Genomic DNA, 56,536 nt, shown 5'->3' with positions numbered 1-56,536 from the left:
CCACCTCACCCGCCACCTCGCCCGGCGCACCGGCCGCGGCGACCCCAGCGGCTGCCGACGACGTATGCCCGGCGGCGTCCTCGGCGGGACCCGGCAAGGGGTCCCGGGCGGGCGGCGTCGTGGGGGCCTGGCCGGCCGCGGTTGCCGTGTCGTGACGGACGAAGTACGTGGGCCGGTTCTGCACCGCCGTGTAGATCCGGGCGACGTACTCGCCGAGCAGGCCGACGCAGATCAGCTGCACGGCCCCGATGAACACCACGCCGGTGAAGAGCGAGGTCCAGCCCGGCACCGTCCGCCCCAGCGCGAAGGCGCTCAGCGTGTAGACCAGCAGCCCCAGGCAGACGACGATGGCGCAGGCGCCGAGCCAGGTGGCCAGGCGCAGCGGAGCGGCCGAGAAGCCGGTGACGCTGTCCACCGCGAGGCGGATCATCCGGCCCAGCGGGTACTTGGTGCGGCCCGCGGTGCGCGGCGCGCGCTCATAGGTGACCTGCCCGCTCGGGAAGCCCAGCCAGGGCACCAGCAGCCGGTAGACGCGCTGCTGGTCCGGCAGCGCCTTCAGCGCCTCCACGGCGGCGCGGCTGAGCAGTCGGAAGTCGCCCGCCTGCGCGGGGACCGAGGGGCCCGCCAGACGGCGCATGAGGCGGTAGTAGACGCCCGCCGTCCAGCGCTTGAACCCGGTGTCGCTGCTCCGGTCGGTCCGCACGCCGTAGACGATGTCGAGCCCTTCGGTGCGGGCCAGCGCCAGCATCTCCGGGATCTTCTCCGGCGGGTCCTGGAGGTCGGCGTCCAGGCTCACCACGTAGGCGCCGACCGCGCGGTCCAGGCCCGCGGTGAGCGCCGCCTGGTGGCCGGAGTTGCGCCGCAGCGCCACGACGCGCAGTTCCGGCCAGCCCAGCCGGAAGGCGGCGAGCAGTTCCGCCGTACGGTCGCTGCTGCCGTCGTCCACCGCCACGACCTCGTGCGCGACCCCCAGTTCCGTGAGCACCGGCCGCACCCGCGCGACCAGCGCGGGCAGGGCCTCCTCCTCGTTGTACATGGGTATGACGACCGACAGCACGACCGGCTCGTGCGGCTCCTCGGGCATCCGCCCCTCCCTACCCGCTGGCACAGCTGTGCGACTCTTGTGCGATCTTATGGCAGCAATTGACGGTTGAGGGGGACTGAGGGGGATGACGGCCATGGGCGCGACTGCGGGCGACGACACGGTGACCGGCGTGTCGGACCAGACACGCGACGGGCGCTCCGGCACCCCAGGGAAACCCCCCGGAGGCCGGGTCCGGAAGTGGCCCGGCAAGCGCCCCGAGTGGACGACGCGGCGCCCGGCCCTGCCGCCCGCCGTACGCCCCTACCTCGCCCCGCTCGCCCTGTACGGCACGGCGAAGCTCGTCGGCCTCGTCGTCTTCGCCCGGCTGCTGGAGTACGCCGGGGACTACCACGAGAAGAACCCCCGCTTCGGCGGCGGCGCCCACTGGTGGGATGTCCTGGCCACCTGGGACGGCTGGTGGTACCTCCAGGTCGCCGAGCACGGCTACCACCCCACGCTGGTGCGGCTCGACTCGGAGGGCCTGTTCACGGTCCAGCAGAACTCGGTCGCCTTCTTCCCCCTGTATCCGGCCCTGATCCGGATGGTGTCGGAGACCACCGGCCTCGGCCTCTACGGCTCCGGCATCCTCGTGTCGGTCCTGTCGTCCTTCGTCGCCGCCGCCGGGATCTACGCCGTGGTGTCGCTGCTCGCCGGCGCCCGCGCGGGCACGATCGCGGCGGGCCTGTGGGCGGTGGCCCCCGGTGCCGGCGTCGAGTGGGCGGTGTACTCCGAGTCCGTGTTCGTCGCGCTCGCGGCCTGGACCTGCTACTGCGTCATGACCCGGCGCTGGGTGGCGGCCGGAGTGCTGGCCTTCGTCGCCGGCTTCAACCGGCCCACGTCCGCCGTGCTCATCGGCGCGGTGGGCCTCGCGGCGCTGGTGACGCTGGCCCGGCCGGCGAGCAGACGCGAGCACGGCGTGCGGGGCCCGGTGTACGCGATGATCGTCGCCCCGCTGGGCCTGCTCTCCTACGTCGCCTGGGTCGGATACGCCACCGGCGAGGCCACGGCGTACTTCACGCTCCAGCGCGAGGGCTGGGCGCACTTCTTCGACTACGGCGCCTACACCTTCGACGTCCTGCGGAACCTGGCGATCGGCCGCAACGACTACGTCTTCGCCTTCTCCACCCCGGACCTGCTCTCCCTGCAACTGGTCCTGGCCCTGCCCTTCCTGATCGCCCTGCTGCTGCGCAAGCGCCCCCCGCTGGTCCTCGTCGCCTACACCCTGGCGACGATCATCACGGTCCTCGGCACCCAGCAGATGTTCGGCAACACCATGCGCTACCTGCTGCCCGCCTTCCCCCTCCTGCTCGCCCCGGCGGCGGCCCTGAGCCGCCTGAAGACACCGAGCCTGGTGGTGTTCTTCTCGACGGCGGCACTCGCCTCCGGCTGGTACGCGCACTACGTCCTCTTCGAGCTGGGCGTTCCGTAGACCGGCCGGGGCCGGCCCGCCGCGGTCGTCGGGTCCCGGCCGCGCCAGGCCGGATTGGCCGGAACCTGCTCTTCGGGGCTCCCCCTGTTCAGTACCTTGGTCCGTCCGCTGTGACGATCGGGGGTTTCGCTGATGAGGACGGCGCCGTACGCACCGGACGACGGGGGCCTGGACGACCGGGTGCCGTTCCTGGCGCGGCTGGAGAACGAGGACCGTACGGCGCTGCTGTCCCTCGGCCGTGAGCTGGCGTTCGCCCCGCGCGTCATCCTGCTCCACCAGCGCGAGCCGTCCTCGCACGTCCTCTTCCTGGTGCAGGGCTGGACCAAGGTCACGGCCGCCGCGGCCAACGGCTACGAGGCCCTTCTCGCGCTGCGCGGCCCCGGTGACGTCGTCGGCGAGTCGGCCGCGCTGACCGGCCGGCCGCGATCGGCGACGGTCACCGCCCTGGAACCGGTGCGGGCGGTGGCCGTGGAGCACCAGCGCTTCAAGGACTTCCTGAACCGCTCCCCCTCGGCCTCCTTCGCCCTGCTGGGCCTCACCGCGGACCGGACCCGCGCGGCCGACCGGCGGCGGCTGGAGTTCGCGTCGATGAGTGTCCGGGAACGCTTCGCTGCGCTCCTGCTCGACCTGTCCCGCACCCACGGCCGCCCCACCGACGCCGGCATCGAACTCTCCGTCCCGCTGAGCAAGCAGGAGCTGGCCGGATCCGTCGGAGCCTCCCGGGAGATGGTCCAGCGGCTGCTGAAGGAACTCCGCGAGCGCGATGCCGTGCTCACCGGCCGGCGGGCCCTGGTGATCGTACGGACGGACGTGCTGCGCCGGATCGCCCGCCGCTGAGACCGTACGGCCCCCTGCGCCGCTCTGTGCACACGGTCACACTCCGAGTGGGTCATACGCCCTCACCCCCGTCGCCCCGGGAGCACCACCCTGCTGGCAGGCAAGGGCTCCCACCGAAAGGCGACCATGACCGACCCCGTGAGCCGGACGATCCTCCTGCTCGACATCGAGAAGTACAGCGACCGGGACGACGTCGAGCAGGCCTACCTCCGGCGGATGCTGTACGACATCGCCGACCGCACGCTGGACGGCGCCGGCATCGACGCGCGGCAGCGGCTGCGCGCCGACCGGGGCGACTCCGTCATGGAGCTCATCGACGCGAACGCCTCGGTCACGGCACTGTTGCGCGCCCTGCTCACCGAGGTCCCCGCCCAGCTCCGCGCGGTCAACCGCATGGCCTCCAGCTCGGCGCAGATCCGGCTGCGGGGCGTGGTCGCCACGGGGTACGTCGCCGTGGACGGCCACGACGGCTGGGTCGGCTCCGACCTGAACCACGCCTGCCGGCTCCTGGACGCGGCCCTGCTGCGCGCCGCCCTGCGCGAGCGGGCGGACGACTTCGCCCTGTGCGTCTCGGAGGGCGTGCACGCGGGCATCGTGCGGCACAACCACCCCGGCATCCCGACGGAGGACTTCCACCCGGTGACGGTGGACAGCAAGAACGGGCCGCTGCGGGCCTGGCTGCACGGGCCGGTTCCGGGCGGCCATGACGACCACGGTGAGCGGGGGGAGGTCCCGGTGCCGGGTGCCGACTCGGGGGAGCACCCGGCACCGGGACGGCAGACGCCCCCGGCCCCCGCGCGCGGGCAGGCCGCACCACCGTCCGGCGGGGTCGTCTTCCAGTTCAACGGGGGCTCCCCGAACATCGGCGGCAGCGTCGTCGCCGGCGACCAGCACGGCGTGTCCGGCGGCCATGTCACCGGGAACGTGCACCTGGGCGGGGCGGGCGGTGAGTCGGCGTGACGGGGATCCCGGCCCCGGCGCCCGCCGCCGACGGCACCCCGCCGCAGGACCCGCGACCGGACGACGAGGGCACCACCCCGCCCGACGACGAGCAGGAGCAGCCCCGGGAAGCTCGCGCCGCACAGCGCGAACTCGTCGCGCACACGCCCGGATTCATTTTCGACGAGGCCACCTCCATCGGCGGCAGCCTGGTCGGCGGCGCCCAGCACGGGGTCTCCGGCGGTGTCGCCCGTGATGTCTTCATGGGCCGCACGGAGATCCACAACTACGGCCCGGCGGCCTCGGCCGCGCACGCCTCCGGGCAGATCCCGGAAGCACAGTTGAAGGCGCTGGCGGCGGTCTTCGTCGACGGCCCCGTCTTCGCCGCCGCGCTGGAGCGCCTGCGGGAGGAACGCGTCCTCGTCCTCGCGGGCGCGCACGCCAGCGGCCGGCACGCCGCCGCGCTGATGCTCCTGCACCGCCTGGGCGTCCCCGCCGTGCACTCCCTCTCCGCGGAGACGAGCCCCGCCGAGCTGGGCTCCCGGCTCACCGCGCCCGGCGGCCACGTCCTGCGCGACCTGCCGCTCAGCCGCAACCGGCCCCTGCGGGACACCCACCTCTACGCGGCCCGCGACCAGTTGCGCAAGGTCGACGGCTACCTGGTGGTGTGACCGTCGAGAACTCGCCGTTCCTGCTCGGCACCCGCCCGGCCGCATGGGTGCCGCCGGACACGGCCGCCGTGCTGCGCGCCCATGTGGCCGTGCTGCGCGGCGCGGACGCCGAGGACCTCCTCGCGCTCCCTCCCGTACGGGACTTCCTGGCGCGCGGGGCGCACCGGCCCGCCGAGGCCGCCGAGTTCGCGAAGGTGCTGGCCGGGTACGACGGCGGCGAGGACGCGGCGGCGCGGCTCGCGGACTTCGGGCAGGCCGCGGTCGAGCAGCAGTGCCAGCAGTGGCTGAGCGACCCCGACGCCTCCCTGCGGGACAAGGCATTCCTCATCTCTCTCGCCGTCTTCGACCGGGCTCCGTACGTCCTGGCCGCCGAGCTGGCCGACAAGCTCTTCGTGCACTTCCAGCGCCTCCAGCACCCGGAGCAGCCGCCGGAGGTCCCGGTGTTCGGACTGGCGGCCGCGACCAGACTGGACCGGGCACGCGCCACGGGCGAGGTCCGCGCCGAGGAGACCGAATGGGGACCGGTCCCCCAGTTCACGGCGTACTTCCGCAAGGAAGGCACGGCACGGGTGCTGCTCACCGAGGTGTGGACCGGCCACCCGTCCGCCCGCCCCGCGCTGGTCGCCTGGCTGAGGGAGCTGGCCCGCGACGGGCGGCCCGTCGTACGGACCCGGGCGGCCGCGGCCACCGCGCTGCTCGCACGGGCCGATCTGCCCTCGGCGGTCGCCCTGCTCATCGACGGCTGGGCCGTCTCCAAGTCCTTCGGCCCCCGGGTCACCGCCGCCAACGCCCTCACCCTCGCCCAGCTCCTGGACGCGCCCGCCGTGCTGCGGCTGCTCACCCAGTGGTGCACGGACACCCACTGGGCCCGCCGCTGGACCGCGATCCGTGCCTTCGGGCTCCTCGCGCCCCTGCGGCCAGGTCTCGCGGCACCGGCGCTGAGCGCGCTCGCCGCCCGTGCCCGCGCCGGGAACAGCAGCCCGGCGGAGGCCGGCAACCTGGTCGAGTCCACCGCCCTGCTGTTGTCCGTGGGCGTCCGCCGCGGCGAGATGCTCGCCGAACTGGAACGGCTGCTCCACCACGACACGGCGCCGGTCCGCGCCCTCGCGCTCGGCGCCTTCGTCCGGGCCTGCGACAACGCGGAGGAGGGCGCGCTCGTCGAGTGGTACGCCGACACCGGGATGTACGAGGCCGGCTCGGCCCGCGACCTCGCCACGCTCTGGCGCACCGCCCTCGGGGACCGCGCCCACACCCGCCGCGCCCTGGACGCGCTGCAGACCTGGGTGCACGTCGCCGCGCGCCGGGCGGACGTGGCACAGGCCCTGGAACTGCTGCTGCCCGCCCTGGTCGTGACCGCGGACGACCACAAGCGGCTGCGCCACGAACTGCACACACTGCGCGCCCCGGACGGCGGCCCGCGACCGCCGGTCGCCGACCGGCTGCTGGGCCTGCTCGCCCACGCCGCCGACCCCCGTCCCACGGATCCATCGAGGAGTTGACCCATGGCGGACTTCCGCCGTCCGCCGGAGTGGCAGCAGGACGCCCACCGGCACAGCACGCTGATCGACCCGGTCCTCACCGTGCGCCCCATCTCGCGCTTCGACTACACGGGCCGCCGTTCGGTCTCCGCGATCGACCACGCACTGGTCTTCGTCACCGCCAAGGGCTCCTACGACGTCTTCGTCCCGCCGCACCGGCCGAGCCGCGCCGACGCCGCGTCCCGCCGCTACACCTCGGTGTACGAGGTCGACATGGGCAGCCACCCCGTACAGCTGGAACTGGCGCTGCCCAGTGACGACGACGCGTTCTCCTTCGGTGCCACGGCCGACCTGACCTGGCGGGTCTCGGACCCGGTCGCGTACGTGGCGAGCGGCGAGCGGGACGTGCCCACCCGGCTGACCCGTGAGCTGCACCAGCTCGCGCGGCCGGTCAGCCGCCGCTTCGCCGTCGAGGACAGCCCGGCCGCCGAGAGTGCCGTGCAGCAGGCAGTGGAGGCGGGCGGGTTCGCGGCCGGCATCGGACTCGCCGTCACCTGTGCGGTACGGCTGCGGTTGGACGACGAGGCGATCGCACACCGGCGGCGCATGCGCAGCCTGCGCTACGAGTCGGAGATGCTCGACCCCGAGCACGAGTTCCGGCTCCGGCAGGCGAGACAGCAGCACGAACTGGAGGCCCTGCGCCAGCGGCAGGCGCACGCCCTGACGGCCGAGAAGATCCACTTCTACCAGTACTGGCTCCAGCACGGCGGGGTCGCCGCCTGGGCCCTGCACCTCGCCCAGCACCCCGAGGACACCAGGCTGGCCGTGGGCGCTCTCCAGCAGGAGCAGCTGACGGCCATCAGGAGCGAGCTGGAGCTGATCGCCGGGGACACCCTGGAGGACTACCAGCGCGCGGAGGCTGCCCGCTCGACGCTGCATGCGGTCGACGAACTCATCCAGCAGCGGACGGCTCCCGCCGCGGACCAGGGAGCCCTTCCCCCGGGCGCCGGCCGGCCGTACGTCCCGCCGCAGACCCCCGACGCCCCGCCCGGCACCGCTCCCCCACCGGCGGCAACCCTCCACAGCCCCTCGGCCGACGACCGCCACGTGCCCGCGCCGCCCCCGGCGCCGCCGTATGCCGCCGGATCCCCGTACGGCGCACCGCAGCCTCCAGGGCCTCCGTACGGCGTACCGCCCGTGCCGCCGGCCACGCCCGTCCCGCACCCGCCCGCGCCGTCCCATGCGGCACCCGGACCGGCCCCGGCCGTGCCCCCGGCACCCGGCGCGGGTCCGCTTGCCGCGCCCGGCGTACCACCCGCCGCACCCACGCGGGACGACCCCGAGGGCAGGCCCGCGTGACCGCCCCGGGCCTCCTGCCACCCGCCACGCCGCCGCCCCCGCCCACGGGCACGGGCACGCCCACCGCGCCGGCCGCCGAGCGGCTGCTGGGCGAGATGCGCGGCGAGATCGCCCGCGCCGACAGCAAGGCGGCGGTCCTCGTCGCGGCACTGGGGATGACGGCGGGAGTGCTGAGCGGCCTGCTGGCCGGGCGGGACTGGACACCGCAGGCGCTGTCCAGCACCGGAACCGCCCTGTGGTGGGCCGGTACCGGCGCCTTGGCGCTGTCCCTGTTCGCGCTGCTCCTCGCCGTGCTGCCCCGCTTCCGCGGCGGTACCTGGGCCCCCGGCAGGCCGCTGTGCTACTTCGGCGACATCCAGCAGGCCGTGCGGGCGGGCCGGCTGGCCGACGCGCTCGCCGCCACCGACCACGACCCCGCCGCCGCGTTCTTGGCGGCCCTCACCGAGACCAGCCGTATCGCCGCCCGCAAGCACCAGTGGATCCGGACCGGCCTGATCGCCTTCTGCACCGGCACCGCCCTGCTGCCCACTGCGCTGCTCGCCGGCTGACGTCCCCGCCCGAAGGAGTCCTGCCATGACCCAGCCACCAGGCCCCGCCCAACCGGGACCTCCACACCCCCCGTACCCCGGGGCAGCCGCCCCGGTCCCCACCCCACCGGCACCGCCGCCCTACCCGTCGTATCCGTCGCCCCCGCACGGCCACCCGGTCCAGACGGCCCCGCCGTACCCCGGCCCGGCCGCTCCGCCCTACCCGGGCCAGACAGTCCCGCCGTACCCCGGCCAGGCGCCCCCGACCTACCCCGGCCCGACGGCAACGCCGTACCCAGGCCCGACAGCGCCGCCGTACCCGGGTCCGGCGGCACCCCCGCACCCGAGTTCGGCCGCCCCGCCCCACCCGGGCCAGACAGCCCCGCCGTACCCGGCCCCACAGCTCCCCAGCAGCCCCGCCCCGCAGTACCCGGGCGCCGGACTGCCCCACCAGGCGGCCCCCGGTCTGCCTCCGCAGCCCGCTCCGTTCATGCCGCAGCCCGTCCTCGCGCCGGACGACCTCGACTACCGCCACCTGGGCTCCCGCGTCCATGTGGCGGCTCACCAGCGGGGCGCCGACGCCACCGCCATCGGGCAGCTCGCGACGCAGGTCCCGGGCTTCCTCGTGAGCCTCGCCGTGGTCGCCGCCGTCTCCTTCGCGCTGTTCGGCACGATCGTGGGCTGGGTCGTCCTGCTGGCCTGGGTGGCATCCGGGGCCCTCGTCTTCCACCGGCCCACGGAACTGCTCTTCGCCCGGCGGGTCCTGAAACTGCGGGCGCCCCTGGCGGAGGAACGGGCCCGGCTGGAGCCCGTGTGGAGTGAGGTCACCGCCCGCGCCGGCATCGAGGGGGACACCTACGAGCTGATGATCGAGAACAGCACCGGCCTCAACGCGAGCGCGGTGGCCGGGCACGTCGTCGGCGTCACCACGTACGCGCTCAACCGGATCCCCAGCAGCAACCTCGCGGCCGTCCTCGCGCACGAGCTGGGCCACCACACCGGCGGTCACGCCTGGGCCGGTCTGCTCGGCTACTGGTACTCGCTGCCCGGCCGCATCGCCTGGGCTCTGACCCGCGGGATCACCCGGGTGGCGCTCGCCGTCTCCCGCGTCTTCTCGGTGGCCGCGACCGGGATGCTGTACCTGTTCCTGGCGGTTTTCGTCGCGGCCGGGTTCCTCGTCGCCTGGTACATCACCATTCCCCTGGTGGTCGCGCCCTACCTGCTCGCCTACGCGGGCCGCCAGGGCGAGCTGCGCGCCGACCAGGCCGCGGCGGCCCTCGGCTTCGCGCCCCAGCTCACCCAGGTCCTGCACCACTTCCAGGCCGAGGAGGACATGGCGAAGGCGTACGCCACGGCACAGGGCAAGCGCCTCAGGGAACCGGCCGGACTGGCGAAGCTGCTGTCCTCGCACCCCGACAACTACACCCGCATGCGCGCCCTGGAGCCGTATCTCCAGCCAGCCCGCTGACGGCCCTGCACACGCCGAAGGGCGGCCACCCCGCACGGGGTGACCGCCCTTCGGTCATGCTGCTCGCTTACTGGTTGTACGGACCGTAGTCGTAGTCCTCCAGCGGAACGGCCTGGCCGGAGCCGGTGCCGAACGGCGAGTAGTCGATGTCGTCGTAGCCGACGGCCGAGTACATCGCGGCCTTGGCCTCCTCGGTCGGCTCGACCCGGATGTTGCGGTAGCGGGACAGGCCCGTACCGGCCGGGATGAGCTTACCGATGATGACGTTCTCCTTGAGGCCGATCAGGGAGTCGGACTTGGCGTTGATCGCCGCGTCCGTCAGGACCCTGGTCGTCTCCTGGAAGGACGCCGCCGACAGCCACGACTCGGTCGCCAGCGAGGCCTTGGTGATACCCATCAGCTGCGGACGACCGGAGGCCGGGTGACCGCCCTCCTGGACCACACGACGGTTCTCCTGCTCGAACTTCGAGCGCTCGACCAGCTCACCGGGCAGCAGCTCGGCGTCGCCGGACTCGATGATCGTCACACGGCGGAGCATCTGCCGGATGATGATCTCGATGTGCTTGTCGTGGATCGACACACCCTGCGAGTTGTACACCTTCTGGACCTCGCCGACCAGGTGGACCTGGACGGCACGCTGACCCAGGATGCGCAGCACGTCGTGCGGGTTGGTGGCACCCACGGTGAGCTTCTGGCCCACCTCGACGTGGTCGCCCTCGCCGACCAGCAGACGGGCACGCTTCGAGATCGGGTAGGCCGTCTCGTCGCTGCCGTCGTCCGGCGTGATGACGATCTTCTTGGTCTTCTCGGTCTCCTCGATCCGCACGCGGCCGGAGGCCTCGGAGATCGGGGCGACACCCTTCGGGGTACGGGCCTCGAAGAGCTCGACGACACGGGGCAGACCCTGGGTGATGTCGTCACCGGCCACACCACCGGTGTGGAAGGTACGCATCGTCAGCTGGGTACCGGGCTCACCGATGGACTGGGCGGCGATGATGCCGACCGCCTCACCGATGTCGACCAGCTTGCCGGTGGCCAGCGAGCGGCCGTAGCACATGGCGCAGGTGCCGACGGCGGACTCGCAGGTCAGGATCGAGCGGGTCTTGACCTCCTCGACGCCGTGGCGCACCAGCTGGTCGATGAGCACGTCACCGAGGTCGACGTTGGCCGGCGCGATCACCTTGCCGTCGATGACGACGTCCTCGGCGAGCATGCGGGCGTACACGCTGGTCTCGACGTCGTCGGCCTTGCGCAGCGTGCCGTCGGCGTCGCGCGTGGCGATCCGCAGCTTCAGACCGCGCTCGGTGCCGCAGTCCTCCTCGCGAATGATGACGTCCTGGGAGACGTCGACCAGACGACGGGTGAGGTAACCCGAGTCGGCGGTACGCAGAGCGGTGTCCGCCAGACCCTTACGGGCACCGTGCGTGGAGATGAAGTACTCCAGCACGGACAGACCCTCACGGAACGAGGCCTTGATGGGCCGCGGGATCGTCTCGTTCTTCGCGTTCGACACCAGACCACGCATACCGGCAATCTGACGCATCTGCATCATGTTGCCTCGTGCACCCGAGTTCACCATCATGAAGATCGGGTTGGTCTTCGGGAAGTTGTCGTTCATCGCCTCGGCGACCTCGTTGGTCGCCTTGGTCCAGATCGCGATGAGCTCCTGCGTGCGCTCGTCCTTGGTGATCAGACCGCGCTCGTACTGCTTCTGGACCTTCTCGTCCTGCGCCTCGTAGCCGCGGACGATCTCCTTCTTCGCCTCGGGGACGACGACGTCGGAGATGGCGACGGTGACGCCGGAACGGGTGGCCCAGTAGAAGCCGGCCGCCTTCAGGTTGTCGAGCGTCGCCGCCACGATGACCTTCGGGTAGCGCTCGGCGAGGTCGTTGACGATCTCCGAGAGCTGCTTCTTGCCGACCTCGTAGTCGACGAACGGGTAGTCCTCGGGCAGCAGCTCGTTGAAGAGCGCACGGCCCAGCGTGGTCTTCAGCGTGAAGCTGTCACCCTGCTGCCACTCCGGCTCACCCTCCTCGCGGACCGGGGGCTCCCAGCCACGCGGCGGGATGGTGCCCACCGGGAAGCGGATGTCGACCTTCGACTGGAGCGACAGCTCGCCCGCGTCGAACGCCATGATCGCCTCCGCGACCGAGGCGAAGGCACGGCCCTCACCCTTGAGGTCGCGGCCCTCACCGTCGGTGGTGAGGAAGAACAGACCGAGGACCATGTCCTGGGTCGGCATCGTCACCGGACGGCCGTCGGCCGGCTTGAGGATGTTGTTCGAGGACAGCATCAGGATGCGGGCCTCGGCCTGCGCCTCCGCGGACAGCGGCAGGTGCACGGCCATCTGGTCACCGTCGAAGTCCGCGTTGAACGCGGTGCAGACGAGCGGGTGGATCTGGATGGCCTTGCCCTCGACCAGCTGCGGCTCGAAGGCCTGGATGCCGAGGCGGTGCAGGGTGGGCGCACGGTTCAGCAGAACCGGGTGCTCCGCGATGACCTCTTCCAGCACGTCGTACACGACCGTGCGGCCGCGCTCGACCATGCGCTTGGCGCTCTTGATGTTCTGCGCGTGGTTCAGGTCGACCAGGCGCTTCATCACGAACGGCTTGAAGAGCTCCAGCGCCATGGCCTTGGGCAGACCGCACTGGTGCAGCTTCAGCTGCGGGCCGACGACGATGACGGAACGCGCCGAGTAGTCGACTCGCTTACCGAGCAGGTTCTGACGGAAGCGGCCCTGCTTGCCCTTGAGCATGTCGGACAGCGACTTCAGCGGACGGTTGCCGGGGCCCGTGACCGGGCGGCCGCGGCGGCCGTTGTCGAAGAGCGCGTCGACGGCCTCCTGGAGCATGCGCTTCTCGTTGTTCACGATGATCTCGGGCGCGCCGAGGTCGAGAAGCCGCTTCAGGCGGTTGTTGCGGTTGATGACACGGCGGTACAGGTCGTTCAGGTCGGAGGTCGCGAAGCGGCCACCGTCCAGCTGCACCATCGGACGCAGGTCCGGCGGGATGACCGGCACGCAGTCCAGGACCATGCCCCTGGGGCTGTTGGAGGTCTGCAGGAACGCGGAGACGACCTTCAGCCGCTTCAGGGCGCGGGTCTTCTTCTGGCCCTTGCCCGTGCGGATGATCTCGCGGAGCTTCTCCGCCTCCTCCTCCAGGTCGAAGGACTCCAGGCGCTTCTGCAGCGCGGCGGCGCCCATCGAGCCGTCGAAGTAGGTGCCGAAGCGGTCGCGCAGCTCGCGGTAGAGCAGCTCGTCGCCCTCCAGGTCCTGGACCTTGAGGTTCTTGAACCGGTTCCACACCTCGTCGAGGCGGTCGATCTCGCGCTGCGCACGGTCGCGCAGCTGCTTCATCTCACGCTCGGCGCCCTCGCGCACCTTGCGGCGCACGTCGGCCTTGGCGCCCTCGGCCTCCAGCTCGGCCAGGTCGGTCTCGAGCTTCTTGGCGCGGGCCTCCAGGTCGGCGTCGCGGCGCTGCTCGATCTGCTGGCGCTCGACGGAGACGTGGGCCTCCAGCGAGGGCAGGTCGCGGGTGCGGCGCTCCTCGTCGACGTACGTGATCATGTACGCCGCGAAGTAGATGACCTTCTCCAGGTCCTTCGGAGCGAGGTCGAGCAGGTAGCCGAGGCGCGACGGGACGCCCTTGAAGTACCAGATGTGCGTGACGGGCGCGGCCAGCTCGATGTGGCCCATCCGCTCACGGCGCACCTTGGCGCGCGTGACCTCGACGCCACAGCGCTCGCAGATGATGCCCTTGAAGCGGACGCGCTTGTACTTGCCGCAGTAGCACTCCCAGTCCCGGGTCGGACCGAAGATCTTCTCGCAGAAGAGTCCGTCCTTCTCGGGCTTGAGGGTGCGGTAGTTGATGGTCTCGGGCTTCTTGACCTCGCCGTGGCTCCACTGACGGATGTCGTCAGCGGTGGCCAGGCCGATCCGGAGCTCGTCGAAGAAGTTGACGTCGAGCACTATGCGTCAATCCCTCTCAGGGTCGTAAGTCTTTGGGTCTGAAACGGGGGTCCTGGGGCCGGCGGACCTTGGTGATTCAAGGTCCGCCGGACTCCCGTCAGACCTCTTCGACGCTGCTCGGCTCGCGCCGGGACAGGTCGATGCCGAGCTCCTCCGCTGCGCGGAAGACGTCCTCGTCGGTGTCACGCATCTCGATGGACATGCCGTCGCTGGACAGCACCTCCACGTTCAGGCACAGGGACTGCATCTCCTTGATGAGGACCTTGAAGGACTCGGGGATGCCCGGTTCGGGGATGTTCTCGCCCTTGACGATGGCCTCGTAGACCTTCACGCGGCCGGTGACGTCGTCGGACTTGATGGTCAGCAGCTCCTGGAGGGCGTAAGCGGCGCCGTACGCCTCCAGCGCCCACACCTCCATCTCACCGAAGCGCTGGCCACCGAACTGGGCCTTACCACCCAGCGGCTGCTGGGTGATCATCGAGTACGGGCCGGTCGAGCGGGCGTGCAGCTTGTCGTCGACCAGGTGGTGCAGCTTGAGGATGTACATGTAGCCGACCGAGATCGGGTCCGGGAACGGCTCACCGCTGCGGCCGTCGAACAGCCGCGCCTTACCGGTCGGGAGCACCATGCGCTCGCCGTCGCGGTTCGGGATGGTGTGCTGCAGCAGACCCGCCAGCTCGTCCTCACGCGCACCGTCGAAGACGGGGGTGGCGACGTTGGTGCCGGGCTGGACGCTGTCGGCGCCGATGGCCTGCAGGCGCTGCGCCCACTCGTCCGCGAGGCCGGAGACGTCCCAGCCGCGGCTGGCGAGCCAGCCGAGGTGGATCTCCAGGACCTGTCCCGGGTTCATTCGGGACGGGACACCCAGCGGGTTGAGGATGATGTCGACCGGGGTGCCGTCCTCCAGGAACGGCATGTCCTCGATCGGCAGGATCTTGGAGATGACGCCCTTGTTGCCGTGACGGCCGGCGAGCTTGTCACCGTCGGTGATCTTGCGCTTCTGCGCCACGTAGACGCGGACCAGCTGGTTCACGCCCGGCGGCAGCTCGTCGCCCTCCTCGCGGTCGAAGACGCGCACGCCGATGACCTTGCCGGTCTCACCGTGCGGCACCTTCAGCGAGGTGTCACGGACCTCACGGGCCTTCTCACCGAAGATCGCGCGCAGCAGGCGCTCCTCGGGCGTCAGCTCGGTCTCACCCTTGGGCGTGACCTTGCCGACGAGGATGTCACCGGCGATGACCTCGGCACCGATGCGGATGATGCCGCGCTCGTCGAGGTCGGCGAGGACCTCCTCGGAGACGTTCGGGATGTCCCGGGTGATCTCCTCGGGGCCGAGCTTGGTGTCACGGGCGTCGACCTCGTGCTCCTCGATGTGGATCGAGGAGAGGACGTCGTCCTGCACGAGGCGCTGCGACAGGATGATCGCGTCCTCGTAGTTGTGACCCTCCCACGGCATGAACGCGACCAGCAGGTTCTTGCCGAGCGCCATCTCGCCGTTCTCGGTGGCCGGGCCGTCGGCGAGGACCTGGCCGGTGATGACCCGGTCGCCCTCGTTGACGATGACCTTCTGGTTGACCGAGGTGCCCTGGTTGGAGCGGGCGAACTTGGCCAGGCGGTACGTGATGTACGTGCCGTCGTCGTTGGCGGTGGTGATGTAGTCCGCGGAGACCTCCTGGACCACACCGGCCTTCTCGGCCTTGACCACGTCGCCGGCGTCGACCGCGGAGCGGTACTCCATGCCGGTGCCGACGAGCGGCGACTCCGACTTAATCAGCGGCACGGCCTGGCGCATCATGTTCGCGCCCATGAGGGCACGGTTGGCGTCGTCGTGCTCGAGGAAGGGGATCATGGCGGTCGCGACCGACACCATCTGGCGCGGCGAGACGTCCATGTAGTCCACGTCCTCGGGGCCGACGTAGTCGACCTCGCCGCCACGGCGGCGGACCAGCACGCGGTTCTCGGCGAAGCGGAGGTCGTCCGTCAGCGTGGCGTTGGCCTGCGCGATGACGAAGCGGTCCTCCTCGTCGGCGGTCAGGTAGTCGACCTCGTCGGTGACCCGGCCCTCGACGACCTTGCGGTACGGCGTCTCGATGAAGCCGAACGCGTTGACCCGGCCGTAGGAGGCGAGCGAGCCGATCAGACCGATGTTCGGGCCTTCCGGCGTCTCGATCGGGCACATGCGGCCGTAGTGCGACGGGTGAACGTCACGGACCTCGAAGCCGGCCCGCTCACGGGAGAGACCACCCGGGCCGAGGGCGTTCAGACGACGCTTGTGCGTCAGCCCCGACAGCGGGTTGTTCTGGTCCATGAACTGGGACAGCTGGCTGGTGCCGAAGAACTCCTTGATGGAGGCGACGACCGGCCGGATGTTGATCAGGGTCTGCGGCGTGATCGCCTCGACGTCCTGGGTGGTCATGCGCTCGCGCACGACGCGCTCCATACGGGCGAGACCCGTACGGACCTGGTTCTGGATCAGCTCGCCGACGCTGCGGATGCGGCGGTTGCCGAAGTGGTCGATGTCGTCGGTCTCGACCATGATCGAGCGACCGGACTCGCCGACCGTCTCGGTCTCCCCGGCGTGCAGCTTCACCAGGTACTTGATGGTGGCGATGATGTCGTCGGTGGTGAGCACGCCGGCGTCCAGCGGCTCGTCCGCACCGAGCTTCTTGTTGACCTTGTAGCGGCCGACCTTCGCCAGGTCGTAGCGCTTGGGGTTGAAGTAGAGGTTCTCCAGCAGCGTCTGCGCGGCCTCACGCGTGGGGGGCTCGCCCGGACGCAGCTTGCGGTAGATGTCGAGCAGCGCGTCGTCCTGGCCCTGGGTGTGGTCCTTCTCCAGGGTGGCGCGCATGGACTCGTACTCGCCGAACTCCTCCAGGATCTGCTCGGTCGTCCAGCCGAGGGCCTTGAGGAGGACGGTCACGGACTGCTTGCGCTTGCGGTCGATGCGCACACCGACCATGTCGCGCTTGTCGATCTCCATCTCCAGCCAGGCACCCCGGGAGGGGATGATCTTGGCGGAGAAGATGTCCTTGTCGGACGTCTTGTCGATGGAGGAGTCGAAGTAGACACCCGGCGAGCGGACCAGCTGGGAGACCACGACACGCTCGGTGCCGTTGATGACGAAGGTGCCCTTGTTCGTCATGAGCGGGAAGTCGCCCATGAAGACGGTCTGGGACTTGATCTCGCCGGTCTCGTTGTTGGTGAACTCGGCCGTGACGAAGAGCGGAGCCGCGTACGTGAAGTCGCGCTCCTTGCACTCGTCGATGCTGTTCTTCGGGGGCTCGAAACGGTGGTCGCGGAACGTCAGCGACATCGACCCGGAGAAGTCCTCGATCGGGGAGATCTCCTCGAAGATCTCCTCCAGACCGGACTTGGTGGGGACGTCCTGACCGGACTCCAGAGCCGCCTCGACGCGAGCCTTCCACGCGTCGTTGCCGAGCAGCCAGTCGAAGCTCTCGGTTTGCAGCGCGAGAAGGTTCGGAACCTCGAGGGGCTCCTTGATCTTTGCAAAGGAGATGCGCAGCGGGGCGGTGCTGGCAGCGTTGTTCGTATTCGCGGTCGAGGCGTTGCGCGAGGCGGCCAAGAGGGGGTCCTTCCGAGGGCTCGGACTCACTACGCGCGTACCGGCCCCTCTTCCGTGCACCAAGACAGGGGGCGCCTGATGTGGCCGAAAGGCCAGGTCAGACAAGCTCTGGTCGTCAATGCTCGGGCGAGGGCAGACCCCTGGTGACGGGCAGGGGGCAGCTAACAGGCAGCGCAAAGGGTCAGTGTAGCCATACGGCACACTGATGTCCAGTGCGGGTACTGCGGACCGTGTTCGATCCTCGTTGTTCTCACCACCTGCGACAAGGCCTCGCCCTCAACGCACGTTGATACTGCCCTCTCCGCCGTCGATCCATGCCTCGGATTCGGATCCTTGTGACGACGCGTCCTGAGAATTGCGCGCTGCGTGCGGTTCGTCAAGGCCCCCCTTGCCCAAACCCGTTGTCGCCAGGGGGTTCCCGGTACCCCGGCGACCGCACAACGAAGATCACCATACCCCTCGTCGTCACCTGAGCAAGGCACCCGCCGCCCGGCCCCCGATACGCCGAAGAGCGACCACCCGGATGGATGATCGCTCTTCGGTGCTGAGGCGTTACAGGCCCTGTGGGGCCTGTGAGGCCCGTGAGGTCTTACTTGACCTCGACGGAGGCGCCGGCGCCCTCGAGGGCCTCCTTGGCCTTGTCCGCGGCCTCCTTGTTGACCTTCTCCAGGACCGGCTTCGGGGTGCCGTCGACCAGGTCCTTGGCCTCCTTCAGGCCGAGGGAGGTCAGCTCACGCACGACCTTGATGACCTGGATCTTCTTGTCGCCGGCGCCGGTGAGGATGACGTCGAACTCGTCCTTCTCCTCGACGGCCTCGGCGGCAGCGCCACCGGCGGCACCGCCGGCCACGACGACCGGGGCGGCCGCAGCAGCGGTGACGTCGAACTTCTCCTCGAACGCCTTCACGAACTCGGAGAGCTCGATGAGGGTCATCTCCTCGAACTGAGCGAGCAGGTCTTCCTGGCTGAGCTTCGCCATGATGGCGGTCCTTCCACTAAATCGGCAGGTGCCGGATGTACTGGGTGAGGCGGGCGTACGTCGGGCCCGCTATGACCCTCGTCTCAGGCGGCGAGGGCCGGAAAGCGAGCCGAATTACTCGGCACCGCCCTGCTCGTCCTGCTTGGCACGGAGCGCGTCCACGGTGCGGACGAGCTTCGACGGCAGCGCCTGGAAGACAGAGGCAGCCTGGGACTGCTTGCCCTTCATGGCACCGGCCAGCTTGGAGAGCAGAACCTCGCGGGACTCGAGGTCCGCAAGCTTCTTGATCTCGTCGGCGGACAGCGCCTTGCCTTCAAGGACACCGCCCTTGATGACGAGATTCGGGTTGTCCTTGGCGAAGTCGCGCAGACCCTTCGCCGACTCCACCGGGTCACCGGTGATGAAGGCGACAGCCGTCGGACCATTGAACTGGTCGTCCAGCGTCGTGATCCCGGCCTCGTTGGCCGCAATCTTGGTCAGCGTGTTCTTCACCACGGCGTACTGGGCGTTCTCACCGAGCGACCGGCGCAGCGTCTTGAGCTGCGCCACGGTGAGACCGCGGTACTCGGTCAGCACGGCGGCGTTGGAGCTGCGGAACTTGTCCGTCAGCTCGGCAACCGCGGCAGCCTTGTCGGGCCTCGCCATAGAGCCTCGGCCTCCTTCCGGGTGATTCGGACCGCGCGGACCCGAAGGAGGACTGGGGAAAACGAAACGCCCCGGCGCGGGCGCACGGGGCGTGGCTCGACCGGGCATACACACGCGCACGGGCGTGAGGTCCGGGAGCTCATCCACTGTCACCTGCGCGGGTCGTCCGCAGTTCAGCGGATCCTTCGGCCACCGCGTCCTCTTGCGAGCACGCGGCAACGACCAGCGGTCTTTGGCTTCTGTAGGAGCGTACGTGAACGGGGCAGTGTCAAGCAAATCCGCCCGTACGGCGACTCAGCCCTGCTCGGCCCCCTGCATCATCTCGGCCAGGTCCATGGTGTCCTCGGCCGGCGGGGCGGTGACCTTCACGGGCTCGTTGAACCCGAGGAAGGTGATGGTCACGTCCAGCGGGCCCTTGTCGGCCTTGCCGCGCATGCGGAACTGCTTGGTGTGGTCCTCGCCGTCGACCCACATGTCCATCGTGAGCGTGTCGACGCCCATCTTCTCGTACTGCTCGATGCTCTTCTCGCGCTTCTCGCGCGTGGCCTTGTCCTCGTCCTCGATGGACTTGCGCAGGTCGTCGAGGGTGACGGTGCCCTTGTAGTGGGTGGTCTTCACGCCCTCGACGGTCTCGGTGCCGACCTTCTCCACGTCCTTGGCGCCGGTGAGGAAGGTGGACTCGGCCGCGGGGTTCTTGTCGGCCTGGGAGGCCCCGCCCAGCTGGTTCAGCTCCTCGCCGCCGCCCAGCATGGCCGACTCGAACTTGAGCCAGCTCTTGCCGTCCATCTCCTTGGCGGCCTCGGCGCCCCCGCCGATGTAGAGGGCGTTGTCGACGAGCCGGATCTCCGCGTTCGCGCCGGAGCCCTGGTCGAGAGCCGTCATCTTCATGCTCATCGCAAGGGTGGGCTTGATCCGCATCTGCGCCTCGGCCTTGATCCGCCCCTCCTCGGGGGTACGGCCGGTCATGCGGTAGCGGAGGGAGTCGATCTCCTCCGTGTTCTCGGCCGCCTTGGCCACGGCCGCGGCCGGTGTCATGTCGGGCGACGACGCCTTCTCCGTCCCGCAGCCCACCGCGCCCGCGGCGAGCAGCAGAGCTGCCAGTCCGGCCCCCGCCGCCCGGCGCCGTACGGAACCGTGCGCGTGCATGCGTACGGAAGACTTCACTGATCCCCCCAAGGAAACATGTGGTTGTCACACAGCAAGGACGTGAGCGTATCGGAGGAGGGATCGAAGGGTCCCGTGATTTCCGGGGCCTGGGGAGGCCAGGTGGCTCACGAGGCGTCGCCGTGCGCCTGCAGCAGCTCCTTGAAGTCCGCCGTGTCGCCGGCCGGGGGCCGCTCGGCGGACACCCGGACGCCGTAGTCGCTGTAGTACGCGGTCTGGGTCAGCTCACCGGTCGCCGTCCGTCCCCGCTCGACCTTCTTGACCAGCAGGTTCCGGTCGTCGACCCAGATGTCGACGGTCTGGGCGGTGGTGCCGCCGACCGTGCCGGTCCAGTGCGTGGTGCGCTTGCCGCGCGTCGTCTCCTCGCCGACCTTCCGCAGGTCCTCGGAGGCCAGCAGCAGCTTCACCGACCGGTCCGGGGTGGTGTTGCGCATCTGTTCCGCGAAGCCGGCCCCCGCGCCGTCGCCGAGGCCCTCCAGGTCGGCGTAGACGTACTTGATCCAGTGTCTGCCGCCGGCCCGCTCGGCGAACCCGTCGCCCATCCTGGCGTAGTAGGCGTCGGGCAGGTACCGGGCCTCCATGGCGGTGGTGCCGAGCTCGCGCATGGTCTCGGCGGTCGTGCCGCCGGTGTACGTGATCGTCAGGGTGCCGGTGAGGCCGTCGCTCCAGCCCAGGGCGCCGACGGCCTCGATGGACAGTTCGCGGCCCATCGCGGTCGTGGACTCGACCCTGGCCGAGCCGGCCCGCGCGGTGGAGCGCTCCACCGCGCGCAGTTCCGGGGGCGGGGCGGCGCTCGTCGCCCGTTCCTCGCGGGGACGGTCGTCGGGGGCGCCGGTGCCGGTGCAGGCCGTCGCGCACAGCAGCGCGGCGGTCACCGCGATCGAGAAGGCCGTACGGCGCGCCGTCGTGCTCGTGCTCGTCATGCGTCCCCCTGTGCGAGTCCCGTTCCCGCACGCTAACCCAGGACTCCCGCGGCCGTACGGAAGTCCCCGGCGCGGGACCCGATGTCCCCGGCGCACGTCCGGAAAAAGGGGACGGGCCCCGCACCTGGAAAGGTGCGGGGCCCGTGGCCGTCAGGGGTGAGCCGGAGCTCAGACCGCGGCCGGGTCCTCCTCGACGAGGAGGTTACGGGTGCGGTTCGGGTCGACCGGAATGCCGGGGCCCATCGTGGTGGTGATGGCGGCCTTCTTGATGTAGCGGCCCTTGGCGGCGGACGGCTTCAGACGGAGGATCTCCTCCAGCGCGGCGCCGTAGTTCTCCACCAGCTTGTCGTCGTCGAAGGACGTCTTGCCGATGATGAAGTGCAGGTTCGAGTGCTTGTCGACGCGGAACTCGATCTTGCCGCCCTTGATGTCGTTGACAGCCTTGGCGACGTCCGGGGTCACGGTGCCGGTCTTGGGGTTCGGCATGAGACCACGGGGACCGAGCACGCGGCCGAGGCGGCCGACCTTGCCCATGAGGTCCGGGGTGGCGACGACGGCGTCGAAGTCCAGACGGCCCTTCGACACCTCGTCGATCAGCTCGTCGGCGCCGACGATGTCGGCGCCCGCGGCACGCGCGGCCTCGGCACGGTCACCAGTCGCGAAGACCAGGACCCGGGCGGTCTTACCGGTGCCGTGCGGGAGGTTCACGGTGCCACGGACCATCTGGTCGGCCTTGCGCGGGTCGACACCCAGGCGGAAGGCGACCTCGACGGTGCCGTCGAACTTGGTCGTGGAGGTCTCCTTGGCGAGACGGACGGCCTCGAGCGGGGCGTAGAGCTTGTCCCGGTCGACCTTGGCGTCCGCAGCGCGGAGAGACTTGCTGCGCTTGCTCACTACTGCTCCTGTTGCTTCTTAGGAGTCGTGGTCCGGGCCGAGCAGGCCCTGCCACTTCTGCTGCTGGAAGGTTGGGGTCAGCCCTCGACCGTGACGCCCATGGAACGGGCGGTGCCGGCGATGATCTTCTCGGCGGCGTCCAGGTCGTTGGCGTTGAGGTCGGGCATCTTGGTCGTGGCGATCTCACGGACCTGGTCGCGCGTGATCTTCGCGACCTTGGTCTTGTGCGGCTCGCCGGAGCCCTTCTCCACGCCCGCGGCCTTCAGGATCATCTTGGCGGCCGGCGGCGTCTTGGTGACGAAGGTGAAGGAGCGGTCCTCGTAGACCGTGATCTCCACCGGGATGACCCAACCGCGCTGCGACTCGGTCGCGGCGTTGTAGGCCTTGCAGAACTCCATGATGTTCACGCCGTGCTGACCCAGCGCGGGGCCGACCGGCGGGGCCGGGTTGGCGGCACCGGCCTGGATCTGGAGCTTGATGAGCCCCGTGACCTTCTTCTTCTTGGGAGGCATAGCTCTCCGGGTCCTTTCGATTCGGGTCCTGCCTGCGCACGGGAAAGACCCGGACACAGGCATACCGCACAACGATAACGGGTATCTATGCGCGGCCAAAAACCGAGCAGGTCAGACAGGCTCGATGAGCCCGTCCGACCTGTTCGGAAGCGTTACGTCCAGAGAGTGACCGGTTCTTCGGGGGAAGGACTAGTTCTTCTGGATCTGGTCGAAGCTGAGCTCGACCGGCGTCTCGCGGCCGAAGATCTCGACGAGGCCCTTGACCTTCTTCGAGTCGGCGTTGATCTCGTTGATGGTGGCCTGCAGCGTGGCGAACGGGCCGTCGGTGACGGTGACCGAGTCGCCGACCTCGAAGTCCAGGACCTGGACCTCGACCTTGCGCTGCGGAGCCGGCTTGCCCTCGGCCTCGGCGGCCTCGCGGGCGGCCTTCTCCTCGGCCTCCGGGGCGAGCATCTTGACGATCTCGTCCAGCGTCAGCGGGTACGGGTCGTAGGCGTTGCCGACGAAGCCGGTGACACCGGGCGTGTTGCGGACGACGCCCCATGACTCGTTGGTCAGGTCCATGCGGACCAGGACGTAACCCGGCAGCTTGTTCTGCTTGATCGTCTTGCGGTCGCCGTTCTTGATCTGGACGACCTCTTCCTGCGGCACCTCGGCCTGGAAGATGTAGTCCTCGACGTTCAGCGAGACGGCGCGCTGCTCCAGGTTGGTCTTCACGCGGTTCTCGTAGCCGGCGTAGGTGTGGATGACATACCACTCGCCGGGCAGGACGCGCAGCTCCTGGCGGAGCTTCTCGACCGGGTCGAGCTCGGGCTCGGCTTCCGCCTCCGCCTCTGCTTCCTCTTCCCCGGTCTCCGCGTCCGCGCTCTCGACGTCGGCCTCGGCGGCCTCGTCCGCATCCTCGTCGGAGACGGCGTCGGCAGCCTCGACCCCGGCGGAGGTCTCGGTGTCCTCGCTGTCCGCGCCCTCGACGGTGCCGAGCTCGTCCTCGACGGACTCGACCGGCTCGATGGCGTCGTTCACGTTCGGGTCAGACACGGTGGCTGCTTCTTCCTGGATACATAGGGGTGGAACACGCGAAAGGGGCGCCGGGTACCTCGGCGCCCTTCGCTCTCGGCTCAGCCAAAGACGTACTTGGCGGCGTTGCTGAGACCATAGTCGATCAGAGTCACCAGGCCGATCATGATGACCACGAAGATGATCACGACGGTGGTGTACGTCGTCAGCTGACTGCGGCTGGGCCAGACGACCTTGCGAAGCTCGGCGACGATCTGGCGGTAGAAGAGCGCGAGGCGCTTCAGCGGGCCCTTCTTGGCGCGCTTGCCGCCCTTGCGGGCCTTCTTCTTGGAGTCCGGCGCCTCGTCCTGGGCATCAGGCATGTCGATGGAGCCCACGGCGTCCGTCACTCGTCCTCACCTGATTCCGGGTCGTGGCCGTGCCGCGCCCGGTCTGAGCCGCACGGCGGTGCATTGCTGTACGTACATGCGCACACATCCTGGCGAAGGTGTGTGTAGCAGGGCCGGAGGGACTTGAACCCCCAACCGCTGGTTTTGGAGACCAGTGCTCTACCAATTGAGCTACGACCCTTTGTGTGTCCCCAACGTACCGCATCCACCCGGATGCTTGGTGTGCACCGAGTGAGCGTGGGCTGCTGAGGGCCAACGAGGTGAGAGTGTACGTGCTCCTGGGCCGGGCGTCGAACAGAAAGCGCCCGCGAGAGAGGTCTTCCGGCGCCGTTGACCGAAGATCGCCCTGGCCGAGGGGGCGATCCGGACTGATGTTCAGGTGTTTGCCCGGACCTGTTCAGTCCGTGAAACCCGTGTGCCGGAGAAGTTTCCGGTCTGGAACGATGGCCTCATGAGCGCTGCAACCCCTCCCACCGAGCGCCGGGTCTCCGCCCGAGTCGGCGCGATCTCCGAGTCCGCCACCCTCGCCGTGGACGCCAAGGCCAAGGCCCTCAAGGCCGCCGGGCGTCCGGTGATCGGCTTCGGCGCCGGTGAGCCCGACTTCCCGACCCCGGACTACATCGTCGAGGCCGCGATCGAGGCCTGCAAGAACCCGAAGTACCACCGCTACACCCCGGCCGGCGGCCTGCCCGAGCTGAAGGCCGCGATCGCTGCGAAGACGCTGCGCGACTCGGGGTACGAGGTCGATGCCTCCCAGATCCTCGTCACCAACGGCGGCAAGCAGGCCATCTACGAGGCCTTCGCCGCGATCCTCGACCCGGGCGACGAGGTCATCGTCCCGGCGCCGTACTGGACGACGTACCCGGAGTCGATCCGGCTGGCCGGCGGTGTCCCCGTCGAGGTCGTCGCCGACGAGACGACCGGCTACCGGGTGAGCGTGGAGCAGCTGGAGGCGGCGCGCACGGAGAAGACGAAGGTCGTCCTCTTCGTCTCCCCCTCGAACCCGACCGGTGCCGTCTACAGCGAGGCCGAGGCCGAGGCGATCGGACGCTGGGCCGTCGAGCACGGGCTGTGGGTCCTGACGGACGAGATCTACGAGCACCTGGTCTACGGCGACGCGAAGTTCACCTCGCTGCCGGCGATCGTGCCGGAGCTGCGGGACAAGTGCATCGTGGTCAACGGTGTCGCCAAGACGTACGCCATGACCGGCTGGCGGGTCGGGTGGGTCATCGGCCCGAAGGACGTGGTGAAGGCCGCGACGAACCTGCAGTCGCACGCCACGTCGAACGTGTCCAACGTGGCCCAGGCGGCGGCGCTGGCCGCGGTCGCCGGTGACCTGGACGCCGTGGCGAAGATGCGGGAGGCGTTCGACCGGCGCCGCAGGACCATCGTGCGGATGCTGAACGAGATCGACGGCGTGCTGTGCCCGGAGCCGGAGGGGGCCTTCTACGCCTACCCGTCGGTGAAGGCGCTCATCGGCAAGGAGATCCGGGGCAGGCGGCCGCAGAACACGGTGGAGCTGGCCGCGCTCATCCTGGAGGAGGCCGAGGTCGCGGTGGTGCCCGGAGAGGCGTTCGGCACGCCCGGGTACCTGCGGCTGTCGTACGCGCTCGGGGACGAGGACCTCGTCGAGGGCGTGAGCCGGATCCAGAAGCTGCTGGCGGAGGCCAGGGACTGACGTCGCTTTCCGGGCAGGGCACTCCTCGGCGTCGAGGGGTGCCCTGTTTGTTTGTGCGAGCAAGACCACGTACGGGGAAAGTGCTGTCGGGCCGGGCGTGTCGTGCGGCAGGATCTCGGGATGGAACGTGTACGTGATCTCTCTGAGCTGCCGAAGGCCCATCTGCACCTGCACTTCACCGGGTCGATGCGGCCCGCGACCCTGCTGGAACTGGCCGACAAGCACGGCGTGCGGCTGCCCGAGTCGCTGACCGAGGCGCTGACCAGCGGGGAGCCTCCGCGGCTGCGGGCGACGGACGAGCGGGGCTGGTTCCGCTTCCAGCGGCTGTACGACGCGGCGCGTTCGTGTCTGCAGGAGCCGGAGGACATCCAGCGGCTGGTGCGGGAGGCGGCGGAGGAGGACCTGCGGGACGGCTCGGGGTGGCTGGAGATCCAGGTCGACCCGACGTCGTACGCGCCGCGGCTGGGCGGGCTGATCCCGGCGCTGGAGATCATCCTGGACGCGGTGGAGACGACGGTGCGGGACACCGGGCTCGGGATGCGGGTGCTGGTGGCCGCCAACCGGATGAAGCATCCGCTGGACGCGCGGACGCTGGCGCGGCTGGCGGTGCGGTACGCGGACCGGGGTGTAGTCGGCTTCGGGCTGTCGAACGACGAGCGGCGGGGCATGGCGCGGGACTTCGACCGGGCGTTCGCGATCGCGCGGGACGGGGGGTTGCTGTCGGCGCCGCACGGGGGTGAGCTGACCGGGCCGGCGTCGGTGCGGGACTGTCTGGACGACCTGGAGGCCGACCGGATCGGGCACGGGGTGCGGGCGGCGGAGGATCCGCGGTTGCTGAAGCGGCTGGCCGACCGGCAGGTGACGTGCGAGGTGTGTCCGGCGTCGAACGTGGCGCTGGGCGTGTACGAGAAGCCGGAGGACGTGCCGCTGCGGACGCTGTTCGAGGCGGGGGTGCCGATGGCGCTGGGCGCGGACGATCCGCTGCTGTTCGGCTCGCGGCTGGCCGCGCAGTACGAGATCGCGCGGGAGCACCACGGCTTCACGGATCTGGAGCTGGCGGAGCTGGCACGGCAGTCGGTACGGGGGTCGGCGGCGCCGGCGGAGGTGAAGGGGAAGTTGCTGGCGGGGGTGGATGCGTGGGTGACGGCGGGCGCGGCGTGATGCCTGCGGCGGCCTGTGCGGGTGGAGTGGGGGTGCGCGTAGCGCGTTCGGTTGCGCTGTGGGCCGGGGCCGCGCCGCCGTAGCTGCGGGCAGTCGTGCCTCCCCCAGTGCCTGAACGGCCTGGGAGGTACCCCCAGGGCGGCACGGGTGGGCGCAGCGGCACCCCGGCAGCGCCGGGCTGCGCGACCTACCCCCGGCCCGCACCCACGCCGGGTGACCACGCGAACGCCGGACCCACTCAGCGGAGCGCGGCGAGCAGCGTCCGGGCCAGCCGCGCAGCGAACGGCTCCGCCTCCGGCAGCACCGCCGCGTCATACGCGAACGCCCGCTGGGCACACGCGCCCAGCAGAAGCGACGCCGCGGCAAAGGTGTCCGCGTCGGCGCGGACGCGCCCGGCCGCCTGCTCGGCCCGCAGATAGGCGTCGAGGCCCTCGATCGGCAGATGCGGCCCGGTGCCCATCTCCCGCATGGCCTCGTCGTGCCGCCGCTTGAGCTGGGTCTCGGCGTACAGCGACGCGGCGATCGGGAAGCTCTGCTCGTAGAAGAGCGCGGCCTCGCGGGCGATCTCGGTGAGGTTCTCCTCCAGCGTGCCGCGGCCCGGCTCGGCGGTCAGGCTGCTCAGCAGGGGGGCCAGCCGCGGCAGCCGCTCGGTGAGCACCCGGATGAACAGTTCCTCCTTGCTCGCGAAGTGCTTGTACAGCGCCGCCTCGGAACAGCCGGCGCCCTTGGCGATCTCCTTGGTCGTGGCGCGCGACAGGCCCACGGTCAGCATCAACTCGTGGGCGGCGTCCAGGATGCGTTCCCGGGCCGGCTTGCCGGACTGCATGGCTGCTCCAACCAGGCTTGACGAGTGGGTGAGTGCTTACCCACCCTAGAGCAGAACAGGGTGAGTGAGCACTCACCCACCTTCGGAAGAAGCGGGGTGCGCCATGAAGCTGACCGTTTTCGGAGCCACGGGAGGCGTGGGACAGGAGATCGTCCGGCAGGCGCTGGGGGCCGGACACCAGGTCACGGCGGTCGTGCGGGATCCCGCCCGGCTGCCGGTGACCGGCGAGGGTCTGGAGGTGTTCCGGGCGGACCTGACCGATCCCGCCGCGGTGCGGCCCGCGGTGGCCGGCCGCGACGCGGTGCTGTCCGGGCTCGGTGCCCGCAGCCGCAGGGACGCCGGCGTCGCGACCCGGCTGACCCGTACGGTGCTGGACGCCATGGAGGCGGAGGGCGTACGGCGTCTGGTGGTGGTGAGCGCCGCGCCCGTCGGGCCGGAGCCGGAGGGCTCGGGGCTGGTGGACCGCGCTGTGCTCGCCCTGGTCTCCGCCCTCCTCAAGGACGTCTACGCCGATCTGCGCGCGATGGAGGCCGAACTGGCCGGCAGCGCCACCGACTGGACGGTCGTACGGCCGCCGCGGCTCCAGAACAAGCCGGTCACCGGCCGGTACCGGACCGTCGTCGGCGGTTTCCCCGTCAAGGGGCGGTATCTGGGCCGGGCCGACGTGGCCCACGCCATGCTCGCCATGGCGCAGGACGCGGGGGCGGTGAAGCAGGGCGTGGGGGTCGCCTACTGAGTCGGGGCAGGGCCTTCCTACTCCTGGAGGCTGACTCCGACCGTCACCGGCTCGTTGACCAGCGTGATGCCGAAGGCGTCGCGGACGCCCGCGACGACCTCGCGGGCCAGGGCGAGGAGGTCCTCCGTGGTCGCCTCGCCCCGGTTGGTGAGGGCGAGGGTGTGCTTGGTGGAGATCCGGGCGGGGCCGGTGCCGTAGCCCTTGGTGAAGCCGGCCTTGTCGATCAGCCAGGCCGCGGAGGTCTTCGTACGGCCCTCCCCCGCCGGGTAGGCGGGCGGCTCGGCGTCGCGGCCGAGGCGCTCGTGCACGCGGGCGCGGAAGGCCGTGAACTCCTCGGTGGTGAGGATCGGGTTGGTGAAGAACGACCCGGCCGACCAGGTGTCGTGGTCCTCGGGGTCCAGGACCATGCCCTTCCCGGCGCGCAGCTTCAGCACGGTGTCGCGGGCGGCGTCCAGCGGCACCCGGTCCCCGGGCTCGACGCCGAGGGCGCGGGCCGTCTCGGCGTACTTGAGGGGGGCGGAGAGGCCGTCGGCGTCCTCCAGGCCGAAGCGGACGCGCAGGACGACGTAGCGGTCGGGGTGGGCCTTGAAGAGGCTGTGGCGGTAGGCGAAGGCGCAGTCGGAGTTGGTGAGGGTGACCGTCTCGCCCGACCTGCGGTCGTACGCGATCACCTCCGTGATCGTGGAGGAGACCTCCTGGCCGTACGCGCCGACGTTCTGGATGGGGGTCGCGCCCGCCGAGCCGGGGATGCCGGCCAGGCACTCGACGCCGGCCAGTCCGGCCTCGACGGTGCGGGCGACGGCGTCGGTCCACACCTCACCGGCCGCCAGCTCCAGTCTCGTGCCGTCCAGGGAGAAGCCGCGTGTGGCGATGTGCAGGGCCGTTCCGTCGAAGCCCTTGTCGCCGATGACCAGGTTCGACCCGCCGCCGATGAGCAGCAGGGGCGTGCCGTGGTCGTCGGCCTCGCGGACGGCGGCGATCACCTCGGCGTCGGTCGTGGCCGTGACCAGCCGGGTCGCGGGGCCGCCCAGACGGAAGGTGGTCAGCGGGGCGAGGGGGGCGTCGTGGAGTTCCTGCACGCGCCAAGACTACGAGACGGCACCGACAGCGCCGCACCACGGCAGACGCCCCGGCCGGTCGGCCGGGGCGTCGTGGTCGGGCTCATGCCAGGCGTCGCCGAGCCTCCGCCCAGCTCACCGGGAGGTCGTCGCTCGACGCCGCCCAGGCGGTGAACCTGGCGTCCCGCATCTGCGGGGCCAGCCCCCGGGACGTGGGGGCGTGGGTGCCCGAGTGGGCGAAGGCCTTGAGCGCCTCGGGCGACTCCCAGGCGGACAGCGTCCAGAAGGTCCGCTTGAAGGGTTCCGCCTTCAGGGAGGCCCCGTACGCGCCAGGGGCGTTGCTCACCTGCCGCCACACGCCCGGGGTGCGCGCCAGGAACTTCAGCGCTCCCCACAGGGTGCGGGTCTCGAAGCGGGATGCGAAGACATGGATCTCGGTGGCCTGCGGCGGCCGGTTCGGCACGGTCCAGGGAAGGGTCGGCATGTCGGGCTCCATTCGGTGTCTTCGGTGTCTTGTCTTCGGTGACTTCGGCTTCTTCGGTCTCTCCGGCTCTGCTGTGGTGGGGTTCGAGGCTTCGGGCCGCCGTGTCCTCCGCTTCAACGGGTGGCCGGTTCCACGGCCGGGGCAGGGACCGGTTCGTCGGTCGGCGCTACGGGCGCCGTCCCGGTTCCCCTGGTGGCCTCGCCGTTCCGGCGGGTGGCCGGGATCAGCAGCGCCGCGATGCCGGCCACGGCCACCAGGCCGGCGCCGACCGCAACCGCGGGGCGCAGCCCGTCGACGAAGGCCTGCGGGGACTCGTAGCCGCCCTGCGCCGCGAAGATCGACGCCATGACGGCGATGCCGAGCGCACCGCCCACCTCGCGCAGCGCGTTGTTGGCGCCGGAGGCGATGCCCTGCTCCTTCGGCGCGACGCTGGACATCACCAGGGCGGAGGCCGGGGCGAAGAACAGGGCCATGCCGATCCCGCTGACGACGAGGCCGGGCAGCTGTACGGCGTAGGAGGCGTCGGCGGTGATCACGGAGGCGAGGTAGCCGAGGCCGGCCGCCTGGAGGAAGAGGCCGGCGGCGACGACCGGGCGGCCGCCGATGCGGTCGGAGAGGATGCCGGCGATGGGCGCGACGAGCATCGGCATGCCGGTCCAGGGCAGCATGCGCAGGCCCGCCTCGGTGGGCGAGTAGCCGAGCACGCCCTGCATGTACTGGCTGAGCAGGAAGATCGAGCCGAACATGCCCAGGAACATCAGCAGGCTCGCCGCGTTGATGCCGGAGAAGGCGCGGGAGCGGAACAGCCGCATCGGGAGCATGGGGTTCTTGGCGCGGGTGCTGTAGAGGACGAAGCCGGCGAGCAGCGCGGCGCCGGCGAACAGGGCGGTCAGCACCACGGCGCCGGTCCAGCCGTCGACGGGCCCGCGGACCAGGCCGTACACGATGCCGAAGAGGCCGCCGCTGGCGAGCAGGGTGCCGGGAAGGTCGAGCGGGGCGCCGGTGCCGTGGGACTCGGCGAGGCGGAACCGGGCGAGCGGCAGCAGGGCCAGACCCAGCGGAACGTTCAGCCAGAAGATCCACTGCCAGGAGATGTGCTCGGTGAGGCTGCCCCCGACCAGCGGTCCCGAGGCCACGGCGAGCCCGTTGACGGCGCCCCAGATTCCGTACGCCATCCCGCGCCGCTCGGCCGGTACGGCGGCCGTCAGCAGGGTCAGCGTCAGCGGCATCATGACGGCCGCGCCGACGCCCTGGACCGCGCGGGCGGCGATGAGGGAGTCGATGCCGGGGGCCATGGCCGCGGCGGCGGAGGCCGCGGTGAAGACGGTGATCCCGGCGAGGAAGAGCCTGCGGCGGCCGAACCGGTCGCCGAGGGCCGCGCCGAACATCAGCAGGACGGCGAAGGTGAGCGTGTAGGCGCTCACGGTCCATTCCAGGTCGTGCAGCGCGCCGCCGAGATCCTCGCGGATGGAGGGAAGGGCGGTGGTGACGACGAGGTTGTCGAGAGCCGCCATGAAACCGGCGACGCTGGTGATCACGAGGGCCCAGGCGGCTCCCCCGCGCCGTGTGCTGCTCTGCTGTGGCATCTCTCCCCCAGAGGTTGATTTCACCGCTCGGATGATCGGTTAGTAATTGATGACTAACTTTGCTGGGCATGCGGCGACCCCGGGCAGGGGCGCCGCAGCGCCTGCTCGCCTACGCGTCCTCGGACCGCTTGTTGAGGAGCCGCGCCGATTCGTAGAGCCCCTCCCAGACCCGGTGCTCCGGCGGGAACCCCATTCCGGCCAGGGCGTTGATGAGCATGCCGCAGGCCATGAAGAGTGTCGTCTCGCTCACGTCGCCGCCGAGCGGCACGTGCACGGTGTCCCAGAGCTCCACCCAGCCCTTGCGCACCATCTCGCCGAACTCGTGGTCCCCCGCCGCCTCGGCCGCGGCGACCGCGACGTACGTCTGCAACTGCATCTGCAGCCGCTCGGGCTTCTCGACGATCAGCCGCGTATAGGCCTCCGCCATGGAGTGCAGCGCCTCTTCGCCGTGCAGCCCCTCGGACGCCTCCTCGAAGACCCGGCGCGTGTCCTGCATACAGCGTTCGGCCACCGCCAGGAAGAGCGCCTTCTTGCTCGGGAAGAGCCGGAAGAGGTACGGCTGGGAGACACCCACCCGCTTGGCGATCGCCTCCGTGGACGTGCCGTAGTAGCCACCCCGGGCGAACTCGCTCGTCGCCGCGCGGATGACGCTCTCGCGCCTTTCCTCGGCGCTCATCCTGACCATGGGAAGAAAGTTAGTACTCAATCACTAACTACGTCAAGGCTTCGCCGCGGCGGAAGCCGCGCCGGGGGCGCAGGGGCCTGGAAGGCGCAGGGGGCGCCCCCAGTGGAGAACGCCCCCCTCGTCTTACGTGCCTCAAGCCGTCTCCCGGTCGGCCCTTACGCCGACTCCCGGTCAGCCGAGCCGCACGACCGCCCGGGACATCCCCAGGACCTTCTGCCCGCCGCTGGTCGCCGTGAGGTCGACGCGTACGGTGCCGTCGTCGAGCTTGGCCGCGACCTTGCCGCCGACCTCGATCACGGCGCCCTGGTCGTCGTTCGGGACGACGACGGGCCTGGTGAAGCGGACGCCGTACTCGACGACCGCGCCCGGGTCGCCGACCCAGTCGGTGACCACGCGGATCGCCTCGGCCATGGTGAACATGCCGTGCGCGATGACGTCCGGCAGGCCGACCTCCTTGGCGAACTTCTCGTTCCAGTGAATCGGGTTGAAGTCGCCGGAGGCGCCCGCGTACTGCACGAGCGTGGCGCGGGTCACGGAAAAGGACTGCGCGGGCAGTTCGGTGCCGACCTCGACGTCGGCGTACGCGATCTTCGCCGTCATGGGATCCTCACGCCTCCCCGGCCGCACGGGCCACGAGCTTGGTCCAGGCCGTCACGACATGTTCGCCCGCCTCGTCGTGAACCTCGCCACGGATGTCCAGGACGTCGTTGCCGGCGAGTGACTTGACCGCCTCGATGGTCGAGGTGACCGTGAGCCGGTCGCCGGCGCGCACCGGGCGGACGTAGGCGAACCTCTGGTCGCCGTGCACGACCCGGCTGTAGTCCAGGCCGAGCTGAGGGTCCTGGACCACCTGGCCGGCCGCCTTGAATGTGATGGCGAACACAAAGGTCGGCGGAGCGATGACATCGGGGTGACCGAGCGCCTTGGCCGCCTCCGCGTCCGTATACGCCGGGTTGGCGTCCCCTACCGCCTCCGCGAACTCACGGATCTTCTCCCGGCCCACCTCGTAGGGCTCGGTGGGCGGATAGGTCCGCCCCACGAAGGACTGGTCGAGCGCCATGGGCTCGGCACCTCCTGCTGGTGTCTGCTAGCTGCAGTTGCCTACTGCTGACCGAAACGACGTGAGGCCGCCCCCAAGCCTCGGGGGCGGCCTCATGTACGAGCCTGATTTATCGCGTCTCGCGGTGCGCGGTGTGCGCGTTGCAACGCGGGCAGTGCTTCTTCATCTCAAGACGGTCCGGGTTGTTACGCCGGTTCTTCTTGGTGATGTAGTTCCGCTCCTTGCACTCCACGCAGGCCAGCGTGATCTTCGGGCGGACGTCGGTGGCAGCCACGTGAGTGCTCCTTGACGAACGGATGGACTGAATTAACGCAAAGAAGAGTAGCCGATCGAAGGACCGACCCCGCAATCGGCTACTAAGAGTAGCGGTGACCGGACTTGAACCGGTGACACAGCGATTATGAGCCGCTTGCTCTACCGACTGAGCTACACCGCTGCGATGCGTTCGGCCCCCACCTCGCGGTGGGAACCTCCTGCACCAGAGCCCCAAAACGGAATCGAACCGTTGACCTTCTCCTTACCATGGAGACGCTCTGCCGACTGAGCTATTGGGGCGAGCGATGAAGACATTACACGCTCCGCCGCCGTACACCCAAATCCGTTTCGCCGCCCCTGCCTCGTCCCCGGCTCCCGGACTCCTGGAGGACGGCACCGGTACGACTATTGCGCTCCTCCGCGCCACGGGCTGAGCACCGTCCTAGGCTCGACCCACTCTCCGTGATCTTGCGTCCCCACTGCGCAGCCCGAGCCCAGAGGAGCGCGATGCCCGACAGCCAGCCGCAGCCGCCCCACTCGTCCTCCCCGTCGGGGCCGGACGACCGCGGCGCCCTTCTGCTGTCCGGCGCCCGGCTCACCGACGGCCGGACCGTGGACGTACGGCTGGGCGGCGGACGTATCGAGGCGGTCGGCACGGCCGGCAGCCTGACGGCAGGCCGCCCGCCCGGTGCCGACAGGTGCCTGGACCTCACCGGCTACCTGCTCCTGCCCGCCCCGGCCGAACCCCACGCCCACGGCGACACCGCGCTGACCGCCGACACCGGCGGACCCGTCTCGTACGAGCGCCGGGACGTCCAGCGCAGGGCCACGGAGGCCGCGCTGCTCCAGCTGGGCCACGGGGCGACGGCCCAGCGGGCCCACGTGCGCGTGGGCGACGTCCCCGGGCTGGGCGCGCTCACCGCCGTACTGCGGGCCCGGCGGGCGCTGCGCGGGCTGGCCGAGGTGACGACGGTGGCGGTGCCGAGGGTGCTGACGGGGGCGGCCGGGGCGGACGGGCTGGCGATGCTGCGGGACGCGCTGAAGATGGGCGCGGACGTGGTGGGCGGGTGCCCGGATCTGGATCCCGATCCGACGGGGTACGTGGCGGCGGTCCTGGAGGTCGCCTCCGAGCACGGCTGCCCCGTCGACCTGCACACGGACGCCGCCGACCCGGCGCGGCTGGCCCGGCTGGCGGCGATGGCGGGCGGGCTGCGCCCCGGGGTCGCCCTCGGGCCCTGCGCCGGGCTCGGCCGGCTGCCCGCCGAGGTCGCCTCCCGGGTGGCGGACCAGCTCGCGGCGGCCGGGGTGACGGTGATGTGCCTTCCGCAGGGCGGCTGCGGGGGCGTCGACCGCCGGGGCACCGCTCCGGTACGGCTGCTGCGGGCGGCGGGGGTGCGGGTCGCCGCCGGGAGCGGCGCGCTGCGGGACGTCTCCAACCCCGTGGGGCGCGGGGATCCCCTGGAGGCGGCGTATCTGCTGGCCTCGCGCCACGGCCTGCGCCCCGAGGACGCCTACGAGGCGGTGAGCGCCACGGCCCGGGCGGCGCTGGGCCTGCCCACGGTGCGCGTGGAGGCGGGCTTTCCGGCCGAGCTCCTCGCGGTGCGGGGGGACCGGCTGGCGGGGGCGCTGTCACTGGCGTACAGCCGGATCGTGGTGCACCGGGGGCGCGTGGTGGCGCGGACCAGCGCGGTACGGGAGTACGGCGACTCCACGACCGCGGCGGACCTGGGGCTGCCCCGGCAGGCGCGGGGGGATGTGTCCTGACGGGCGGTGGTGGGGGCTGGGCGCCCGTGGGCGGGGCCGGGGGCGGCGGGGGCAGCGGCAGTGGCTGAGGGGCCGTTGAGAGGCCGTTCGGGGCCGCCGGGGGTGGTTGAGGGGCCGTCAGAGGGAGGCGGCTGCGTGGCGGGGGAACTCGTGCGGCAGCGGTGGCAGCCGTCGGGGCGTACGGTCGAAGGCATGCGCATTGTCATCGCTGGGGGTCATGGTCAGATCGCGCTGCGGCTGGAGCGACTGCTCGCCGCGCGCGGGGACGAGGTCGCGGGCATCATCCGCAAGGCCGAGCAGGCCGACGATCTGCGCGAGGCCGGCGCCGAACCGGTCGTGCTCGACCTGGAGTCGGCCTCGGTCGAGGAGGTGGCGGAGCGGCTGCGGGGCGCGGACGCGGCGGTCTTCGCGGCGGGCGCGGGCCCGGGCAGTGGCGCCGCCCGCAAGGACACCGTGGACAAGGCGGCGGCGATCCTCTTCGCCGACGCGGCGGTCCGGGCAGGCGTACGGCGCTTCCTCATCGTGTCGTCTATGGGAGCCGACGCCGGACACGAGGGGGACGAGGTCTTCGACGTCTACCTGCGGGCCAAGGGCGAGGCCGACGCGTACGTGCGCTCGCTGGACGCGCTGGACTGGACGATCCTGCGTCCCGGCGCGCTGACGGACGACGCCGGCAAGGGCCTCGTACGCCTGGAGGCGCACACGGGCCGTGGCTCCGTCCCGCGCGACGACGTGGCCGCCGTACTGGCGGAACTGGTCGACATGCCCGCGACGAGCGGCCTGACCCTGGAGCTCATCTCCGGTTCGGCACCGGTGTCGGTGGCCGTGAAGTCGGTCGCCGGGAACTGAGGGCGCCGCGACGCGAGGTCAGAACAGGGGCAGCTGTCCGGGGAACTCGGGCACCGCGTACCCGTCCAGGGTCGGCTGCACCGCGCCGAGCTGCGCCGGCCGGCGGGAGCCGGGGCAGGAGACGAGTTCGCCGCTCTGCCGCGCGCCGGGCGGGTCGTGGCGCGCATACCGTCCGGCGACGACGGCGATCTCGCGACGGCACTCGGGGCAGATTCTGCGACGGGAGGACATGGGGTCCCTTCACGGATCGTCGACCTCCGGGAAAATGACCAAGGGCCCGTGACCTGCTGTTCTCGCAGGTCACGGGCCCTTGGTTCCCGTGTGGCGGCGCCAGGATTCGAACCTGGGAAGGCTGAGCCGGCAGATTTACAGTCTGCTCCCTTTGGCCGCTCGGGCACACCGCCGGGGTTCGCTGCCCCTCGAACCGCCTTTCGGCGGTGCTCCGTGGCAACGACGTAAACAATACCCGATGCGGAGGGGTGCTTCGCCACCCAATTGATCGCCACCCGGAGGGCGGGGGGTGACTAGGCTTGTCCGAATGCGGCCGAGGTCCCTTGTCGGGCTCGGCGGCCGCACCCGTATCCCGGACGGACCCGATACGCGGCCCGACACGCACCGAATACAAGGAGCCACAGGACATGGCCGACTCCAGTTTCGACATCGTCTCGAAGGTCGAGCGGCAGGAGGTCGACAACGCCCTCAACCAGGCCGCCAAGGAGATCTCGCAGCGCTACGACTTCAAGGGCGTGGGCGCCTCGATCTCGTGGTCCGGTGACAAGATCCTCATGGAGGCCAACTCCGAGGACCGCGTCAAGGCTGTCCTCGACGTCTTCCAGTCCAAGCTGATCAAGCGCGGTATCTCGCTGAAGGCCCTGGACGCGGGCGAGCCCCAGCTCTCCGGCAAGGAGTACAAGATCTTCGCCTCGATCGAGGAGGGCATCTCCCAGGAGAACGCGAAGAAGGTGGCGAAGATCATCCGCGACGAGGGCCCGAAGGGCGTGAAGGCCCAGGTGCAGGGCGACGAGCTGCGGGTCAGCTCCAAGAGCCGGGACGACCTGCAGGCCGTCATCGCCCTGCTGAAGGGCAAGGACTTCGACTTCGCCCTGCAGTTCGTGAACTACCGGTGATCCACGGCCGTCGGTGAGCCGCGATCACCGGGAATCTCGACGAGGAAGGGCGGGCGCCCAGGGTGCCCGCCCTTCTCGGCTGCCGGCCTGCTCACCTGCCGACCGCGGTCCGGGGCGCGTTCAGTCGCGCGAGTTGCCGAACAGGATGCGGTAGGCGATCAGGAGGACGAGGGAGCCGCCGATCGCCGCGGCCCAGGTCGCACCGTCATAGAAGTCCTTGCTGATCGGGTGGTCCAGCCAGCGGGCCGAGATCCAGCCGCCGACGAACGCGCCCGCGACTCCGATGAGGGTCGTACCGATGAGGCCCCCGGGGTCACGGCCCGGCAGCAGGAATTTGGCGATGGCCCCGGCCAACAGTCCCAGGATGATCCAGCTGATGACGGTCATGCCTCAACCCTGCCCTCTCCCGCTGTACCGGTGCCGTCCCGGCGTTGTCGGTCTTTCCTCCACGCATGTTCATGTCCTGTCAGTGTGGAGGACGTGCTCACCGCATTCGCCGGTTGCACTGGTCAGTAGGGTGCGAGCCATGACACCTGCGAGTTCGGAGCTGAGGCGCACCCTGGGCGTGGGCGACGCCGTGGTCGTGGGCCTCGGTTCGATGGTCGGGGCCGGGATCTTCGCCGCGCTGGCGCCCGCGGCGCACGCGGCCGGCTCCGGGCTGCTGATCGGCCTGGCCCTCGCCGCCGTGGTCGCCTACTGCAACGCCACGTCGTCGGCGCGGCTGGCGGCCCTCTATCCGGCCTCCGGCGGCACGTACGTCTACGGGCGCGAGCGGCTCGGGGAGTTCTGGGGCTATCTGGCGGGCTGGTCGTTCGTCGTCGGCAAGACGGCCTCCTGTGCCGCCATGGCGCTCACCGTGGGCGCGTACGTCTGGCCGGAGCAGGCGCATGTGGTGGCGGTAGCCGCCGTGGTCGCGCTCACCGCGGTGAATTACGGCGGCATCCAGAAGTCCGCCTGGCTGACGCGGGTGATCGTGGCGGTGGTCCTGGCTGTCCTCGCTTCCGTGGTTGTGGTGTGTCTGGGTTCCGGACGGTCCGACGCGGGGCGACTGGACCTCGGGGTCTCCGAGGGCGTCGGCGGAGTACTGCAGGCCGCGGGCCTGCTCTTCTTCGCGTTCGCGGGGTACGCGCGCATCGCGACCCTCGGCGAGGAGGTACGGGATCCGGCGCGCACCATTCCGCGTGCGATCCCGCTGGCCCTGGGCATCGCTCTGGCGGTGTACGCGTGTGTGGCTGTGGCTGTCCTCTCCGTGCTGGGGTCCGGCGGCCTCGGCCAGGCGACCGCACCGCTGGCCGACGCCGTGCGTGCGGCCGGTGTGCCCGGGCTCGCGCCGGTCGTGCGGGTGGGTGCCGCCGTCGCCGCGCTGGGCTCGCTTCTGGCGCTGATCCTGGGTGTCTCGCGGACGACTCTGGCCATGGCCCGGGACCGTCACCTGCCCGGAGCGCTGGCCGCGGTGCACCCGCGTTTTCAGGTGCCGCACCGGGCCGAGCTGGCCGTGGGCGCGGTGGTCGCGGTCCTGGCCGCCACTGTGGACGTGCGCGATGCGATCGGATTCTCCTCCTTCGGTGTGCTGGCGTACTACGCGGTGGCCAACGCGTCGGCCTGGACGCTGCGCCCTGCCACGTCGGCACGGATCGTGCCCACCGTGGGACTGGCCGGATGCGCGGCACTGGCGTTCGCGCTTCCGGCGGCGTCGGTGGTGGCGGGCGCGGGCGTGCTGGTGGTGGGCGTGGTGGCGTACTGGGTTCGGCGGTGGGCAGTGGGGGGCCGGGCGGTGGGTCGTTAGGGCGCCGGCCGGCCGACGGTTACGGGAGCGGAGTCAGGGGTTGCCGGGGCAGTCGGTGGCTGTGGGCGCGATTGGCGGCTGCGGCCGGGAGGCAGGGGGCCATGGGGATGCCCGGCGCCGCCGTGCTCGCTCGGACGGGCCGGTGGGGTCGGCGGTCGTCCTTGCTCAGGATGCCTGCGCCATGCCTGCCGTCGTCGGCCCTCTGCCCGTTCGTATCCGGAACTCGGCCCAGGGGGCCATCTCCGCTCCTTCGTTCTCCTCCTCGTACCAGCCCGTGCCGTCGACCCAGGCACGCAGCCAGTCGGCGAGGGTCGGGGCGTCGACGAACCATGCCTGGTCGGCGTCGCCGGGGTTCGGTTCGAAGAGCAGGACCGTGGCCTGTGGGGAGCGGCAGTCCACGCATGCGTACATCGCGCAGCCCCAGTGGGATATCGGCAGGACGCCTTCGGGCCAGGGCCAGTCGGGGTCCTGGGCGCCGCTCTCGCGGTTGGCCAGGTACTGCGCCACGGCAGCAGGCTCTCCGGCGGGCGAGCTGTCGAGCAGGGGCAACAGGCCGTAGTCCGGGCCGAATCCGCCGTCCCCTATCCGCTGGTACAGCTCGGCGAGCAGCGGGGGCAGGGGGAAGCCCAGGGCGGCCTCGGCGCGGGCGCGGGTGGCCGCGTCGACGGGCTCGGGGAGGGAAGCCCAGCCCCAGGGGCGGGTGTTGCGGGCCTTGTCCGCCACCCGTGCCAGCAACTGCTCGATCTCGGTCATGCGTTCATCATGCAGGCCGCCACTGACAACCGGGCGAGCCTGTGGACAACCCGGCGGCTGTGGAAAAACGCCGGCCCGCCGGCTCGCTGGCTCTCACCAACCGGTTCGCTGCGCGGTGCCCGTGGCCGTGAACGGCTGATCCGTCCGTACGATTTCGCGCCCGAGCGGCAGCAGCGACACCGGAATCAGCTTGAAGTTGGCGATGCCGAGCGGGATGCCGATGATCGTGACGCACAGCGCGATACCGGTGACGATGTGGCCGATGGCCAGCCACCAGCCCGCGAGGATCAGCCAGAGCACGTTGCCGATGCAGGAGGGCGCGCCCGCGTCCCGGCGCTCGACCGTCGTGTACCCGAAGGGCCACAGGGCGTAGACGCCGATGCGGAACGCGGCGAGGCCGAACGGGATGCCGATGATGGTGATGCAGAGCAAGAGTCCCGCGACCAGGTAGCCGAGGAACAGCCAGAAGCCGCTGAGGACGAGCCATACGACGTTGAGGATGGTCTTCACTGCTGGCGACCTGCCATCTTCTCGAGTCGGGCGATCCGCTCCGCCATCGGCGGGTGGGTGGAGAACATCCTGGACATGCCCTGCCCCGGGCGGAACGGGTTCGCGATCATCATGTGGCTGGCGGTCTCGATCCGGGGCTCGGGAGGCAGCGGAAGCTGCTTGGTGCCCGTCTCGAGCTTGCGCAGGGCGCTGGCGAGGGCGATCGGGTCGCCGGTGAGCTGGGCACCGGAGGCGTCGGCCTCGTACTCCCTGGAGCGGCTGATGGCCAATTGGATGAGGGTGGCGGCGAGCGGGCCGAGGATCATGATCAGGAGCATGCCCAGGAGACCGGGGCCGTCGTCGTCGTTCGACCTGCCGATGGGGATGAGCCACGCGAAGTTGACCAGGAACATGATCACGGAGGCGAGGGCGCCGGCGACCGAGGAGATCAGGATGTCGCGGTTGTAGACGTGGCTGAGCTCGTGGCCGATGACCCCGCGCAGTTCCCGCTCGTCGAGCAGGCGCAGGATGCCCTCGGTGCAGCACACGGCGGCGTTGCGCGGGTTGCGGCCCGTCGCGAAGGCGTTCGGCGCCTCCGTCGGGGAGATGTACAGGCGGGGCATGGGCTGGCGGGCCTGGGTGGAGAGGTCGCGGACCATGCGGTACAGCGCCGGGGCCTCGAACTCGCTCACCGGGCGGGCGCGCATCGCACGCAGCGCGAGCTTGTCGCTGTTCCAGTACGCGTACGCGTTGGTGCCCAGGGCGACGAGGACGGCGACGACGAGCCCCGCTCGGCCGAAGAAGCTGCCGATGACGATGATGAGTGCGGACAGTCCCCCGAGGAGTACTGCGGTCCTGAGCCCGTTGTGCCGGCGGTGCACGGTACGCCCTCCAAGTGGTGCAGCAGGGGAACCCTTTGCTTGCTGATCTCGCTCGCTGTGGTTGCTTCCTGGTCCTCGATGCCACCGGCGGCGCCGTGGCGTCACGTCCAGTGGACCCTTCTGTACTGGTCAACGCCAGGCGAGGGCCGCCAGTTCCCTGGTGGGTACGGCAGCGCGCGTGGGCCGTCCGGGTGACGGGTCACGGCGTACGGCACGCGCGCGTGGGGCCGGGTGCCCCACGCGCGCGCAGTGAAAGTCGGCTGGGGTCAGAAGAGGCTGGTGTCGGCGAAGTGCAGGACCAGCTGGGGTGCTCCGGAGAGGGCGACGGCGAGGACGGCGGTCACGGTGATCGCGGCCGTGAGGGGTGCGGGCACGCGGTGCTCGACGGCCTCGCCCTCGGGGGCGCGGAAGAGCAGGGCCGTCCATTGGAGGTAGTAGAACAGCGCGATGACGACGTTGACGGCCATGACGACGGCCAGCCAGCCGAGGCCGGCGTCGACGGCCGCGGAGAAGACGGTGACCTTCGCGAACAGGCCGATGATGCCGGGCGGCAGTCCGGCGAGGCAGAGCAGGAAGAACGCCAGGAGCAGGGCGGTCACGGGGTTGGTCGCGTACAGGCCGCGGTAGTCGGAGACCCGGTTGCGCGCCTTCGTACGGCCCACGAGGGCCGCCACCGCGAAGGCGCCGAGGTTCACGGCGGCGTACATGAGGGCGTAGGCGACGGTGGAGCCGATGGACCGTTCGGCGTCGTCGGAGTACGCGGCGGCGGCGATCGGCACCAGGAGGTAGCCGGCCTGGCCGATGGACGACCAGGCGAGGAGGCGTACCGCACTGTACGCGCGCGTGGCCTGCTGGCGGAGGGCTCCGACGTTGCCGACGGTCATGGTGAGGGCGGCCAGTGCCGCGAGCGCCGGGCCCCAGGCGTCGGCGTAGGACGGCAGGGCGATGACCGTGACGAGGATCAGGCCGGAGAAGCCGACGGCTTTGCCGACGACAGACAGGTAGGCGGCGACCGGCAGGGGCGCACCCACATAGGTGTCGGGCACCCAGAAGTGGAAGGGCACGGCGGCCGTCTTGAAGGCGAAGCCGACGAGGGTGAGGACGACGCCGGTCTGGACGAGCGTGGTGAGCTGCCCGTCGACGTCCTGGATGCGGTCGGCCACCTGGGTGAGGTAGAGGGTGCCGGTGGAGGCGTACACGAAGCTGATGCCCATGAGGCTGACCGCTGTCGCGGTGACCGAGGACAGGAAGAACTTCAGGGCCGCTTCGGAGGAGCGCCGGTCGCCGTGCCGGAGGCCGACGAGGGCGAAGGCGGGCAGGGAGGCGACCTCCAGGGCGACGATCAGGGTCGCCAGGTCGCGCGAGGCGGGCAGAAGCGCCGCGCCGGCCGCGGAGGAGAGCAGCAGGAACCAGAACTCTCCCTCGGGGAGCCCTCTGTCGGCGTCCTTCAGCGCGGTGACCGACAGCAGGGCGGCCAGGAGGGCGCCGCCGAGGACCAGGAACTGGATGGCGAGGGTGAAGGTGTCCGCGGTGTAGCTGCAGACGTCGGCGTCGCCGGTCAGGCAGAACGTCGAGCGGTCGCCGTCCAGGAGCGGCAGCAGCATGATCACGGAGGCGGCGAGTCCGGCCACCGACGCCCAGCCGAGCAGGGCTTTCCGGTTGTCGTCGACGAAAAGGTCGGCGACGAGGACGGCGAGTCCGACGACCGCCGCGATGGTGGGGGGCGCGATGGCGAGCCAGTCGACGGACTGGACGAGGTTCTGGGCCAGTGGCTGGGCCAGGGGGCTCATCGGGTGCCTCCTGCGAGGAGTTGCTGCACGGCCGGGTCGGTCAGCCCGAGGAGGGTTTTGGGCCACAGTCCGGCGACGACGGTGAGGGCGACGAGCGGGGTCCAGGCGGCGAACTCGTACGTGCGCACGTCGGTGAGCTGCGGGGTCTCCTGCGGTACGGCGCCCATGCAGACGCGGCGGACCACGATCAGCATGTACGCGGCGGTCAGCAGCGTGCCGAACGCGGCGATCGCCATGAAGGTGAGGAAGGCGGGACGGCTGAGGTCGTCGTGGGGGTCGAAGGCGCCGAACAGGGCCAGCATCTCGCCCCAGAACCCGGCCAGGCCCGGCAGGCCGAGCGAGGCGACCGCGGCGAAGGCGAGCAGGCCGCCCAGGCGCGGTGCCTTGCCGTACAGCGCGGCACCGGTCTCCGCGGCAAGGGTGTCGAGGTCGGTGGTGCCGGTGCGGTCCTTCAGCGCGCCGACCAGGAAGAAGAGCAGGCCGGTGATGAGTCCGTGGGCGATGTTGGCGAACAGGGCGCCGTTCACGCCGGTCGGGGTCGTGCTCGCGATGCCGAGCAGGACGAAGCCCATGTGGCCGACGGAGGAGTACGCGATGAGGCGCTTGAGGTCGCCCTTCGCGCCCCGTTTGGCGAGGGCCAGGCAGGCCAGGGAACCGTAGATGATCCCGACGACGGCGAAGGCGGCGAGGTAGGGCGCGAAGGTGTGGAAGCCGTCCGGTGCTACCGGGAGGAGAATCCGGACGAACCCGTACGTACCCATCTTCAGCAGAACCCCGGCCAGCAGGACCGAGCCCACGGTCGGCGCCGCGGTGTGGGCGTCGGGCAGCCAGCTGTGCAGCGGCCACATCGGCGTCTTGACCGCCAGCCCGATCCCGATCGCCAGGACCGCGATGACCTGCACGGACGTGGTCAGCGACCGGCCGTTGTCAGTGGCGAGTGCCACCATGTCGAACGTGCCCGCGCTGAGTCCGATCAGCAGCAGGCCGAGCAGCATGACCACGGAGCCGAGCAGCGTGTACAGGATGAACTTCCAGGCGGCCTCGGCCCGGCCCTCGCCGCCCCAGCGGGCGATGAGGAAGTACATCGGGACGAGGACCATCTCGAAGGCGAGGAAGAACAGCAGCAGGTCGAGGACGGCGAAGGTGGCGAGGGTGCCGGACTCCAGGACGAGCAGCAGTGCGACGAAGGCCTTCGGGGTCGGGCCCGCAGGCATCTTGAAGTACGAGTAGAGCGCGCAGAGGAAGGTCAGCAGCGCGGTCAGGACCAGAAGGGGGAGGGAGATGCCGTCGATGCCGAGGTGGACCCGCACATCGAGTGCGGGGATCCAGCTGATGTCCGTACTGGCCTGCATCTTCGACGGATGGTCGTGGTCGAAGCCCAGCACGAGGACGATCGCGGCGGCCAGGACGGCACCGGTGACGGTGACGCCGTGCCGGAGCACGGCCTGTTCGGGCGACTTCCCCTTCAGTCCGGGCGGGGCCGGCAGGAGAGCGGCGGCGGCACCGAGGAGCGGGCCGACGACGACGAACGCGAGAAGGAACTGCATCACGGACTCGTTGATATCGATCACGCCTGCTCACGCTCCCGTGGCGACGAGGACGACGGCGACCGCGAGGACGACGGTGCCGGCGAGCAGCGCGCTCACATAGGTCTGCACATTGCCGGTCTGGGCACGGCGTACGGCGGCCCCGAGCCAGCGGGGCAGGGTGCCCGCCCCGCGTACGTAGGTGTCGACGACCTCGCGGTCGAGGAACCGGACGAGGCTCGCACCGGCCCGCACCGGGCGGACGAACAGGGCCGTGTACACGGCGTCCAGGTGGAAGCCGACGGCCGCGTGCCGGTGGAGCGGGCCGAGCAGGAGCCGTCCCGGGTCCGACGGGTCGGGTGCGTAGGCCACGTCTCCGTAGGCGGGCTTGTGGCTGGCGATGGCCTCGGCCTCCACGAGCGCGGCGTCGCCCTCCGGGTGGGCCGCGACCGCGCCCAGCGGGACGCGGGCCGCGAGGGCCGTGGTGTGCCGCCAGGCGGCGTAGGTGACGATGCCGCCGACCAGGGCCACGCCCGTGCCGAGCACCGAGGTGGTCAGGGTCGGGGCCAGGTCACCGCCGTCGAACCAGTCGGGCAGGAGGCGGAAGGCGAGCCCGCCGAGGGCAAGTGACGGGATGGCGAGCACCCAGAGCGCGGCGTTCATGGCCACCGGCTGCCTGCCGTGGTCGGGGGCCTCGGCGCCCCGCCCGCGGAAGGCCAGCAGCCACAGGCGCATCGCGTACGCGGCGGTGAGCACGGCCGTGAGCAGTCCGGCGACGAGGACGGTCCAGCCGGCGGCACCGGGGGCGTGCTCGGTATGACCGGTGGCGGCGTGCTCGGCGGCGCCGAGGACGGACTCCTTGGAGAAGAAGCCGCTGAACGGCGGGATCGCGGCGAGCGCGAGCAGCGCCACGGTCATCGTCCAGTAGGCGTCGGGGACACGGTCGCGCAGGTTCCGCATGCGGGACATGGCGGCGAGCGAGTTGGTGCCGGCGGCGTGGATGATCACGCCGGCGGCGAGGAACAGCAGCGCCTTGAAGGCGCCGTGCGTGAGGAGGTGGAAGACGGCGGCCCCGCGGTCGCCGGCGGCGAGGGCACCGGTCATGTAGCCGAGCTGGCCGATCGTCGAGTAGGCGAGGACGCGCTTGATGTCGTCCTGGGCGAGCGCGGCGAGCGCCGAGCCGACCATCGTCACCGCGGCCATGACGGCGAGGACGGCCATCGCGGCCTGGGAGGCCTCGAAGAGCGGGAGGAGCCGGGCAATGAAGTAGACACCGGCGGCGACCATCGTCGCGGCGTGGATCAGCGCGGAGACGGGTGTGGGGCCCGCCATCGCGTCGGGGAGCCAGGTGTGCAGCGGGAACTGCGCCGACTTGCCGGCCACGCCGGCCAGGAGCAGCAGGGCGATCAGGGTCGGATGGTCCAGTGCGCCGCTCGCGACCGCGCCGAGGACCTTGGTGATGCGGAAGGAACCGGCGTCGGTGGCCAGCGCGAACAGGCCGATCAGGAAGGGGACGTCACCGAGCTTGGTCACCAGGAAGGCCTTGAGGGAGGCTGCGCGGGCCTCCGGGGTCTCCCAGTAGTGGCCGACCAGGAAGTACGAGCAGATGCCCATGATCTCCCAGCCGACCAGCAGCACCATCAGGTCGCCCGAGTAGACGACGAGGAGCATCGCGGAGGTGAACAGGGAGACGAGAGCGGCGTAGGAGGGGTAGCGCGGGTCGTCGCGCAGGTAGCCCGTCGAGTAGATCTGCACGCAGGTGGCGACGACGCCGACCAGGACCGCGACCAGGGCGGCGAAGCCGTCGATGTGCAGGGCGAGCTCGATGGGGACCGAGCCGGTGGGCGTCAGTTCCGTGGCCGCGTCGACGGCCCGGCCGCCGCCCTGACGCGCCGCGACGAGTGCGGCGAGCACGAGCGAGGCGAGCGTGGGCAGAACGGCGAGCGGGCGGACGAAGCCGGGTGCCGTGCGGCCCAGGAGCAGGCCGGCGGCTGCGCCGAGGAAGGGAAGGAGGGGGACGAGTACGGCGAGGGTGGTGGTGGTCACGCGGTGGCCTCGGCCTTCTCGGCGGCCGGCCCGGTCGCGGGGGCGTCGGTGTCGGGGCCGTCCGGCTCGTGGCCCTCGGCGGTGTCGCGGAGCTTGTCGATGTCGGAGGTGCCGCGGTTCCGGTACACGGCGAGCACGATCGCCAGGCCGATGCCGATCTCGGCGGCGGCGATGGCGATGGTGAACAGGGTCAGGGCCTGACCGGAGTGCAGGGTCTCCTCGGCGGCCTTGCTGAGCCAGACGTCGAAGGCGACCAGGTTGAGGTTGACGGCGTTGAGCATCAGCTCGACCGACATCAGGACCAGGATCGCGTTGCGGCGGGCGAGGACTCCGTACAGGCCCGTGCAGAACAGGAGGGCGGAGAGGACGGCGGGATAGGCGAGGTGCATCAGCGGGCCCCTTCCGCATCGCTCCGGGTGTCCCGCTCGGCGAGAGCGGCCCGGGTGTCCCGCTCGGCGCCGGCGGTCGGGGCGGTGCGCGCCGCGTCGGCCTTGGCCTTGCGGGACAGGACGATCGCGCCGACCAGCGCGGCGAGGAGGAGGACGGAGAGGGCCTCGAAGGGGAGGACCCAGTTCTGGAAGAGGCTGGCTCCGGTCGCCTCGGTCGAGCCGGCGGCCGGGCCGTCCAGGTCGATCCACGTGGTGCGGAAGGCGTCGACGACGACCCACACCAGGGCCGCCGCGGCAGCGCCGGCGACGGTGAGCGCGGCCCAGCGGTTGCCGGAGTCGGCGTCCGGGGAGCGGCCGATGGGTGCCTTGGTGAGCATCAGCCCGAACAGGAGGAGGACGACGACGGAACCGACGTAGATGAGGACCTGCACCCAGGCGATGAACTCGGCGGTGAGCAGGAGGTACTCGACGGCCAGGCCGCCGAGAGCCACCACCAGCCACAGCGCGGCGTGGACGAGCTGCCGGGTGGTGACGGTGACGACGGCGGCGCCGAAGGTGACCAGGCCGACGAGGAGGAAGGCGATCTCGACGCCGGTCGGGGACAGGAAACCCTGGGATTCGGCCGCCGTGGTCGTGGTGGTAGTGGTGTGCGCGGCGAGGTTGCCGACGGTCGCGGCGAGGGTCATTCCCGGCCCTCCTGCTCCGGCCTCGACCGGTCCGCCCCGGGCTGGTCCGGCCTGGGCTGGTCCGTCTGCTGCTTGGAGTCACCCATCTGGCGGGTGGGCTCCTCGGCGCCACGGACCTGTTCGTCGGCGTGCGTGCCGGTCGGCTGGACCGCCTGCTGCGCGGCCAGCTTGTCGGCGGCCTTGCGGGCGGCGGCGAGTTCCTTCGGCTCCTCGGCTGCGGGGTCGAGCGCGGGCGGGGCCGGGACCGTCCACATCCACTCGCGGAGCTTGTCGCGCTCGTGGGTGAGGTCGCGGATGTCGGTCTCCGAGTACTCGAACTCCGGGGACCAGAACAGGGCGTCGAAAGGACACACCTCGATGCAGATACCGCAGTACATGCACAGGGAGAAGTCGATGGCGAAGCGGTCGAGGACGTTGCGGCTGCGGTCGCGTCCGCCGGGGGTCGCCGCCGGGATCGTCTCCTTGTGGGAGTCGATGTAGATGCACCAGTCCGGGCACTCGCGGGCGCACAGCATGCAGACCGTGCAGTTCTCCTCGAACAGGCCGATCACGCCGCGGGTGCGGGGCGGGAGTTCGGGCTGGGCGTCCGGGTACTGCTCGGTGACGGTCTTCCTCGTCATCGTGCGGAGGGTGACCGCCAGGCCCTTGGCCAGGCCCGAGCCGGGGATGCGGGGCCGGGTGGGCGGGACAGGCTCGGCCATGGTTACTGGATCACCACCTTGACGATGCCGGTGAGGGCGATCTGGGCGAGGGAGAGGGGGACGAGGAGGGTCCAGGAGAGTTTCTGGAGCTGGTCCTCACGCAGACGCGGGTAGGTCACGCGCAGCCAGATCACGACGAAGGCGAGGACGGCCGTCTTCAGCAGCGTCCACACCCAGCCCAGGCCGTCGGCGCCCCAGGGGCCGTGCCAGCCACCCAGGAAGAGGACGGTGGTCAGACCGCACAGGACGATGATTCCGGCGTACTCGGCGAGGAGGAACAGGGCGAAGCGCAGGCCGGTGTACTCGGTGTAGGCACCGAAGATGATCTCCGAGTCGGCGACGGGCATGTCGAACGGGGGCCGCTGCAGTTCGGCCAGTCCGGCGACGAAGAAGACGATCGCGCCGACGATCTGCCAGGGCAGCCACCACCACTCGAAGGCGTCGAGGATGCCGACGAGGGAGACCGTGCCGGCCGCCATGGCGACGGAGGCGGCGGTGAGCAGCATCGGGAGTTCGTAGGCGAGGAGCTGGGCGGCGGTGCGCAGGCCGCCGAGGAGGGAGAACTTGTTGGCGGAGGCCCAGCCGGCCATGAGCGAACCGAGGACGCCCACGCCCATGACGGCGAGGACGAAGAAGATCCCCGCGTCGACGACCTGGCCGACCGCGCCCTCGCCGGGGCCGATCGGGATGGCGACGAGGACCAGGAGGTACGGCAGGAGGGCCACGGCGGGTGCGAGCTGGAAGATACGGCGGTCCGCGCCCGCGGGGACCACGTCCTCCTTCTGCGCGAACTTCACGCCGTCCGCGACGAGCTGGGCCCAGCCGTGGAAGCCGCCGGCGTACATCGGGCCGAGGCGGCCCTGCATGTGGGCCATCACCTTGTGCTCGGTCTGGCCGACGATCAGGGGGAAGGTGAGGAAGACGGCGAAGACGATCAGGAGTCGCAGGGTGACGTCGAGCGCGTCGTTCACTGCGGGCCTCCTGGTGGGTTCCGGCGGTCCTGGGGATCCGCGGGCGGGTGTTCTTCGGTGTCCTGGGCTGCGCTCGGGCGTTCCTGCCCGTCGCGGGCGTCCGGGCCTTCGCGGCCGGCGCGGCTTCCCTCTGCGTCCTGGGCACTCTCGGGCGCGCCCTGGGCGTCCTTGGGCGCGCCCTGGGCGTCCTCGGGCGCGTGCTGAGCGTCCTCGGGCGCGCCCTCGGCGCCCGGCTGCGGGCGGTTCTCGTCGGACGACTCTTCGCGCTCGTCGTGCCGTTCCGGCTCGCGGGGCTTCTCGGCCGCGGGCTCGTCGAAGGCCGGGCGGGCGTGGTGCCACGGAGCGTCGGGACTGCGCGGAGCGCCGGGCGCGGGCTTCGGTGCCTCCGGAGCCGCCGGGCTCACGCCCGTGTCTCCCCCGTCGCCCGCCGATCCCGCGCCGGAGGCTGCCGCCCGCTGGCTCGCGGACCCCTCCGACACACTCCGCGCACGCCGGGCGCCGGCGGCCCGAGGGGAACCGGCCCGCTGCGAGGCCGAGCCCTCACTCGCGCTCCGGGCGCGTCGAGCCGCCGGGGCGGGCGCACCGGCGGTGTCCTGCCCGGCCGTGCCCTCTCCCCCGGTGCGCTGGGACGCCGAGCCCTCGCTCGCGCTCCGCGCACGCCGGGTCGTCGGCGGTGTCGTCGGCGAAGGGGGCCGGGTGTCCGGTGCCGTCCGCTCTGCGGAGCCCTCCGCGGCCGTACGGGAGCGGGGCGGGGTCGCCGGGGCCCCGGCGTCCGGTGCGGCCTGGCCGGCGGAGCCCTCGGCGGCCGTGCGCGTACGCCGGACCGGGCGTTCGCCTGCCGCACGGGCCGGACGATCACCCGCCCCGCGGGCGGCACCGCGCGCCGGGCGGGCCGGGGCGGGCGGGAGCTGGCCCTTCAGGGGACCCCACTCGTTGGGATCGGGGACGCCGGGGGGCAGCATCTGGCGGCGCCGGGGGCCGCCGTGGTCGGCCTCGCCGGGTTCCTTCGCTCCCGGCCATGCCTTGGCGACGCGGGCCGCGAGGACGAAGTCCTTCCGCAGGGGGTGGCCCTCGAAGCCCTCCGGCAGGAGCAGATGGTCCAGCGCCGGATGTCCCTCGAAGACGACCCCGAACATCTCATGGGTCTCGCGCTCGTGCCACGCCGCTCCCGCGTACACCGCGACGGCGGTGGGCAGGACCGGGGACTCGTGCGGGACGGTCGTGCGCAGCAGCAGCCGGCGTACCGGCGAGAGGGCGGCGACGTGCGCCGCGACGCGGAAGCCCGTGCCCGGTTCGTCGACCGCGCTCAGCCAGTCGAAGTACGTGCAGCCGAGCCGGTCGCGCGCGGTCTCCAGGGCGGAGATCCAGGCCGCCGGCGGTACGTCCACGGTCAGGACGTCGTACGACTCCTCGGCCGTGGCCTCCGTACCGAAGAGTTCCTCGGCGTCCGCGGGGAGCCAGCCGACCGTGGTCATCGGCCCTCCCCGGGAGCGGGCGCGGCGGCCGGCGGCTGCACCAGGCCGCTCTGCAGCGCGGCCGCGGACGGCCGGTGCGACGTGCCGTACCTGTCCCCCAGCGACTCGCGCGCGATCTTCTCCTGGAGCTTCAGGATCCCCTGGAGCAGCGCCTCGGGACGCGGCGGGCAGCCGGGGACGTAGACGTCGACCGGGATGATCTGGTCCACGCCCTTGGTCACGGAGTACGAGTCCCAGTACGGCCCGCCGCAGTTGGAGCAGGCGCCGAAGGAGATGACGTACTTCGGCTCGGGCATCTGCTCGTACAGGCGCTTGACGGCCGGGGCCATCTTGTCGGTCACCGTGCCCGACACGACCATGAGGTCGGCCTGGCGGGGACCCGGCGCGAACGGGATGACGCCGAGGCGGATGAAGTCGTGGCGGGCCATCGACGCGGCGATGAACTCGATCGCGCAGCAGGCGAGGCCGAAGTTGAAGACCCACAGGGAGTAGCGCCGGCCCCAGTTCAGGACGACCTTCATCGGCTCGGGGGCCAGCCGCGCGAGCGCACCGAGCCTCCTGGGTTCGGGCAGCGCCACCGGCTCCGGGGCGGCGGAGGCGGAGGGAACGGAGGAGTCCGTGGGGTTCACGTCCATGACAGGACGCCCTTCTTGTATGCGTACAGCAGGCCGACGGCCAGGAAGCCCAGGAAGATGAACATCTCCACGAGGGTCGTCGCGCCGTAGCCGGGGGCGGCGAAGACCGTCGCCCACGGGAACAGGAAGATCGAGTCGACCGCGAAAATCACGTACAGAAAAGCGTAGACGTAGTAGCGGACCTGGGTGTGGGCCCAGCCCTCGCCGACGGGGTCGACTCCGCACTCGTACGTCAGGAGCTTCTCGGGTGTGGGCACCACGGGCCGCAGCAGGCGCCCGGCCCCGAAGGCGACGGCGACGAAGAGCACGCCGATGACGGCGAGCAGTCCGACGACCGAGTAGGACTGGAAGTAGTCCGCCGCGACGACGGTCGGTTCCGGCACGTCCGTCCCTCGCTCCCTGTCCTGAACGCTGCTGTTCGATGACCTGTACGCACGGGAGTCTAGGGCCTGCTAAAGAGAGCGTAAGCAGCCCGTCACGCCTTGAGACGCCGGGGGTGGGGTTTTCCTCAGTGGATCCCGGCGGTCCACCTCATGGCGCGGCGCCCGTGCGCGCGGCACGCTAGCCCGTATGACCGAACGCCTCTCGTCATCGACCCGCGCCGGGAGCACCGGCGAAGCGGACTGCGACCGTCTGCCGCCGGCCCGTTTCGCCTACGACCGGCACACCTGGAAGGAGATCGCCCATCTGCTGGCGAATCTCCCGATGGCCCTGTTCGGATTCGTCTACGTCGTGACGATGCTGTTCACCGGCTTGGGGCTGACGGTCACGGTGATCGGCTTTCCGCTGCTCGCGGCGGGGCTGGTGGGGGCTCGGCAGATCGGCAAGCTGGAGCGGGCCCGGGCACGGGCGCTGCTGGGGGTGCGGATCGACGAGCCGAGTCCGCTGCCGTTGCGCGGCAAGGGCGGCTTCTTCGCCCAGCTGTGGATGGCGCTGAAGGATCCGGTGGGCTGGCGCACGGTTCTCTACGACCTGATACGGCTGCCCTGGGGCATCCTCACCTTCGTCGTCACGCTGACGTCGCTCTTCGTGCTGTGGCCGGTGCTGCCGTTCATCGCACGGGCTCTGGCGAACGCCGACCGGGCGATGGTGCGGGGGTTGCTCTCGCCCTCCGACGAGCTGGAGCGGCGGATCGCCGAGCTGGAGTCCGACCGGGGTGTCGTGGTCGACACGGCCGCGGCCGATCTGCGGCGCATCGAGCGCGACCTGCACGACGGGGCGCAGGCCCGCCTGGTCAACCTGGCCATGGGACTGGGTCTGGCCAAGGAGAAGCTGCTGGAGGATCCCGACGCGGCGGCGGCGATGGTCGAGGAGGCGCACGGCGAGGTGAAGCTGGCGCTGCAGGAACTGCGGGACCTGGCCCGCGGCATCCACCCCGCGGTGCTGACCGACCGCGGCCTCGACGCGGCGCTCTCGTCGGTCGCCTCGCGGTGCACCGTGCCGGTGAAGGTGACGGTAGACCTGGCCGCGAGACCGGCGGCGGCCATCGAGGGCATCGCCTACTTCACGGTGTCGGAGCTGCTGCAGAACGTCAGCAAGCACAGCGGGGCGAAGTCCGCCGCCGTGGAGGTGTGGCGGTCGGCCGACCGGCTGCTCGTCCAGGTGTGGGACGACGGCCGTGGGGGTGCCCGTCTCGACGGCGGCACGGGGATGAAGGGCCTCGCGGACCGGCTGAACGCCGTCGACGGGCTGTTCGTCGTCGAGTCCCCGGAGGGCGGCCCGACGACGGTCACGGCCGAGCTGCCGTGGCGCGACCGGACGGACTCGGACGGCGACGGCACCTCCCGCACGAAGTAGGCGACGGCACCTCCCGCTGGAAGTAGCGGCACGGCTCGGCACGGCCCCTGCGCAGGGAGCCCGTGCGCCCTCACCGGTCCGCGACGGGCTCGACCCTGCCCGCACGCACCGCACCAGGGCTCGCGGGGGTAGGGAAAACCCCCCGGTCCAGACGCCGACGGGCTCCATGGTCCCGGCGCCTGCGGCCGAGGAGGGTGGAGGTACGACAGGACAGCCGTAGGACGAGGAGAAGGACGGCACCGATGGCCACGGAGTACGGACAGAGTTACGGGCTCGACAGCGGGCCTGGCTTGCCCGGGGACGCCGGTGTGCGACGGCACCGGCTGCCGGCGGGGCTGCGGGCGCCGTTCGAGGCGCGCAGCCTGCGGGAGTTCGGTTATGTGCTGCTGAGCCTGCCGATCAGCATCGTGCTCTTCACCTACGCCGTCACGATGATGTCGTTGGGGGCGGGCCTGCTGGTGACGTTCCTGGGTGTTCCGGTGCTCGCGGCGGCGCTGGCCGGATGCCGCGGACTGGGGACGCTGGAGCGGGTGCGGGCCCGCGCGCTGCTGGGCCTCCGGGTGGCCGACCCGGAGCCGCTGCGGATGAAGAAGCAGGGGCTGATGGCCTGGATAGGGGCCGTGCTCAAGAGCGGCACTTCCTGGCGGAGCCTGCTCTACGCGGTGCTGCAGTTCCCGTGGTCGGTGTTCTCGTTCGTCGTCGCGGTGACCGTCTGGTCGACCGGCTGGGCGATGCTGACGTATCCGCTGTGGTTCTGGGTCTTCCCGGCGTACGCCGGGCAGGACGGGCTCCAGCTGTACGGCGACGAGACGCACCGGATCTACCTGGACAACCCCTTCGAGATCACCGTGACGGCCCTGGTCGGGCTGCTGTTCACGCTGGCGACGCCGTGGATCGTCCGGGCGCTGACGATGGTGGACCGGGTCCTGGTGCACGGGCTGCTCGGGCCCTCGCCGCTGGCGAAGCGCGTGGTGGAGCTGGAGTCGGACCGAGGGGTCGTGGTCGACACGGCCGCGGCCGACCTGCGGCGCATCGAGCGCGACCTGCACGACGGGGCGCAGGCCCGCCTGGTCAGCCTGGCCATGGATCTGGGCCTGGCGAAGGAGAAGCTGAGGGAGGACCCGCAGGCCGCGGCACGGATGGTGGACGAGGCGCACGGCGAGGTGAAGACGGCGTTGCAGGAACTGCGGGACCTGGCCCGCGGCATCCACCCCGCGGTGCTGACCGACCGCGGCCTGGACGCGGCGCTGTCGGCGGTCGCCTCGCGGTGCACCGTGCCGGTGCGGGTGGAGGTGGACCTGACGGAGCGGCCCGCGTCGGCGATCGAGGGGATCGCGTACTTCACGGTGGCGGAGCTGCTGCAGAACATAAGCAAGCACTCGCGGGCCACGTGGGCGGCCGTGGAGGTGTGGCGGGTGGAGAACCGGCTGATGCTCCAGGTCGTGGACGACGGGGTGGGCGGGGCCGACGTGACCGCCGGATCGGGTCTGGCGGGACTGGCCGAGCGGCTCGGCGCGGTGGACGGAATCCTGGTCGTGGACTCGCCGGCCGGAGGGCCAACGCGGGTGACGGCGGAGCTCCCGTGGCGGGGGGAGCGCCTGGCAGGGTGAGCCCGCGGTGCCGCCCGTCCACCGGGCGGCACCGCGGCCGCCCGCTCGACAACCCAGCCGCCCTGGCCGCCGAACCGTCGGCCGGGCCACCGGGCCGCCGGGCCGCCGGGCCGCCGCCGTGAACACAGGGCCACCGGGCGACCGGACCGCAGGTACTAAGCGCGTCCGGCGGCGCCGGAGCACCTGGCCGCGGGGCCGCCGGGGCCGTCCGCGTTTTCCGGGGACGCCGGGGTTGCCGGGTCGCAGGGACCGCCGAGGCCACCAGGACCGTTGAGGCCGCCGGGGTCGCCAGGGACCGCCGGCATGAAACACAGACGGCCGCCGGGCCGCCGAGCCGCCGGACCACCAGCCCACCGGGCCCGAGCACGCCCCGGCGTCGGTCGGCGGTCGGTCGGCTTCTGTCGGCCTGGGTCCCCTCCCCCGGACCCAGGTCGCCTGATCGAACACAGGCCACCGGGCGCCCGAACCCGGACTGGCGTCCCCGTCGCCCCGCTCACTTCCCGCTGCTCGAACGCATCCGGTCTCCGATGCTGGAATGCTGGACTTGTCACGCGGACGGTTCGTGGACGCGGCGCCGGCCGCGCGGGCCGTGGGGTGGGCGGAGTCTGGCTGTGGGGGGGCCGAGGATCGTGGAGGACAGGGTGCGAGTGGTCATCGCCGAGGATTCAGTGCTGCTCAGGGAGGGCCTGACCCGGCTGCTGACCGACCGCGGGCACGAGGTCGTGGCCGGTGTCGGCGACGGTGAGGCACTGATCAAGACCATCACCGAGCTGGACGCCCAGGGCCAGCTGCCGGACGTGGTCGTGGCGGACGTGCGCATGCCACCGACGCACACCGACGAGGGGGTCCGGGCCGCCGTGCAGCTGCGCAAGACGCACCGCGACCTCGGCGTCCTGGTGCTGTCCCAGTACGTGGAGGAGCGCTACGCCACGGAGCTGCTGGCCGGCTCCAGCCGGGGCGTCGGCTACCTGCTCAAGGACCGGGTGGCCGAGGTGCGGGAGTTCGTGGACGCGGTGGTGCGCGTCGCGCAGGGCGGTACGGCGCTCGACCCGGAGGTCGTCGCGCAGCTGCTCGGGCGCAGCCGCAAGCAGGACGTGCTCGCGGGGCTCACGCCGCGGGAGCGCGAGGTCCTGGGGCTGATGGCCGAGGGGCGGACGAACTCCGCGATCGCCCGGCAGCTCGTGGTGAGCGACGGGGCCGTCGAGAAGCACGTCAGCAACATCTTCCTCAAGCTCGGGCTGTCCCCGAGCGACGGCGATCACCGTCGGGTGCTGGCCGTGCTCACGTATCTCAATTCCTGAGCAGATCGCGTCTCAATTACTGAGCAATTCGTGAGCGGATCCGCAGCGGATCCTGAGCGGTTTCCGAGCACGCAGCCTCCCCCAGCAGCTGGGGGAACTCATCCGAACGAATGAGAAACCGAAGGACAGGCGGGGGGCGTCTTCACCGGCGCCGGGGGCGGGGGAGTCATGGCAGAACGACGCGGTGGCCGGTCTCACCGTCGTGTTCATCATGCGAATGTCCGCGGGAACGCGACCGCCGCGGACGTAGGGTTGATCCTGGGATGGTCGGTGGGAGACCAGTCCCCGGACAGCCGCCTCGAGGGAGGTCCAGTTCAGTGACCAGCCAGGTCAGCAGCCCAGCGGAGCAGGCCGACGGATCCATCGTGGGAGAGCAGCGCAAACCGGCGGGAACGAAGGACGTCCGCCGGCTGGACCGGGTGATCATCAGGTTCGCGGGGGACTCGGGCGACGGTATGCAGCTCACCGGCGACCGCTTCACCTCGGAAACCGCGTCGTTCGGCAACGACCTGTCGACGCTGCCGAACTTCCCGGCCGAGATCCGGGCACCCGCAGGCACGCTCCCG

General features: G+C 71.1%; 52 protein-coding genes, 4 tRNA genes and 1 pseudogene. 19 read left to right on the top strand and 38 right to left on the bottom strand.

The genetic code is table 11. The features are described from left to right. Positions 1-1,084 (bottom strand): glycosyltransferase family 2 protein (locus tag H0H10_RS08255; RefSeq protein WP_223179546.1); only part of this gene is annotated, 1,084 nt, incomplete at its 3' end. 85 nt (positions 1,085-1,169) lie between these two features. On the opposite strand from H0H10_RS08255, the gene H0H10_RS08250 reads away from it, so the two are divergent. The 8 genes from H0H10_RS08250 to H0H10_RS08215 all read left to right on the top strand — a co-directional run bounded on the left by H0H10_RS08250 (position 1,170) and on the right by H0H10_RS08215 (position 9,792). Beyond that, the gene (locus H0H10_RS08250) at positions 1,170-2,513 is read left to right on the top strand and encodes a putative hexosyltransferase (protein WP_188180201.1); all 1,344 of its coding nucleotides are present in this window, start codon (positions 1,170-1,172) and stop codon (positions 2,511-2,513) included. Between the two features lie 132 nt (positions 2,514-2,645). After that, positions 2,646-3,350: a Crp/Fnr family transcriptional regulator gene (locus H0H10_RS08245; protein ID WP_188180200.1), complete on the top strand. Its 705-nt coding sequence runs from the start codon at positions 2,646-2,648 to the stop codon at positions 3,348-3,350. Between the two features lie 126 nt (positions 3,351-3,476). Continuing rightward, positions 3,477-4,310 (top strand): hypothetical protein, encoded by an 834-nt coding sequence (locus H0H10_RS08240; RefSeq protein ID WP_188180199.1) that lies wholly within the window; start codon positions 3,477-3,479, stop codon positions 4,308-4,310. After that, entirely contained in the window at positions 4,307-4,960 is a 654-nt protein-coding gene (locus H0H10_RS08235) for a hypothetical protein (protein WP_188180198.1), read from the top strand. Before H0H10_RS08240 ends, H0H10_RS08235 begins: the two co-directional genes overlap by 4 nt. Continuing rightward, positions 4,957-6,459, top strand: a complete 1,503-nt coding sequence (locus tag H0H10_RS08230) for a hypothetical protein (protein ID WP_188180197.1) — start codon at positions 4,957-4,959, stop codon at positions 6,457-6,459. Before H0H10_RS08235 ends, H0H10_RS08230 begins: the two co-directional genes overlap by 4 nt. Positions 6,460-6,462: 3 nt before the next feature. Further along, positions 6,463-7,797: a PE-PGRS family protein gene (locus H0H10_RS08225; RefSeq protein WP_188180196.1), complete on the top strand. Its 1,335-nt coding sequence runs from the start codon at positions 6,463-6,465 to the stop codon at positions 7,795-7,797. Beyond that, positions 7,794-8,345, top strand: coding sequence for a Pycsar system effector family protein (locus H0H10_RS08220; RefSeq protein ID WP_373566822.1), 552 nt, complete (start codon positions 7,794-7,796; stop codon positions 8,343-8,345). The genes H0H10_RS08225 and H0H10_RS08220 overlap by 4 nt, the downstream gene beginning before the upstream one ends. Before the next feature lie 469 nt (positions 8,346-8,814). Beyond that, positions 8,815-9,792 (top strand): M48 family metalloprotease, encoded by a 978-nt coding sequence (locus H0H10_RS08215; protein ID WP_223179545.1) that lies wholly within the window; start codon positions 8,815-8,817, stop codon positions 9,790-9,792. Positions 9,793-9,859: 67 nt separating this feature from the next. On the opposite strand, the gene H0H10_RS08210 is transcribed toward H0H10_RS08215, so the two are convergent. From H0H10_RS08210 to H0H10_RS08160, 11 genes are all read right to left on the bottom strand, one after another. Then, complete coding sequence (locus H0H10_RS08210) at positions 9,860-13,759, bottom strand: DNA-directed RNA polymerase subunit beta' (protein WP_188180194.1); 3,900 nt, start codon at positions 13,757-13,759, stop codon at positions 9,860-9,862. Between the two features lie 97 nt (positions 13,760-13,856). Then, positions 13,857-17,342, bottom strand: a complete 3,486-nt coding sequence (rpoB, locus tag H0H10_RS08205; RefSeq protein WP_188180193.1) for a DNA-directed RNA polymerase subunit beta — start codon at positions 17,340-17,342, stop codon at positions 13,857-13,859. Positions 17,343-17,931: 589 nt separating this feature from the next. Then, entirely contained in the window at positions 17,932-18,321 is a 390-nt protein-coding gene (gene rplL / locus H0H10_RS08200; RefSeq protein ID WP_188180192.1) for a 50S ribosomal protein L7/L12, read from the bottom strand. Positions 18,322-18,435: 114 nt separating this feature from the next. Further along, positions 18,436-18,966, bottom strand: coding sequence for a 50S ribosomal protein L10 (gene rplJ / locus H0H10_RS08195; protein ID WP_188180191.1), 531 nt, complete (start codon positions 18,964-18,966; stop codon positions 18,436-18,438). 294 nt (positions 18,967-19,260) lie between these two features. After that, on the bottom strand, positions 19,261-20,130 hold the full coding sequence (locus H0H10_RS08190; RefSeq protein ID WP_373566821.1) for an SCO4651 family lipoprotein: 870 nt from the start codon (positions 20,128-20,130) through the stop codon (positions 19,261-19,263). A gap of 107 nt (positions 20,131-20,237) precedes the next feature. Continuing rightward, the gene (locus H0H10_RS08185) at positions 20,238-21,053 is read right to left on the bottom strand and encodes an SCO4651 family lipoprotein (RefSeq protein ID WP_188180189.1); all 816 of its coding nucleotides are present in this window, start codon (positions 21,051-21,053) and stop codon (positions 20,238-20,240) included. A gap of 168 nt (positions 21,054-21,221) precedes the next feature. Beyond that, the gene (gene rplA, locus H0H10_RS08180; protein ID WP_188180188.1) at positions 21,222-21,947 is read right to left on the bottom strand and encodes a 50S ribosomal protein L1; all 726 of its coding nucleotides are present in this window, start codon (positions 21,945-21,947) and stop codon (positions 21,222-21,224) included. 77 nt (positions 21,948-22,024) lie between these two features. After that, on the bottom strand, positions 22,025-22,459 hold the full coding sequence (gene rplK, locus H0H10_RS08175; RefSeq protein WP_004927359.1) for a 50S ribosomal protein L11: 435 nt from the start codon (positions 22,457-22,459) through the stop codon (positions 22,025-22,027). Positions 22,460-22,648: 189 nt separating this feature from the next. Beyond that, positions 22,649-23,497 (bottom strand): transcription termination/antitermination protein NusG, encoded by an 849-nt coding sequence (nusG, locus tag H0H10_RS08170; protein WP_188180187.1) that lies wholly within the window; start codon positions 23,495-23,497, stop codon positions 22,649-22,651. 80 nt (positions 23,498-23,577) lie between these two features. Further along, positions 23,578-23,865 (bottom strand): preprotein translocase subunit SecE, encoded by a 288-nt coding sequence (gene secE, locus H0H10_RS08165; RefSeq protein WP_188180186.1) that lies wholly within the window; start codon positions 23,863-23,865, stop codon positions 23,578-23,580. A gap of 108 nt (positions 23,866-23,973) precedes the next feature. Next, a tRNA-Trp gene (locus tag H0H10_RS08160) sits at positions 23,974-24,046 on the bottom strand. Positions 24,047-24,316: 270 nt separating this feature from the next. Here H0H10_RS08160 and H0H10_RS08155 point away from each other — a divergent pair. Together H0H10_RS08155 and H0H10_RS08150 are read left to right on the top strand one after the other, a co-directional pair. Further along, on the top strand, positions 24,317-25,543 hold the full coding sequence (locus tag H0H10_RS08155) for a pyridoxal phosphate-dependent aminotransferase (RefSeq protein WP_188180185.1): 1,227 nt from the start codon (positions 24,317-24,319) through the stop codon (positions 25,541-25,543). Positions 25,544-25,663: 120 nt separating this feature from the next. After that, entirely contained in the window at positions 25,664-26,704 is a 1,041-nt protein-coding gene (locus tag H0H10_RS08150) for an adenosine deaminase (protein WP_188180184.1), read from the top strand. Between the two features lie 238 nt (positions 26,705-26,942). Here H0H10_RS08150 and H0H10_RS08145 read toward each other — a convergent pair whose 3' ends face one another. Next, a complete protein-coding gene (locus tag H0H10_RS08145; protein WP_188180183.1) occupies positions 26,943-27,530 on the bottom strand; it encodes a TetR/AcrR family transcriptional regulator in 588 nt (195 codons plus the stop codon). A gap of 103 nt (positions 27,531-27,633) precedes the next feature. Here H0H10_RS08145 and H0H10_RS08140 point away from each other — a divergent pair, with 103 nt between their 5' ends. Continuing rightward, the gene (locus H0H10_RS08140; protein ID WP_188180182.1) at positions 27,634-28,266 is read left to right on the top strand and encodes an NAD(P)-dependent oxidoreductase; all 633 of its coding nucleotides are present in this window, start codon (positions 27,634-27,636) and stop codon (positions 28,264-28,266) included. A gap of 17 nt (positions 28,267-28,283) precedes the next feature. Here H0H10_RS08140 and H0H10_RS08135 read toward each other — a convergent pair whose 3' ends face one another. From H0H10_RS08135 to H0H10_RS08095, 9 genes are all read right to left on the bottom strand, one after another. After that, positions 28,284-29,345: a UDP-N-acetylmuramate dehydrogenase gene (locus H0H10_RS08135; protein WP_188180181.1), complete on the bottom strand. Its 1,062-nt coding sequence runs from the start codon at positions 29,343-29,345 to the stop codon at positions 28,284-28,286. 82 nt (positions 29,346-29,427) lie between these two features. Then, a complete protein-coding gene (locus H0H10_RS08130) occupies positions 29,428-29,808 on the bottom strand; it encodes a DUF3291 domain-containing protein (protein ID WP_188180180.1) in 381 nt (126 codons plus the stop codon). A 113-nt stretch (positions 29,809-29,921) separates the two neighbouring features. Then, positions 29,922-31,394, bottom strand: a complete 1,473-nt coding sequence (locus H0H10_RS08125; RefSeq protein WP_188180179.1) for an MFS transporter — start codon at positions 31,392-31,394, stop codon at positions 29,922-29,924. Positions 31,395-31,503: 109 nt separating this feature from the next. Next, complete coding sequence (locus tag H0H10_RS08120; RefSeq protein ID WP_188180178.1) at positions 31,504-32,079, bottom strand: TetR/AcrR family transcriptional regulator; 576 nt, start codon at positions 32,077-32,079, stop codon at positions 31,504-31,506. A 171-nt stretch (positions 32,080-32,250) separates the two neighbouring features. Next, positions 32,251-32,679: a MaoC family dehydratase gene (locus H0H10_RS08115; protein WP_188180177.1), complete on the bottom strand. Its 429-nt coding sequence runs from the start codon at positions 32,677-32,679 to the stop codon at positions 32,251-32,253. Positions 32,680-32,686: 7 nt separating this feature from the next. After that, positions 32,687-33,139: a MaoC family dehydratase N-terminal domain-containing protein gene (locus tag H0H10_RS08110; RefSeq protein WP_188180176.1), complete on the bottom strand. Its 453-nt coding sequence runs from the start codon at positions 33,137-33,139 to the stop codon at positions 32,687-32,689. Positions 33,140-33,248: 109 nt separating this feature from the next. Next, positions 33,249-33,413, bottom strand: coding sequence for a 50S ribosomal protein L33 (gene rpmG / locus H0H10_RS08105; protein ID WP_003948671.1), 165 nt, complete (start codon positions 33,411-33,413; stop codon positions 33,249-33,251). Positions 33,414-33,502: 89 nt separating this feature from the next. Then, a tRNA-Met gene (locus tag H0H10_RS08100) sits at positions 33,503-33,575 on the bottom strand. A gap of 46 nt (positions 33,576-33,621) precedes the next feature. Then, positions 33,622-33,694: transfer RNA gene (locus H0H10_RS08095), tRNA-Thr, on the bottom strand. Between the two features lie 207 nt (positions 33,695-33,901). Between H0H10_RS08095 and H0H10_RS08090 the strand changes: the two genes are divergently transcribed. Both H0H10_RS08090 and H0H10_RS08085 read left to right on the top strand, forming a co-directional pair. Next, positions 33,902-35,158 (top strand): amidohydrolase family protein, encoded by a 1,257-nt coding sequence (locus H0H10_RS08090; protein WP_188180175.1) that lies wholly within the window; start codon positions 33,902-33,904, stop codon positions 35,156-35,158. 192 nt (positions 35,159-35,350) lie between these two features. Next, positions 35,351-36,007, top strand: coding sequence for an NAD(P)H-binding protein (locus H0H10_RS08085; protein ID WP_188180174.1), 657 nt, complete (start codon positions 35,351-35,353; stop codon positions 36,005-36,007). Between the two features lie 18 nt (positions 36,008-36,025). On the opposite strand, the gene H0H10_RS08080 is transcribed toward H0H10_RS08085, so the two are convergent. Beyond that, entirely contained in the window at positions 36,026-36,238 is a 213-nt protein-coding gene (locus H0H10_RS08080; protein WP_188180173.1) for a hypothetical protein, read from the bottom strand. Between the two features lie 91 nt (positions 36,239-36,329). Continuing rightward, positions 36,330-36,411 (bottom strand) — tRNA-Tyr (locus H0H10_RS08075). 234 nt (positions 36,412-36,645) lie between these two features. On the opposite strand from H0H10_RS08075, the gene H0H10_RS08070 reads away from it, so the two are divergent. After that, the gene (locus H0H10_RS08070) at positions 36,646-37,134 is read left to right on the top strand and encodes a YajQ family cyclic di-GMP-binding protein (protein WP_019756392.1); all 489 of its coding nucleotides are present in this window, start codon (positions 36,646-36,648) and stop codon (positions 37,132-37,134) included. A gap of 120 nt (positions 37,135-37,254) precedes the next feature. Here the strand turns inward: H0H10_RS08070 and H0H10_RS08065 are convergent, their stop codons facing one another. Beyond that, on the bottom strand, positions 37,255-37,521 hold the full coding sequence (locus H0H10_RS08065; RefSeq protein WP_188180172.1) for a GlsB/YeaQ/YmgE family stress response membrane protein: 267 nt from the start codon (positions 37,519-37,521) through the stop codon (positions 37,255-37,257). 139 nt (positions 37,522-37,660) lie between these two features. On the opposite strand from H0H10_RS08065, the gene H0H10_RS08060 reads away from it, so the two are divergent. Continuing rightward, positions 37,661-38,920 carry an APC family permease gene (locus H0H10_RS08060; protein ID WP_188180171.1) on the top strand — a complete coding sequence of 420 codons (1,260 nt, stop codon included), beginning with the start codon at positions 37,661-37,663 and terminating at the stop codon, positions 38,918-38,920. Between the two features lie 165 nt (positions 38,921-39,085). On the opposite strand, the gene H0H10_RS08055 is transcribed toward H0H10_RS08060, so the two are convergent. From H0H10_RS08055 to H0H10_RS07995, 13 genes are all read right to left on the bottom strand, one after another. Then, positions 39,086-39,673 (bottom strand): SMI1/KNR4 family protein, encoded by a 588-nt coding sequence (locus tag H0H10_RS08055; protein ID WP_188180170.1) that lies wholly within the window; start codon positions 39,671-39,673, stop codon positions 39,086-39,088. Between the two features lie 93 nt (positions 39,674-39,766). Then, positions 39,767-40,183, bottom strand: a complete 417-nt coding sequence (locus H0H10_RS08050) for a YccF domain-containing protein (protein WP_188180169.1) — start codon at positions 40,181-40,183, stop codon at positions 39,767-39,769. Then, the gene (gene htpX / locus H0H10_RS08045) at positions 40,180-41,043 is read right to left on the bottom strand and encodes a zinc metalloprotease HtpX (RefSeq protein WP_188180168.1); all 864 of its coding nucleotides are present in this window, start codon (positions 41,041-41,043) and stop codon (positions 40,180-40,182) included. The genes H0H10_RS08050 and htpX overlap by 4 nt, the downstream gene beginning before the upstream one ends. A 266-nt stretch (positions 41,044-41,309) precedes the next feature. Continuing rightward, entirely contained in the window at positions 41,310-42,833 is a 1,524-nt protein-coding gene (locus H0H10_RS08040; RefSeq protein WP_188180167.1) for an NADH-quinone oxidoreductase subunit N, read from the bottom strand. After that, the gene (locus H0H10_RS08035; RefSeq protein WP_188180166.1) at positions 42,830-44,404 is read right to left on the bottom strand and encodes a complex I subunit 4 family protein; all 1,575 of its coding nucleotides are present in this window, start codon (positions 44,402-44,404) and stop codon (positions 42,830-42,832) included. The genes H0H10_RS08040 and H0H10_RS08035 overlap by 4 nt, the downstream gene beginning before the upstream one ends. Positions 44,405-44,410: 6 nt before the next feature. Beyond that, positions 44,411-46,405, bottom strand: coding sequence for an NADH-quinone oxidoreductase subunit 5 family protein (locus tag H0H10_RS08030; protein WP_188180165.1), 1,995 nt, complete (start codon positions 46,403-46,405; stop codon positions 44,411-44,413). Next, positions 46,402-46,794, bottom strand: a complete 393-nt coding sequence (nuoK, locus tag H0H10_RS08025) for an NADH-quinone oxidoreductase subunit NuoK (protein ID WP_188180164.1) — start codon at positions 46,792-46,794, stop codon at positions 46,402-46,404. Before nuoK ends, H0H10_RS08030 begins: the two co-directional genes overlap by 4 nt. Next, positions 46,794-47,480 carry an NADH-quinone oxidoreductase subunit J family protein gene (locus tag H0H10_RS08020; RefSeq protein ID WP_188180163.1) on the bottom strand — a complete coding sequence of 229 codons (687 nt, stop codon included), beginning with the start codon at positions 47,478-47,480 and terminating at the stop codon, positions 46,794-46,796. Before H0H10_RS08020 ends, nuoK begins: the two co-directional genes overlap by 1 nt. Then, positions 47,477-48,181, bottom strand: coding sequence for a NuoI/complex I 23 kDa subunit family protein (locus H0H10_RS08015; RefSeq protein WP_188180162.1), 705 nt, complete (start codon positions 48,179-48,181; stop codon positions 47,477-47,479). Before H0H10_RS08015 ends, H0H10_RS08020 begins: the two co-directional genes overlap by 4 nt. Before the next feature lie 2 nt (positions 48,182-48,183). Beyond that, positions 48,184-49,152: a complex I subunit 1/NuoH family protein gene (locus H0H10_RS08010; protein ID WP_188180161.1), complete on the bottom strand. Its 969-nt coding sequence runs from the start codon at positions 49,150-49,152 to the stop codon at positions 48,184-48,186. Further along, positions 49,149-50,627 carry an NADH-quinone oxidoreductase subunit C gene (locus H0H10_RS08005; RefSeq protein ID WP_188180160.1) on the bottom strand — a complete coding sequence of 493 codons (1,479 nt, stop codon included), beginning with the start codon at positions 50,625-50,627 and terminating at the stop codon, positions 49,149-49,151. Before H0H10_RS08005 ends, H0H10_RS08010 begins: the two co-directional genes overlap by 4 nt. Then, on the bottom strand, positions 50,624-51,262 hold the full coding sequence (locus H0H10_RS08000) for an NADH-quinone oxidoreductase subunit B (protein ID WP_188180159.1): 639 nt from the start codon (positions 51,260-51,262) through the stop codon (positions 50,624-50,626). The genes H0H10_RS08005 and H0H10_RS08000 overlap by 4 nt, the downstream gene beginning before the upstream one ends. Then, a complete protein-coding gene (locus tag H0H10_RS07995) occupies positions 51,253-51,645 on the bottom strand; it encodes an NADH-quinone oxidoreductase subunit A (protein ID WP_188180158.1) in 393 nt (130 codons plus the stop codon). The genes H0H10_RS08000 and H0H10_RS07995 overlap by 10 nt, the downstream gene beginning before the upstream one ends. A 187-nt stretch (positions 51,646-51,832) precedes the next feature. Between H0H10_RS07995 and H0H10_RS07990 the strand changes: the two genes are divergently transcribed. The 4 genes and pseudogenes from H0H10_RS07990 to H0H10_RS07975 form a co-directional block, all read left to right on the top strand. After that, a complete protein-coding gene (locus tag H0H10_RS07990) occupies positions 51,833-53,059 on the top strand; it encodes a sensor histidine kinase (RefSeq protein WP_188180157.1) in 1,227 nt (408 codons plus the stop codon). A 242-nt stretch (positions 53,060-53,301) separates the two neighbouring features. Further along, positions 53,302-54,669, top strand: coding sequence for a sensor histidine kinase (locus H0H10_RS07985; protein ID WP_188180156.1), 1,368 nt, complete (start codon positions 53,302-53,304; stop codon positions 54,667-54,669). A 641-nt stretch (positions 54,670-55,310) separates the two neighbouring features. Further along, positions 55,311-55,970 carry a LuxR C-terminal-related transcriptional regulator gene (locus tag H0H10_RS07980; RefSeq protein WP_309141748.1) on the top strand — a complete coding sequence of 220 codons (660 nt, stop codon included), beginning with the start codon at positions 55,311-55,313 and terminating at the stop codon, positions 55,968-55,970. A gap of 317 nt (positions 55,971-56,287) precedes the next feature. Beyond that, positions 56,288-56,536 (top strand): annotated as a pseudogene (locus H0H10_RS07975) (2-oxoacid:acceptor oxidoreductase subunit alpha); the annotation flags it as partial.

It is taken from the genome of Streptomyces griseicoloratus, from assembly GCF_014534645.1.
Taxonomy (GTDB): Bacteria; Actinomycetota; Actinomycetes; order Streptomycetales; family Streptomycetaceae; genus Streptomyces; species Streptomyces griseicoloratus.
The sequence above is the reverse complement of the archived record's forward strand: the minus strand, read 5'-3'. Positions and strand labels throughout refer to the sequence as shown.

Bases quoted from the DNA above. Each gene is read 5' to 3' on its own strand.
- H0H10_RS08250 (WP_188180201.1), top strand. From the start codon at position 1,170: ATGACGGCCATGGGCGCGACTGCGGGCGACGACACGGTGACCGGCGTG.
- H0H10_RS08245 (WP_188180200.1), top strand. From the start codon at position 2,646: ATGAGGACGGCGCCGTACGCACCGGACGACGGGGGCCTGGACGACCGG.
- H0H10_RS08240 (WP_188180199.1), top strand. From the start codon at position 3,477: ATGACCGACCCCGTGAGCCGGACGATCCTCCTGCTCGACATCGAGAAG.
- H0H10_RS08225 (WP_188180196.1), top strand. From the start codon at position 6,463: ATGGCGGACTTCCGCCGTCCGCCGGAGTGGCAGCAGGACGCCCACCGG.
- H0H10_RS08215 (WP_223179545.1), top strand. From the start codon at position 8,815: ATGCCGCAGCCCGTCCTCGCGCCGGACGACCTCGACTACCGCCACCTG.
- rplL (WP_188180192.1), bottom strand. From the start codon at position 18,321: ATGGCGAAGCTCAGCCAGGAAGACCTGCTCGCTCAGTTCGAGGAGATG.
- rplJ (WP_188180191.1), bottom strand. From the start codon at position 18,966: ATGGCGAGGCCCGACAAGGCTGCCGCGGTTGCCGAGCTGACGGACAAG.
- H0H10_RS08185 (WP_188180189.1), bottom strand. From the start codon at position 21,053: ATGACGAGCACGAGCACGACGGCGCGCCGTACGGCCTTCTCGATCGCG.
- rplK (WP_004927359.1), bottom strand. From the start codon at position 22,459: ATGCCTCCCAAGAAGAAGAAGGTCACGGGGCTCATCAAGCTCCAGATC.
- H0H10_RS08155 (WP_188180185.1), top strand. From the start codon at position 24,317: ATGAGCGCTGCAACCCCTCCCACCGAGCGCCGGGTCTCCGCCCGAGTC.
- H0H10_RS08150 (WP_188180184.1), top strand. From the start codon at position 25,664: ATGGAACGTGTACGTGATCTCTCTGAGCTGCCGAAGGCCCATCTGCAC.
- H0H10_RS08145 (WP_188180183.1), bottom strand. From the start codon at position 27,530: ATGCAGTCCGGCAAGCCGGCCCGGGAACGCATCCTGGACGCCGCCCAC.
- H0H10_RS08140 (WP_188180182.1), top strand. From the start codon at position 27,634: ATGAAGCTGACCGTTTTCGGAGCCACGGGAGGCGTGGGACAGGAGATC.
- H0H10_RS08130 (WP_188180180.1), bottom strand. From the start codon at position 29,808: ATGCCGACCCTTCCCTGGACCGTGCCGAACCGGCCGCCGCAGGCCACC.
- H0H10_RS08125 (WP_188180179.1), bottom strand. From the start codon at position 31,394: ATGCCACAGCAGAGCAGCACACGGCGCGGGGGAGCCGCCTGGGCCCTC.
- H0H10_RS08120 (WP_188180178.1), bottom strand. From the start codon at position 32,079: ATGGTCAGGATGAGCGCCGAGGAAAGGCGCGAGAGCGTCATCCGCGCG.
- H0H10_RS08115 (WP_188180177.1), bottom strand. From the start codon at position 32,679: ATGACGGCGAAGATCGCGTACGCCGACGTCGAGGTCGGCACCGAACTG.
- H0H10_RS08110 (WP_188180176.1), bottom strand. From the start codon at position 33,139: ATGGCGCTCGACCAGTCCTTCGTGGGGCGGACCTATCCGCCCACCGAG.
- H0H10_RS08090 (WP_188180175.1), top strand. From the start codon at position 33,902: ATGCCCGACAGCCAGCCGCAGCCGCCCCACTCGTCCTCCCCGTCGGGG.
- H0H10_RS08085 (WP_188180174.1), top strand. From the start codon at position 35,351: ATGCGCATTGTCATCGCTGGGGGTCATGGTCAGATCGCGCTGCGGCTG.
- H0H10_RS08080 (WP_188180173.1), bottom strand. From the start codon at position 36,238: ATGTCCTCCCGTCGCAGAATCTGCCCCGAGTGCCGTCGCGAGATCGCC.
- H0H10_RS08070 (WP_019756392.1), top strand. From the start codon at position 36,646: ATGGCCGACTCCAGTTTCGACATCGTCTCGAAGGTCGAGCGGCAGGAG.
- H0H10_RS08065 (WP_188180172.1), bottom strand. From the start codon at position 37,521: ATGACCGTCATCAGCTGGATCATCCTGGGACTGTTGGCCGGGGCCATC.
- H0H10_RS08060 (WP_188180171.1), top strand. From the start codon at position 37,661: ATGACACCTGCGAGTTCGGAGCTGAGGCGCACCCTGGGCGTGGGCGAC.
- H0H10_RS08055 (WP_188180170.1), bottom strand. From the start codon at position 39,673: ATGACCGAGATCGAGCAGTTGCTGGCACGGGTGGCGGACAAGGCCCGC.
- H0H10_RS08040 (WP_188180167.1), bottom strand. From the start codon at position 42,833: ATGAGCCCCCTGGCCCAGCCACTGGCCCAGAACCTCGTCCAGTCCGTC.
- nuoK (WP_188180164.1), bottom strand. From the start codon at position 46,794: ATGCACCTCGCCTATCCCGCCGTCCTCTCCGCCCTCCTGTTCTGCACG.
- H0H10_RS08020 (WP_188180163.1), bottom strand. From the start codon at position 47,480: ATGACCCTCGCCGCGACCGTCGGCAACCTCGCCGCGCACACCACTACC.
- H0H10_RS08015 (WP_188180162.1), bottom strand. From the start codon at position 48,181: ATGGCCGAGCCTGTCCCGCCCACCCGGCCCCGCATCCCCGGCTCGGGC.
- H0H10_RS08005 (WP_188180160.1), bottom strand. From the start codon at position 50,627: ATGACCACGGTCGGCTGGCTCCCCGCGGACGCCGAGGAACTCTTCGGT.
- H0H10_RS08000 (WP_188180159.1), bottom strand. From the start codon at position 51,262: ATGGACGTGAACCCCACGGACTCCTCCGTTCCCTCCGCCTCCGCCGCC.
- H0H10_RS07990 (WP_188180157.1), top strand. From the start codon at position 51,833: ATGACCGAACGCCTCTCGTCATCGACCCGCGCCGGGAGCACCGGCGAA.
- H0H10_RS07985 (WP_188180156.1), top strand. From the start codon at position 53,302: ATGGCCACGGAGTACGGACAGAGTTACGGGCTCGACAGCGGGCCTGGC.